Raw genomic sequence first — 42579 nt, 5'->3', positions numbered from 1 at the left:
CGGCGGCCGCGGTCCTCGTGGGGCCGTGGGTCATCGAGCTGCTCTACGGCGACCGGTACACACTGCCGCCCGGCGCGTACGGGGCGATCGTCGTGAGTGCTGGGCTCACCGGCATCCTGTGTGTGACAGGCGCTGCTGTTCTGGCAGCAGGCCGCCACGGACTCTATGTCGGCGGATGGGCCATCGCCTGCGGCGCACTGGTCCTTGCACTGCTGTGGCCCGGTGACATGCTCGGTCGCGTGCTGATCGCGCTGATCGTCGCCCCGGTGCTCGGCGTCGTCACTCACCTATTCGGCGTCAGGGCGTCGCGGTCTCGGAGCTGAGGCCGAGTGCCGCATCGAACGATGCGCACGTCGCGAACGCTGTGCGCTCCCAGGTGAACTCGGCGGCGCGGGCACGGCCCTCCTGCGTCATCTGCTCTCTCAGGGACGAGGATGCGACGACCTCTTGGATCAGTGCGGCCAGCGCGCCGTCATCGTGCGGGTCGAAGTAGCGTGCGGCATCGCCGCCTACGAAGCGGTGCACCCCGATGTCGCTCAACAGCACCGGCAGGCCCGCCCCCATCGCCTCGAGCGTCGGCAGTGAGAAGCCCTCTGCGAAGGACGGAATCGCCAGCGCGGTGGCCGTCGAGTACAGCTCACGGAACTCGTCGTCGTCGATCCAGCCGCGCAGGTCCACGGAGTCCTCGACTCCCGCGGCTGCCACGATGGCCGCCAGCGGATCGGCGCCTCGACCGCCGGTGATGACCAGGCGGGGGCGGTCGCTCGGCGCCATCAGCCCGAGGGCTCGGATCAGCGCTCCCCAGTTCTTGTGCGGGCGACGATTCCCCATTGCGATGACGAGGGGACCAGCCGATCCGGCCCGCGAGCGGTCGACTCCCGACGGTGTGCTGCCGGCGAGTGGGATCACGTCGAGACGAGCGCGGTCCACCCCCAGGTACTTCGCGATCTCGTCGGCGGAATCGGGGCTGATCGTGACAACGCGGGTCGCGTTGCGTGCGGCAACGCGCTCCATCCACTTCACCGGCGTCGTGTACAGCGGTGTCGACATGTACTCCGGATGGCTCCAGTACAGCATGTCGTGCATCGTCACCACGGTGGGCATCGGCGTCTTGCGCGGCCCCAGGGTGGCAGGGGCGTGCACCAGGTCTGCCTCGGCGCGCACCGCCGCCTTCGCCACCTGTGTCAGCTCGCCCCACGCCCACACGAAGCGGTTCTCACCGCTGATGCCCGACTCGATGATGCGGCCGGGAAACCACGACAGGTCGAGCAGCGCGCCCTCCGTGCTGATGTAGCCGACGTACTCATATCGGTCATCGAGCGCGCCGAGTGCACGGTAGAGCTCGCGGGTGTAGGTCTCCATGCCTCCCTTGGTTCCCGTGTAGGAGAGCAGGTCGACGAGAACGCGAGGCATGGTGATCCAGCGTAGTCAGGACTGCCGGATGTCGCCGGGAAGCGTCGCGGGCGGGCGGAGGCGATCGCCCTTCGGACGGGCCCAGAGCATCGCCGGGCGCTCGATGCAGACCCAGCTCAGCCAGGCGAGGAGCAACGTGACGACGACCGTGATGCAGATGTACAGAGGGAGACCGAACGCCGCCCCGCCGAAGAGGACGGTGAGCTGCTGCACGGGCCACGCATAGATGTAGAACCCGTAGCTGACGTCGTTCTGCGCGATCCACCGTGGCTGGGGCAGGATCGAGGACAGCCAGAGCAGTCCGTAGGCGAGCAGCGGTGCGGCGAGCTGGCCGCCCCATCGTGGTATCGCGAAGATGAGCACCGCGCCGACGACCAGCGCGCCGCTCCCGAGCAGCGGGTCCGGCCCGATCCGCTCGATCAGGAAGTAGATCAGCGCGCCACCGAGGAAGAACGGGAGGAGTTTCGCGAACAGGAAGAAGCTGTTGTCGAGCCCGAGTCGCTCAGCAAGCCCAATCCCGATCCACAGGAGCACACTGAGCAGCCACGCGACGCCGGCGAACACCGGGCTGCGGCGGTAGAGCCCGATCCCGCCGAGCACCCAGATGAGTACGTAGCAGAGGAACTCGTAGTACAGAGTCCACAGCGAACCGTTCCACGCGCCCGGGTACGGGGTCGACTGGAGGGTCGTGCCGATCGAGTAGCTGTTGATCTCGAGCGCGAGATTGGTCCAGATGTACTCGAGCGGCGACACCGCGGTCGACAGGAATCCCTGCAGAGTGCCGGTTTCGACCACGGCGGCGATCGGGGCGAAAACGAAAGCCGTCACGATGAGGACCGTGATGAACGCCGGGAAGATCCGGGCCACGCGGTGCAGCAGATACTCACCGGCGGCGGTGCGCAGCCGGCTGCGCGTGATGAGGAAGCCGCTCAGCACGAAGAAGCCGGCGACAGCCCACCCGCCGAGATTCTCGCCATGCAGCATCGGTCCTTCTCCGGCCCCGGCGATATAGAAAGCGTGCGCGAACAGCACCATCGCCGCCAGGATCAGGCGGAACATGTTGAGGCTGTTGCGCCGGTAGGGGTAGGCGGTGCCCTTCAGGGCCGATGCGACCGTCACTTCAGGAGGTTCCGCGAGGACATCTCATGAAGCGACCGCTCGTAGGTGTCACCTTCGACCGGTTCGGTGAGCACCCACTCGGCGAACCGTCGTACCCCGTCGGCGAATGAGACGCTCGGCGTGAAGCCCAGGATGTCACGAAGCCGACTGGTGTCGGCGATGTTGTGACGGATGTCGCCGAGACGGTAGTTTCCCGAGACGTGCGTGGGCACGGAGGTGTCGAACGCCGCGAGCAGCGCCCCGACGACATCGTTCACCGTCGTCGCGACTCCAGAGCCGACGTTGAAGACGCCACCAGCCGCATCGGCGTGAGTGACGGCGAGGAAGGTGGCCTCGACGACGTCGTCGATATAAACGAAGTCGCGGCTTTCGAGGCCGTCTTCGAAGATGTTGATCTCCTTGCCCTGACGGATGAGCGTGGAGAAGATCGAGAGGATGCCGGTGTACGGATTCTTCAGTGACTGGCCTGGTCCGTAGACGTTCTGGTAGCGCAGGGCCACCGGCTCGATTCCGATGGTGGGCGCGACGGTCATGACGAGGGATTCCTGCATCTGCTTCGTGATCCCGTACACGCTGGAGGGGTGTAGCTCGGCCACCTCCGTGGTCGGGACCATCTCGAGCGGTCCTGCGCCCGACATGTGCACGTCGAAGTCGCCCGCGGCCATGTCGGCATCCGCCCGCTGCGGCGGGTAGACGATGCGCCCGTCGGCTGTACGGTAGCTGCCCTCGCCGTAGATGGAGCGGGACGACGCGATCACAACCCGTCGTACGGTGTGCGGCGCGTTGGTGAGAAGATCGAGGAGCTTCGCCGTGCCCCCGACGTTGACCTCGGTGTATCGGTCGATCTCGTACATCGACTGACCGGTGCCGGTCTCAGCCGCCAGGTGCACGACGACCTGGACACCCGCCAGTGCGTTGCGCAGGTCTTCGGTCGAGGTGACCGAGCCGTGGATCAGAGTCGCGACGCCGTCGAGGGATCGCACCAGAGGCGAGGTCGTCTCGGGGTCATCACCGTGGACCTGAGGAATCAGCGCGTCCAGCACGGTGACCTCGTGCCCGGCCTGCGCTAGTCGGCGGGCCAGCCGCGTGCCGATGAATCCCGCGCCACCGGTGATGAGCACGTGGTCCGGCATGATGGTGCCTCCTGGGGTCGGGACCCGCAGGCGGGGTCAGGGTGCGACGATGTGCGCCAACGTCGATTGTATCCCGGTGCCTGTTCCGTGCCGGAGGACGCCTGGCAACTCTGACACGGCGTGGAGACGGGACATGACGCGCAGCCGGGCCGTCCGGGCGGTGCGTCGCCAGCCCTTCTGCAGCGCGATCTCACGTGCCTGCGCATAGTACGTCCGCTCGTCGCGGAATCGACGGCCGTCGAGCAGGGTCTTCTGCGATGCGCTGCCGCCGTGGCGTCGGTACGAGAACGCGAGGGTCGGGTTGTAGGCGAGAGTGCCACCGCTGAACGCGATGTCCATGAGCAGGGCCAGATCCTGGATGATCGGCAGCCCGTCGCGGAAATCGATGCGCTGGAGCGTTGCGGTGCGGAATGTCAGCGATGGCCAGTACAGCCAGTCGCCGCGGATGAGACTGGTAGCCATGGACTCACCGGTCAGGATCGCGATGCCTCCGGAGCCCGCGGGGTCACGGGGAGCGAGCACTCCCTGCTTCACGCGGTCGGCGAGCGGTCGCACGACGGTGCCGTGCTCATCGATGACCTGCACGCCGGGCTGAACAACATCTGCATCGGGGACGACGGCGATCGTGCGGGTAACCATGTCGACGTAGTTGGGGTGCAACAGGTCGTCGCAGCCGAGGATCGTGATGTGTGGCTCGGTTGCCCTCCGAATTGCCTCACGATAGTTCTCTGTGATGCCGAGGTTCGTCTCGTTGCGTGTGTACGTGATCCGGTCATCGTCGAGGCTTGCGAAGTAGTCCGCGACGGAGTCATCCGCATAGCAATCGTCGATGACGATCAGCCGCCAGTCGGGGTTGCTCTGTGCTCGTACCGAGTCAACGGTGTCGTACAGCAGCGCCGGTTCCCCCCAGAAGGGGACGAAGATCTCGAGAGTCATGATCCCTTCAGGCTACGGGAGCTCGCCTGGGTAGACTCGTCGGGGCCTCTGCGCCGCCATTCAACTCTCTGTGTCAGAAAGTGCTTCCGCCATGGATCTTCTCGTCGTCGGCTCCGGCTTCTTCGGACTCACCATCGCCGAACGCGCTGCACAGGCCGGCCGCAAGGTCACGGTCATCGATCGTCGGGCGCATATCGGTGGCAACGCGTACAGCGAGAACGAGCCTGAGACGGGGATCGAGGTGCACCGCTACGGTGCGCACCTGTTCCACACCTCGAACCCGGGCGTGTGGGAGTACGTGAACCGCTTCACGACGTTCACGAACTACCAGCACCGCGTCTACACGAACCACAGGGGCGTCGTGTATCCGCTGCCGATCAATCTCGGCACGATCAACCAGTTCTTCGGTGCCGGGTACTCGCCGGACCAGGCGCGGGCGCTGATCGCCGAGCAGGCAGGCGAGTTCGACGCGAAGAGCGCAGCGAACCTCGAAGAGAAGGGGATCGCGCTGATCGGTCGGCCTCTGTACGAGGCGTTCATCCGCGACTACACGGCCAAGCAGTGGCAGACCGACCCGAAGGAACTGCCCGCCGAGGTCATCAGTCGCCTCCCCGTGCGGTACACCTACGACAACCGGTACTTCAGCGACACGTGGGAAGGCCTTCCCGCCGACGGGTACACGGCGTGGCTCGAACGCATGGCAGATCACCCGAACATCGACGTCAAGCTCGACACCGACTTCTTCGACGCCACGCAGCCGCTGAACAAGGCGTCCACCGTGGGCCAGGTTCCGGTCGTGTACACGGGCCCCGTCGACCGCTACTTCGACTACGCCGAGGGCGCGCTGTCGTGGCGCACGCTCGACTTCGAAGAGGAGGTCGTGCCGGTGGGGGACTACCAGGGCACCTCGGTGATGAACTACGCGGACGCGGACGTGCCATACACGCGCATCCACGAGTTCCGCCACTTCCACCCCGAACGCGAAGACCGGTACCCGAAGGACAAGACCGTCATCATGCGCGAGTTCTCGCGCTTCGCCACCCGCGACGACGAACCGTACTACCCGGTCAACACCCCGGCAGACCGTGCCGGGCTGCTCGCCTACCGGGAGCTCGCCAAGGGCGAGCACGACGTGCTGTTCGGCGGACGCCTGGGCACCTACCAGTACCTCGACATGCACATGGCGATCGGCTCAGCCCTATCGATGTGGAACAACCAGCTCGCCTCGTAGGTGATTCACAGCCGCCGTTGCGATCGGAATCCGCGGCCGGAGTTCGTCTGCCGCTGACGTCACAGGGGCGATCAGCGGGCGGCGGAACTCTCCAGCGGCGGCATCGGCTGCCACGTGGCATCCTTCGCGATCCTGCGCCCGTCGCGCAGACCGCGGAACAGGTTCGAGGTGCCGCGCGCGGTGTGCTCGACGAACACGAGTCGGATGAGCTCCTTCATGAACGTGAGCGCCGTGCCGAGGCCGAACAGCACGGGGTTGTAGACGCCGTGTGTGCGGTAGTACTGCTTGATGATCGCGCGGTTGCGCATGATGTAGTAGCGGTAGGCGTTGCTCGACGCGTTCATATGGCGGATGCCCATGTCCCACTGCTTGATCTCGCGCGTGCGGCGCAGCACGAACTCGTCGACGATCACCGAGGTGGTGCGGCGCGAGGCCAGCCAGCCGTAGGTCTGGTCATCCCAGTAGATGAAGAAGCGCGGGTCGGGAAGGCCGATCTGCGTGACGATGTCACGGTGGATGAACATGCCCTCGAAGCATCCGGAGTTCATCTCCTTGTACCCCGACGCGTCGAAGGTCGACGGTGCGAACGGGATCGGGATGCCCATGCGCTCGGCGATGCGGTACTGCCAGTAGAACTCACTGCCGTCGTAGTCGTAGCGCCGGCCCTGGATGCTCTTGAACCGCGGCGCCCACACGCCCATCTTGGCGAGGCCGTCGGGAATGACCTCGACGTCGTCGTCCATCAGCCAGATCCAGGTAGAGCCCAGCTCGTAGGCGATGCGCATGCCCTCGCTGAATCCGCCGGAGCCGCCCGTGTTCGTGTCGAGTCGCCGGTAGACGAGCTCGGTGCCGACGCGGTCGCGGAACGATTCGACCACCTCGGTCGTGTCGTCGCTCGACGCGTTGTCGACGACGACGACGTGACCGGGCTTCGGATCCATCTTCTCGATGCTCTCGAGCAGTCGTGTGAGCAGCCCGGAGCGGTTGAACGTCACGACCGCGATCGTCGCGGAAGCGGGGTCGAAGTCGGTCACGCATCCACCTCGAAGGTCTTCGCCCACGCGTCGTTCGACACCAGTTCGGGAAGCGCGGCGCGATACTTCGCGGCCAGCTGCGGCCATTCCTTGCGCAGACGGTGGTGCAGCCGCACGGACTCGCGCAGCATTCGACGGAACTGGGCGCGATCGCGGGTGTAGATGTTCTTGCCAGATCCGTCGGCCGCGCTCACGAGAGCGCTGTCGTAGTGCGGCACTCGCCACCACATGGCATCGCTCTTGCTGAACTCGACCTCGGGCTGGGCCACGTTCGCCGGGCGCGGCGTGTGCAGCCAGTGGGAGAAGAGCGTCGACGCGGTGAACCACCGCAGGCGAAGCCCGGTGGGGGAGTCGTGCTCGGGCGTGCCGAGGTTCTTGAACGCCTGACGCCCGCGGCGGGAGCGCAACGGCACCCCTGCCTCCTTATGCACGACAGTCTCGGGGAACGAGGCCGCCAGCGCCCGGGCATCGGGCAGGGCCGTCGCGAGGTTCGCGCGCATGTGCTGCGGGCCCTTCAGCACGTCGCGCAGCGCGCGATGGCGCAGCTCGGTGGCGTAGTACTGCATCATCATCAGCTGCTTGAGGTCCATGCGGCGGCTGTGACGCAGGAGCGTGCCGCCGTCGGGCACATCCGAGTGCAGCAGTGCGGTGACGATGCGGTTTCGCGCGTGGAAGTATGCCTGCCAGTCGATCTGGTCGTCCTTGCCCACCCACGACACGTGCCACAGGGCGACACCGGGAAGCGACACCGTCGAGTAGCCGGCCTCGCGGGCCCGCAGACAGTACTCCGCGTCGTCCCACTTGATGAAGGCCGGCAGCGACAGGCCCACCTCGCGCACGACCTCGACGGGGATGAGGCACATCCACCAGCCGTTGTAGTCGGCGTCCAGCCGCATGTGCAGCAGGGGCGTCTGGCGCAGGTTGGCGCGACTGAAGTCGTGCGGCATCTTCTCTTGGTAGAGCGTGCGCCACATGAACGGCTCTTCGTCGACGACCTCGGCCCACGCATGCAGCTTCGGGCGGTCGAGCAGGTCGAACATATGCGCCCCGACGATCGTCGGCTCGGTGCAATACTGCCCGAACACGATTGATCGACGCAGCGACTCGGGCTCGATGCGCACGTCGTCATCGAGCAGCTGCACGAAGTCGCTCTCGGGGCGTTTGAGGGTCTCGTGCATCGCGCGAGAGAAGCCACCGGAGCCGCCAAGGTTCGACTGCGTGATGATCTGCAGCGTCTCGCCCAGGGATGCGGCTACCTCGGCGAACTCGGGCTGCGCGTCGACGCGGTGGTCGCCCTGGTCGACGACGAAGATGCGGTCGACCAGGTCGAGCACCTCGGGGCTCTCGGCCAGAGACGTCAACGTCGCGACGCAGTAGTCGGGCTTGTTGAAGGTGGTGATCCCGAGCGAAGCCTTCCCTGTGCGCACGGGCTCCTGCGAGGTCGTCCACTCGGCGCCCTCGAACATCGCCGCCTTCTCGTCGGCGACGATGTCAAACCAGATCCAGCCGCCGTCGCTGTACTGGTTCAGGGTGAAATCGAACGAACTCGTCGTCTTGCCCTCGACCTCGCGCGTCTTGAGCCGCTGCTTCACTCCCGTACCGGTGGACCGGTAGACGAGGATCGTCGCGGGGCCCGAGGTGCGCACCGTGAGGGTGATATCGCGCACCGCGGTGGAATGCTGCCAGTACGAGGCCGGGAAGGCGTTGAAGTACGTGCCGAACGATGCCCGGCGCCCTGCGACGATGCGTGCGCTGCGGCGATCGACGATGTTGCCCAGTTGCGCCCGGCTCGACAGCCGCACCGGTTCGCGATCGATGACCGACCACGTCTCGGGGTCGACATACAGGGGCAGCAGATCGGGGTCGCGATCGAGCGGGAAGACGACGTTTTGCAGGACGTGCACCAAGTTGCAGCTCCGGGAAGTGATCGAGACGAAGGCGTGGCGAACCGCGGAGTAGCCTACCCGACCCCGCTCGACGGGCCCTGCATGCTCGGCAAGGCGGGATCGCTGCTGCCGTCGAGCCCGGCGCGCCACCCGCCGGTCAGCGACGACCGCGTCGCACACAGCACCAGCAGGAACCAGCCGAACCCCGACAACACGGTGCTGTCGACGATGGAGCTGGCCAGCAGAGCGATGAGAATCAGCGCCGGCCACGTGTACACCGTCGAGCGGCGCTGCGACGCGGTCAGCCACGCGCGGGCCACGGCCAGCACGCAGAACACGACAAACAGGAACGCGCCCACCCAGCCGGCCTGCAGCAGGATGTCGATGAACGCGTTCAGCGCCGAGGCGTTGTCACGCCTGGTGAGGGTGTCGATGCGCACGAACGGCATGACGCCGTCGGGCCACGTGCCGAACCAGCCCCAGCCGTGCACCGGGCGGCGGTCGACCAGGTCGAGCACCGCGTTCCACAGCTGCGAGCGCCGGTAGAAGTCGGGGGCCGCGTTCAGCCAGTACACGAGCGGTCGGCGGAACACGTACGCGAGCACGGCGCCCGCCGCGAGCACGGCGGCCAGCGCCACCTGCAGCGTGAGCCGGGCGTGCGGCGGGGTGCGCCGCACGATCGCGAGGATCGCGGTGGCAAGACCCGACACGAACGCGAGCAGCAGCACCAGCGGCGACCCCGTGAACACCGCCAGCACTCCGGCGAGTGCCACCGAGTACACGGTCAGCCCCGGCCGCACCGACCGCGTGCGCCACTCGACGAGGAACGTGATGATCGCCAGCATCGCCACCAGGCCCAGGCGCGTGCGGGTGCCGAACAGGCCCTCGATGGGACCGCCGTTGGCCAGGCGCCCCCCGACGGCGAGGAAGGTGATGGGCAGATCGAGCAGGATGCCGCTGAGCACCTCGACGGCCAGCGACCCGGTCAGCAGCACGCGCAGCACGTCGCCGGTGGCCCGCACCGTCTGCAGCGTGTCGCGTGTGTGCGCGACGACGATCGCGAGAAATGCGGTGGCCAGCAGTGCCAGCCACCCGGCCAGCGAGAACCCCGGTTCCTGCGACCACGCGACGGTGATCAGCAGCCACGCGAGCACGACGACGAGCGTGACCGGTGCCAGGCGAACGAACGAGATCTCGCGGCGCCGGGCGATGAGCATCGCCGCGCCGATGACGCACAGCCCCACGATGATCGCCGAGTACCCGGGCTCGCCCATGAGGCTGACCAGCACGTGCGAGCCGAACAGCGCCCCGAGCGTGGCCAGGGCGAACGCCCACGCCAGCACCGAGGAGGTCAGCAGCTCCTCGAGGCGGGCCGGGCGATCCCTGGCGGCGGTCATGCACCCTGCTCGAGGCGCTCGCCGCGTTCGATCGCCAGGGTCTGCTCGGCCGGCCCCACGCCCTCGTGCGGCGACTGCTTGATCTTGAAGGCGAACAGCACGACGAGCAGCCAGCCCCACTCCATGAGCGGCCGCGACTCGGAGATGCCCTGCACGAGCAGCACCGTGACCGTGAGGGTCGGCAGCAGCGTCAGTGCCGAGTAGGGCCGGTCGGCCTTCAGATCCCACCGCGGGCGGTCGACGGCGAAGAACCACGCGCGCCACGTGAACGACAGATACACGAGCACCATGAGGGCCACGCCGATGAACCCGAGCTGGAAGAACATGTCGACCCACACGCTGTGTGCCATGAACACCGTGAGGTCGTGGTCGATGATCCAGCCGGCGAAGTCGGGCTCCCACGGCAGCCACGGGGTCGAGTAGCCCCAGCCGACGACGGGATGCTGCCAGGCCCGTTCGAGCACGGCTGCCCAGATGCCTTCGCGCCCGGTGAGGTCGCCATCGCGCCCCACGAGGCCGAACACCGTCGCGCGTGAGAACCACAGCGCCACCGCACCGCCGATGCCGACGACGGCGTACAGCACATACCAGCGGGTGCGCTGGCCGGGGCGCCTGGCGGTGCGCATGAGCAGGGCGGTGGCGAGCACCAGCATCACGGCGGCACCGCACAGCACCGCCGTCACCGACGCGGCGCGCACGAACAGGTACGCGGCGACCACGACCCACGCGATCAGCCAGCCGCGCTGGGGCACGCTCGCGATGCGGATCGCGAACACGATGATCGCCATGAGCGCGGCCATGCCCAGCAGGTTGGCATTGCCGACGATGCCCTGGATGCGCCCGCCCTCGAACAGCAGCGCGCGCGTCCAGTACAGCTCCTTCGGGAACCCGTCGGGTGCGTCGACGAAGTTCGGCAGCAGCGGGCCCGACACCAGCGCCGCCCACAGCTCGAACAGCACCGACAGCCCCAGCACCCACTTCAGTGCCGAGGCGATGGTGCGCGCGATCTCGCGCCACGTGAGCATGCTCGCCAAGAACAGCCCCTGCAGAGTCGTGCCCGCCAGCACGGCCCACGTCAACAGTGTCGCGTCGAGCCAGTGCGTCCAGATGAGGGATGCCAGCGCCCACCCGGCATACAGCACCACGAACCAGGGCAGACGACGCCATTCGAACAGGCGAGCCGCGGCATCCACTCTGCGCCTTCTGCGTGGGAGCGCCCACACCAGCACGCTCACGACGGCGAGCAGACCCACCAGCGCCGCCAGGCCCAGCGGGCCGAGCAGGTTGTTCCACGCGCTGCCGGCGAAGGCCGTGAACACCACGAAGGTGCCGTACGCGCGCAGCAGCAGGTGGCCGGTCGACTCCCGCACCGGGGCGGTGGGGAGGCGGCTGACGGCGTGTGACGAATGGACGGCCATGGCCCATTCAGGCTACCCGCGCTGCCGCCCGTACGCTGAGTGCATGCTCGTGCGCCTCACCAACACACCCCGCGACTACGCCTGGGGCTCGACGACGCTGCTGGCCGGTCTCGAGGGGCGTGCGCCGACCGGCACGCCCGAGGCCGAGGTGTGGTTCGGCGACCACCCGGGCGCTCCCGCGACGGTGGCCGACGGTACCGGGCTGCCGCTGGATCGGTGGCTTGCCGCCCACAACCGACCCCCGCTGCCCTATCTGCTGAAGCTGCTGGCCGCCGCCCATCCGCTGTCGATCCAGGCGCACCCGTCGAAGGCGCAGGCGCAGGCCGGCTTCGCGCGCGAAGTGGCCGCCGGGGTGCCCCGCGACGCCGCGCACCGCAACTACCGCGACGACAATCACAAGCCCGAGCTGATTGTGGCCGTCAGCGACGCGTTCGGGGCCCTCGCCGGCCTGCGCGAGATCGCGGCGACCCGGCGGCTGTTCGCTCAGCTGCCGAACACCGCGGGTGTGCGAGCCGTGCGCGAGCGGCTGCAGACGATGGATGCCACGCCCGCCGCCGTGCTCGCCCGCCTCGTGCCGTGGCTGCTGTCGCCTGCGGCATCCGACGTGGTCGCCGATGTGCTGAAGGCTGTCGCAGGCACCCGGTTCGGCACCGAGTTCCCCGCCGAGCTGGCGTTCGCCCGCCGGCTGCTCGACGAGGTTCCCGGCGATCCGGGCATCGTCGTGGCGCTGTTCATGAACCTCGTGGTGCTGCGCCGCGGCGAAGGGCTGTTCCTGCCCGCCGGGGTGCTGCATGCGTACTTCGACGGACTCGGTGTGGAGGTGATGGCCGCCAGTGACAACGTGCTGCGCGGCGGATTGACCGAGAAGCATGTGGATGTCGCCGAGCTCGGCGCCGTGCTCGATGCCACCCCCGGCCCGGTCGAGGTGCTGCGCCCCGTGCCGGGCGACGACGGTGTCGCCGGGTACCCTGTGCCGGTGCCCGACTTCGCGCTGCGGTGCGTGCGGGTGAGCGACCGGCCGGTCGCGCTCACCCCGCGGGGAGCGGCGATCGCCCTGGTCACCGCGGGCGAGGTCGAGCTGAGCGACGGGGCAGAGGCCGTGCTGCTGCGGCCCGGTCAGGCGGCGCTCACCGACGCACCGCTGCAGGTCAGGGGCACCGGCGAACTGTTCCTCGCCGAGCCGGGCGGGTGATGCCGTGTCGCGACACGCGGCGCGTCAAGAAGGTTCAATCACACGTTGAGGCTTTAGTATCTGCCGCTTGACCTCAGCGAATGACACGGGTGTAATTATCAGGCAAGGCGTGCAGGGGGCACGTGCCGGAAACGCAAGACCCAGGGGGTGAGGACGGATGACAGGTTACCGCTCTGACGTTCCGGGCGATTGGTTCGTCGATCCAGTACAGCTCGGTGTACCGGGAGTGCGGCATCCCGCGCACTCCGATGATGAAGACGCACTGGGCTGGCAGACCGACGCGCTGTGCGCGCAGACCGATCCAGAGTCGTTCTTCCCCGAGAAGGGCGGCTCCACACGCGACGCCAAGCGCATCTGCGCCACGTGCGAGGTGCGCGCCCAGTGCCTGGAATACGCACTGCAGAACGACGAGCGCTTCGGCATCTGGGGCGGCTTGAGCGAACGCGAACGCCGCCGCCTCAAGCGGCAGGCGAGCTGACCCCGCCGTGCCGCACGGGCACAGCGGCCGAGCGCACAGCAGTCGCGTCCACGCGGTCTTGGTCGTGCGTCCCGACGGGCACACCCAGGCGGCACTGCACGCCGAACGCACCCTCGCGGCGCTGACGGCGAGCACCCGCCCCGTCGACGCCCTGACCATCGTGGTCTGCGGCACAGACCCGGCGGTGGCAGAGCTCACCGCGGCCTCGGGCGCCGAATCGGTCGTGAGCGCACCGGCATCCACCTCGTTCGCGCAGGCCGTACGGCTGGCGACCCTGCGCATCCCCGACGACGCCCATGTGTGGCTGCTCGCCCAGGACACCGCGCCCGAACCCGACGCGCTCGCCCAGCTGGCCGGCACCCTCGAGCTGTCGGCGACCGTGGCCGTCGCCGCGCCGAAACTCGTGCGGTGGCACGACCGCGACCGCATCGTCTCGCTCGGCGTCACGATGACGCGCCTGGGCCGCACCGTCACGCTCGCCGAAGGCGAGTTCGACCAGGGCCAGCACGACGCCGAAGACGACGTGCTCGGCGCCGACGTGCGTGCCCTGCTCGTGCGCGCCGAGGTGTGGCGGCAGCTCGACGGGCTGGACCCCGCCCTCGGCGGCGCCGACGAAGGTCTCGACCTCGGCGTGCTCGCGCGCCTGGCGGGGCGGCGCGTCGTGCTCGTCACCGCCGCACGCGTCGCGACCGCCAGCGACGGGGTCGCGGGTCTTCCCGCTCCGGCCGACGGCCGCAGCATCCGCCGCGCCGGCTTCGCACGCCGCCTCGCCCAGCTGCACCGGCGGCTGGCGTACGCGCATCCGTTCGAACTGTTCTTCGTCTGGATCGCGATCCTGCCACTGGCCGTGTTGCGGACCGCCCTGCACCTCGTGCGCAAAGCCCCCGGTCTCATCGGTCCGGAGTGGGCCGCCTCGGTCATCGCGTTCGTGCGCCTCGACGCGATCGTGCGCGCGCGGCGACGCGCCCGCGCGCACCGAACCGCCTCGTGGACCCATGTCGACGAGCTGCGCATCGACCGATCGGAGCTGCACCGCCGGCTCGACACCGACGACCCCGGCGCGGGCGAGCGTCGCCGCGGCGAACTGCGCTTCTTCTCGGGCGGTGGCGCCTGGGCCGTGCTCGGCGCGCTCGTCGTCTCGATCGCCGCGTTCACCCCGCTGCTGACCTGGACGGTGCTCGGCGGCGGGGGACTGCTGCCGCTGTCTGACTCCGTCGCGTCCCTGTGGCGCAACGCCGGGTGGGGGCTGCGCGCCACCGGCATCGGCGACGTAGGCCCGGCCGATCCGTTCGCCGCCGTACTCGCCGTGCTCGGCAGTCTGTGGCCCGCGCACCCCTCCACGATGCTCGTGCTGCTGTGGGTGCTCGCCCTACCGCTGGCCGTGCTCGGCGGGTGGTTCGCCGCCACCCGGCTCACCGAGCGGGCGCCGCTGCGCATCCTCGCCGGGGTCGTCTGGGCGCTGGCGCCCACGTTCCTCACCGCACTGGTGCAGGGCCGCCCCGACGCCGTCATCGTGCACCTGCTGCTGCCATGGCTCGTCTCGGCCGGCGCGGTGGCGCACCGATCGTGGGTCGCCGCGGCCGCGGCATCCCTGCTCTTCGCCGGCACCGTCGCCGCCGCGCCCTCGCTCGCCCCCGCCCTCGTCGTGCTGTGGGTGCTCGCCATCGTGCTGGCCGCCGTCACCGGCGCCGGCCAGGGCATCGTGCGGCTGATCTGGATCGTCGTGCCCGCCCTCGCGCTGTCGGCCCCGCTCGTCTGGGGGCAGCTGCGCGCCGGCAACACGTTCGGTCTGCTCGCCGATCCGGGACGGCCCTGGACAGGTCCGCAGGCCACCGCCGACATCGCCGGGCGCACCGCGATCGCCGCGGGATTCCCGACGACCGACCTCGCCGGGTGGGGGCAGACCTGGTGGGTGCCGCTGCTGCTCGTGCCGCTTGCGCTGGTCGCCCTGCTCGCCCCGGTCGGGCGGCGCTGGGCCGCCGGCTGGGTGCTCGTCGGCACGGGCGTGCTGGGGCTGGCAACGGCCATGCTCGCCGTGGGCGTCTCGGTCAGTGCGGCACAGTCGCAGGAGGTCGCGCTGTGGCCGGGGGCCGGACTGAGCCTGGCCTGGCTGGGCGCGACCGGTGCGGCGGTCGTCACGCTCTCGGGCCGGCACGGCCTGCTGCGCCTGCGTGTGCGGCCTTGGGTGGTCGCCGTGCTGCTCGTGCTCGCCGCCGTGGTCGCCGCACCGGGCCTTGCAGCGCTGCACGGCGACCGCGCCCTGCTCACCGACGGGCCCCGCACGACTCTGCCCGCCTACGTCGCCGCCGAAGGCCGCAACAACCCCGACGTCGGCACGCTCGTGATCACGCCGCAGAACGGGGGAGGTGTCGCCGCGGCCGTCGTATGGGGGCCGAGCGCCACCCTCGACGGCCAGTCCACGTTCATCGCCACCCGCACCGAGGCGACCCCCGCCGACGCACGCCTGGCCGGTCTCACCGCCGACCTGATCGCCTCCACGGCCCCGGGTGTCATCGACCAGCTCACCGCCGACGGCATCGCCTTCGTGCTTCTGGCGCCTGCGGCCGAACCCGAATCGGAACAGGCCCGTGCGACGCGGCTGCGCGCCGTCACCGCCATAGACCAGCGCGACCAGCTCGATGCCGTGGGCGAGACCCCGCGCGGACTGCTCTGGCGAGCCGTCGACGTGCCCGAGCCTCGGGCGGGGATGGATGCTGCGCAGCACCGCGTCGCGGTCTGGATCACCGGAGTGCAGCTGGCCGTGGTCGCGATCGCCGTGCTGCTCGCGATCCCCACCGCCGCGTCGCGCCGCACCGCGCGCCTGACGCCGCGCACCGTCGGCCGCGCGGGGGAGGAGGAGACATGAGCGGGATCCGCAGCACCGTCAGCGGTGTCGTCGCGGCTGGGGTCGCCGCCGCCGTGGCGGCCTCGGTGTTCCTCGTGCCGTGGCCCGCCGTCACCCACGTGCCCGCGTCGGTGGATGCCGTGCCCACCCCCGCCGACACCGTCGCCGTGTGCGACGGCGGCATCTTCGCCGCCGGTCGCACCGCCGGCGCCGCGGGCACCCTGACGCTCGCGGCCGACCAGCGCCCGATCGTCGCCGCGGACGGCGAGTACGCGCAGAGCCTGCTGCGCTCACCCGCCGTCGAACGCTTCGGCGGGGCGCCGGTCTTCGTCGCGCCCCCGCAGCAGCGTGAGGCCGCGCCGCTGGCGGCCGTGGCATCCGGTCGCGTCCTCGACGCCGACCTCGCCGGCTTCGCCGTCGACGCCTGCCGTACCCCGCTGTTCGAGTCGTGGCTCGTCGGCGGGTCGACCACGATCGGCGCGACCGACCTGGTGGTGCTCGCCAATCCGGGCGATGCCGTCGCCACCGTCGACATCACCGTGTACGGCACCGCCGACCCGTTCTCGCCGCCCGGCGGCACCGGACTGGTCGTGCCCGCGGGCACGCAGCTGGTCGTGCCGCTGTCGGGCATCGCCGGCGGTGAGGCGAGCCCCGTACTGCGCGTCACCGCCGCGGGCGCGCCCGTACGCGCGAGCCTGCAGGCGAGCATCATCCGCACGCTCGAGCCCGGCGGCATCGACCAGCAGAGCGCGGTGCGCGCCTCGGCCGGGCGGGTCGTGATCCCCGGGCTCATCGTGACTCCGGTGCCCGAGTCGCTCACCGACGACACGCCCACCATCCTGCGGCTGCTCGCCCCGGGGGGCGACGGGTCGGCCGTGGTGTCGGTGCGCAGCGCGGCGGGCGATGCCGTGATGGAGTCGACCGTGCCCCTCACCGCGGGCACCCCGGTGGAGTTCGAGCTGCGCGAGCTGCCGGTCGGTACCTACACCGTCGTGGTCGATGCGACGATGCCGATCGTCGGCGCCGTGTGGCAGACCACCGGCTTCGGTGAGGGCGACGACTTCGCGTGGTTCACCGCCGCGCCGGGCCTGTCGGGGTCGACGCTGCTCGCGGTGCCCGAGGGGCCGCAGCCCGTGCTGCACCTGGCCAATCCGGGCGAGGACGACGTGCAGGTCGTGCTGCGTGGCGCGTCGGAGCGGGAGGTGCTCGTGCCCGCCGGAGGGACCGCGGCCGTGTCGCTGCCGCCCGAGACCACGTGGGAGCTCGATCCCGGCGGGGAGGTCCACGCGCAGGTCACGCTCGCCGGCAGCGGCGCCCTCGCGGGGTACGCCGTGTGGCCGTCGGACGCCGCGGCACAGCCCCTCCGCGTGTACCCATAGCCGGCGCCCGTGCCGCGGCCTGTGCCCGAAACATGCGATGTGACCCAGAACATGCTGTTTTCGTGGCATCCATCATGCTCTCGGTCAAGACGCATGTTCTCGGTACGTGCCGCCGCGGGCCGCGGGCGGGCTAGAAGAAGCGGAAGCGCTCGGGGCCGAGGTCCCAAGGGTCGCGGCCGAGGTACTCGGCGGCTGCACGGAAGACGGCGCCCTCGATGACCATGCGCCGGTGGAACTCGTCTTCGCGGTGCAGGTGGCCGAGGCGCTGCAGCGGAAGCCGGTACAGCACGATGCGACCCTCGGCCGGGTGCACGGACCAGCGGGGAATGCCCTGCTCGGGGTCGCTGTCGGGCGGCATGTCGGCGATCTGGAAGCTCACCTCGCGCAGCTCGGGCCAGGTGGAGCGCAGGAACTCCGAGACGTTGCCCACGGCGAAGTCGAAGCGGTCGATGCGCGTGTCGAGCGGCGGCAGCGGGGGACGGATGACGGGGCTTCGCCCCACCCGCCCGTGACGGCCGTGGCGAGGAGCTCGCGCCCGCCGTGGGGCTTCGCGTCGCTTGCGCATGATCTCATCCTACGGACGCCCGGCGAGGCGAGCCGGCGCCGGGCGCGCGGTGCATTAGCGTAAGCGGCGATGCGTGACAGACTCTGCTCCAAGGTGGCCTGCGCCCGTGAGGCCGTGGCCACGCTCACGTTCGACTACGGTGACCAGATGGCGGCCGTCGGACCGCTCGGGGGTCTGGACGACCCGCATGCGCACGACTTGTGCGCCATCCACACCGAGCGGCTCTCGGTGCCCAAGGGCTGGGTCGTGGTGCGGCACGAGACGCTGCGCGCCTAGCCGATCCCGGTCGGGAGTCGCTGACGACCGGGCAGTGCGCCGCCCGGAGCCTCGCCGGCCTCGGGTCTGCCCAGTGCAGACACGCCTGCACTGCGGCCACCTCGACGACGTGGCCGGCGCGGTGCGGTTCCTGTGCGACACCGACGACATCGAGAGACCGGTGAACCTCGCCGCGCCCCATCCCAGCGACGACCGGACGCTCATGCACGAGATCCGTCGCACGGTGCGCGCACCGTTCGGGCTGCCGGACTCAGCCGCTCAGGCGCTCAGGCGCTCGATCCAGGCCTCGATCTCGTCGGCCGTGCGCGGCATCGCCGCCGACAGGTTCTCGACGCCGTCCGCGGTCACCAGCACGTCGTCCTCGATGCGCACGCCGATGCCGCGATACTCCTCGGGGACGGTGAGATCGTCGATCTGGAAGTACAGCCCCGGCTCGATGGTGAACACCATGCCTGGCTCGAGGACGCCGTCGTAGTACATCTCGCGCCGCGCCTGCGCGCAGTCGTGCACGTCGATGCCCAGGTGGTGCGACGTGCCGTGCACCATGTAGCGACGGTGCTGGCCGCCGGCATCGGCATCCAGCGCCTCCTCGGCCGTCACCGGCAGCACGCCCCACTCCGCCGTGCGGCGGGCGATGACATCCATCGCCGCCGCGTGCACCTCGCGGAAGCGGATGCCGGGGCGCGCCACCGCGAATGCGGCATCCGCCGCCTCGCGCACCGTCTCGTACACCCGGCGCTGCACATCGGTGAACCGCCCGTTCACCGGGATCGTGCGGGTGATGTCGGCCGTGTACAGGCTCTCGAGCTCGACGCCGGCATCCACCAGCATGAGATCGCCGGGGACGACCGCGCCGTCGTTGCGCGTCCAGTGCAGGTAGCATGCGTGCGGGCCGGACGCGGCGATCGTGTCGTAGCCCTCCCAGTTGCCGTCGGTGCGCGCACGCCGGTGGAACACCGACTCGACCACGCGCTCGCCGCGCGGGTGGGCGACGATCGCGGGCAGCTCGCGCAGGATGTCGTCGAACCCCCGGGCGGTGACCTCCACCGCGGCGCGCAGTTGGGCGATCTCGTACTCGTCCTTCACAAGACGCAGCTCGGACACGAACCGGGTCAGCTCGTCGTCGACGCCCGCGACGCGGTCGTCGTCGCCGACCGCGAAGTCGTCGATGTGCGCCGTCGCGATGCCCAGATCCGCGGCGACACCCGCGAGCGCGGGGCGTGGGCCGATCCAGAACTCACCGATCGAGGCATCCGAATAGAACTCCGTCGTCGCGCGGTCGGCGCGCTCGCGGAAGTACAGCGTCATGTCGTGCCCGTCCGCGTTCGGCTCGAACACGAGCAGCGAATCCGGCTCGGCGTCGGCGCCCCATCCGGTCAGGTGCGAGAACGCCGAGTGCGCGCGGAACGGGTAGTCGGTGTCGTTGCTGCGCTGCTTGAGCCCACCGGCCGGCACCACGATGCGCTGCCCGGGGAACGCCTGCGAGACGGCATCGCGGCGCCGCGCCGCGAACGGCGCCTGATCTCGCGCGGGCGGCGTCGAGTCAGGCCGGGCCGCCCATCCCTCGGAGATCGTGTCGAGAAACCCCTGCGGGAACGGCTGCCGCCGATTCGTGCTGGTGGACGGCGTGGCCACCGTCGCCTGTTCGGTCTCGCTCATGCATCCAGTCTCGCACGCGCGGGTGTGCGCGGAACCGGATCAGCCGGCCGGCTCGAGTTGCACGACGAGCGGCCGGTGGTCGCTGCCGGTGCGATCCTTCGAGCCCAGCACGAGGCTGCCGGTCGCCTCCCACCCGTGCCCGATCATCACATGATCGATGGGCGCCCCCAAGAGGGCCGGGACGTCGGTGGGCCATGTGCCGACCGCCCCGTTGCCGGTGGCCGACGCCGCATCGCTGCACTGGCCGAGCGTTCCGCCCTCGGTGCCGAGTCCCGCCATGTTGTCGATCGTGGCGTTGAAGTCGCCCGCCATGATCACCTCGTCGGCCGCGCACTGGTCGGCCAGCCACTGCAGGTCTTCGCGCCACCGCTCCATGTACGCGGTCCGGGGGGCCACTGCGTGCACCGCCACGACGGTCGGGCCGTCGCCGTCCACCGGCATGGCGACGGCGCTCGGCACCGTCGAGGTGTTGCTCGAGCCGTCCTTCGACGACCGGATCACCGAGTAGTCGCCCAGCTTGGGCGCGATGAGGATCGTCGTGGAGCGGGCATCCCAGCCGTCGTAGTTCGCGTTGTGCACCCACATCGGCTGGCCGAGCTCGCGCATCGCGACGGCGACGGCGGTGCCGTTCGCCTCGGTCGTCTCGGGCAGCGCCACGATGTCGGCACCCACCGCAACCGCCGTGCGGGCCACCTCGTCGGGCGAGGTCGCCTCACCGGCCGTGTTCCAGGTGAGGACGCGCAGGCTCGACGCGGTGCGCTCGGGCAGCGTCTCGGCACCGGTGCCGCGCGTCATCATGACGGCGACGTTCGCCGCGCCGGCGATCAGTGCGACGAGCGCGATGGATGCCGCGAACCCCCGGATCGCACGGGCCAGCGCCAGCAGCAGCGCGACCACCAGAACCGCGGCGAGCACGACGACGATCACTCCGCGCAGGGTCACCGCCTGGGCCAGCGGCGACGTGCGCTCGAGGCGGAAGAACTGCGGCCAGGTGACGACGGCCGCCGCGATCGCGAACAGCACCGTCGTCAGGATTCCGATGAGCCGCCACACGAGGGCGAGCCTAGATGAGCAGGCTGGCAGATCGCCGGATACGCTCATGATCATGGGCGAGCGCCGGCGGTTCGAAGGTCCCAGCGACCTGCACCTGCACTCGCTGCGCTCGGACGGCACCGAACCCCCCGCGCAGGTGATGACCGCTGCGCACCGGCACGGCATCCGCACCGCCGCGCTCACCGATCACGACACCACCTCGGGGTGGGCCGAGGCGGCGGATGCCGCGGTGTCGCTGGGCATGACATTCGTGCCCGGGATGGAGCTGTCGACGCGGTTCCGGTGGCGCAGCGTGCACCTACTCGCGTACCTGTTCGACCCCGACCATGCGGGCCTGCGCGCCGAGATGGAGCGCATCCGCACCTCGAGGCTCACCCGGGCGCGCACTATGGCCGACCGCATCGGCCACGACTACGACCTCAGCTGGGACGACATCGTCGCGCACACCACCGACGGGGCCACGGTCGGCCGGCCGCACATCGCCGACGCGCTCGTGGCGAAGGGACTGGTCGCCGACCGGACGGAGGCGTTCGCACACATCCTCAGCCCGCAGGGCGACTACTACGTCGCCCTCTACGCGCCCGACCCCGTCACCGCCGTGGACCTCGTCGTGGCCGCCGGCGGCGTGCCGATCATCGCCCACCCTGCGGGTCGGGCCGGGCTACTGCCGCGCGCGCTGATCGACGAGATGCTCGACCACGGGCTGGCCGGATTCGAGCTCGACCACCGGGAGAACCTCGAGGCCGGGCGGCGCACCCTGCGGCGCATCGCGCGGGAGCGCGACCTCATCACCACCGGCTCGAGCGACTACCACGGTCTCGGCAAGCCGAACCTGCCCGGCGAGAACACCACGTACGACGAGATGGTGCAGCGGATCATCTCTGCCGGCACCGGGTCCTCGCCGGTCTACCCCTGACCTCGTCCCGACGTTCGACCGTGCATGGCCTGGTGGAACGCGTCGGCTCCGGCGGCACGGTCGGTCAGGGGTGTCGTGCCGGGAGATCGGAGGCTATAGAGAAGAATGCGATGCCCCGGGGCGCATCGGATGTTCTCGGCACGCCCCACCGGGGTCAGGCGCCCTGGCCGGTGCTGCCGGAGGTGCGGCGCCGGCGCCGGCGTCGGCGCGCCGCGGCGGGCTTGCCGTCGTGGTGCTCCTTGCCCTGCCCGTCGTGCGTGCCTGCGCCGTCGGTGGGAGCAGGCGTGGATGCCTCGCCGCTCGCCGCGCCCGCGGCATCCGTCCCCTCCGCGAAGGTCGCGCCCACCGGCTCGTTCGCCCGGCGCCGGCGGCGCCGGCGGCGCGTGGTTCCCTCGTTCGTGCCCGCGGAGGCCGCGTCGGCGGCGCGCGCCGGACGCGACGTGCGCACCGACTGGGTCTTGGGTGCCGAGACGATGCGGCCCTTGGTGCCCTCGGGGATGTCGAGGTCGGTGTACAGGTGTGGGCTCGACGAATACGTCTCGACCGGCTCGGGCTGACCGAAGTCGAGGGCCCGGTTGATGAGAGCCCACTTGTGCAGGTCGTCCCAGTCGACGAACGTGACCGCGATGCCCGTCTTGCCCGCGCGGCCGGTACGGCCGGCCCGGTGCAGGTAGGTCTTCTCGTCGTCGGGGATCGTGTGGTTGATGACGTGCGTGACGTCGTCGACGTCGATGCCGCGCGCGGCGACGTCGGTGGCGATCAGCACATCCTTCTTGCCGGCCTTGAACGCGGCCATGGAGCGTTCGCGCGCCTCCTGGCTCATGTCACCGTGCACCGCACCCGCGTTGAACCCGCGGTCGTTCAGTTCGTCGACGAGCTTCTGCGCGGCCCGCTTGGTGCGGGTGAACACGACGGTCTTGCCGCGGCCCTCGGCCTGCAGGATGCGGGCGATGACCTCGTCCTTGTCGAGCGCGTGCGCGCGGTAGACGAGGTGGCGGATGTTCGCCTGCGCGAGACCCTCGTCGGGGTCGGTCGCGCGGATGTGGATCGGGTTCGACATGAACCGGCGCGCCAGCGCCACGATCGGGCCGGGCATGGTGGCCGAGAACAGCTGCGTGTGACGCACCACCGGCACCTTCGAGAAGATCCTCTCGATGTCGGCGAGGAACCCGAGGTCGAGCATCTTGTCGGCCTCGTCGAGCACAACCTCGGTCGCGTTCGACAGGTCGAGCAGTCGCTGGTTGTTCAGGTCGATCAGCCGGCCCGGCGTGCCGACGACGATCTGCGCACCCGCCTTGAGCTGGTCGATCTGCCCTTCGTACACCTTGCCGCCGTAGATGGCCACGACACTGGTCGAACGGTTCGAGGTCAGCATGTCCATGTCTTCGTAGACCTGCACGGCCAGCTCGCGCGTGGGCACGACGATGAGCGCTTTCACGCCCGGCTCGGGGTCGAGCCCGAGACGCTGCACGACCGGGATGCCGAAGCCGAACGTCTTGCCGGTGCCGGTCTTGGCCTGACCGATGATGTCTTGCCCGGGAAGGCCCAGGGGAATGGTCTGCTCCTGGATGGGGAACGCGTCGACGATGCCCTTCGCGGCGAGTGCGTCGACGATGTCGGAGTCGACGCCGAGGTCGGCGAACGTGGTCATAGGTGTTTTGCCCGTCTGGCAGTGAGAGCTGCCGGGTCTCGGACGCCCCGGGCGACCCGGAGCGGAGGGTGATCCACGCCCCTCTGCTCATCTCTGCTCATCCACGGGCGCGGGGCCCCGATCCTGCGCCGGGGCATCTTCATCTTACCCGACGCGTCTGTGCCGCCGGTGACCCGCGTAGGCTGGTCGGGTGGTCACGTGGTTCTGGCAGCGGCGCAAGACGCGCACCGCACGCAGCCCCCTGCAGCTGCGCGCGCGCGGCGAGCGGGGCGACGCGACGCGGGTCGACTTCGCCGAGCTCGCCCCCGACGTCGACACCTTTCTCGGTCAGGCCGCGTACCTGCAGCTGAGCTACTTCGAGACCCTGAGCGAGCTGATCGCCTCGCGTCCCGAGCTCGGCGAGAAGGAGGCGCTGTCGCGGGCGGCCGGCGCCGCGCTCACCAAGCACGAGGGCCTGGTCGCGCTCATCCGCGAGCGCGACGGCGACCCGACCGCGCTCATGGAACCGTTCCGCGAAGAGCTCGACGCGTTTCGCGCGGCCACGCACGGCGTGCGCCCCGAGGAGACGATGCTGTCGGTGCACATCACCGCGGGCATGCTCGACGACTTCTACTACGCCCTGGCGACCAGCTACGCCGACACCGGGCGCCGGGTGGCCCGCATCCTGCAGGCCGACGACGACCGGCAGGCGATCGTCGAGCTGCTGCGGGCGGCGGTCACCGCCGACGCCGAATGGCGGGCGCTGCTGGCCCTGTGGGGTCGCAGGCTCGTGGGCGACACGCTGCTGGTGGCGCGGTCGGCGCTGCGCGGCGCCGACGACCTGCCGCTGGACGCCGCCGAGCAGAAGCAGGTCGAGCCGGTGTTCACCGAGCTCATGGGCGCGCACGCACGGCGCATGGACGCGCTGGGGCTGTCGGCGTAGGACGGGATGCCGCGGGCTCAGGCGATCTTGAGCCGCTGCGCTTCGTGCTCGTCGTGGGCCAGGCGCACCCGCGTCGTGACGACGACCGTCGCCCAGGTGACGACGATCGGGGCGGCCAGCGACGCCAGCCAGATCCAGCCGGTGGCCTCCAGGCTCAGCCACGTGAACAGCAGCCACACGGCACCCCCGGCGAACGCGCCGACCATGGGCACGAGCGCCGCACCGCGCAGGGTGCGGTGCGGCAGGGCGAAGTGCGCCCCCAGCCCGATGACGGCGCCGAAGATCAGGGCGAGGACGATCAGCATGTCAAGCGACAAATCCGACGCGGCGCGCCTCTTCGGTGCCGATCTCGATGTACGCGAGCCCGGCGGTCGGCACGATGAACGAGCTGCCGCGGTCATCGACGAAGGTGACGTGGGTCGCGGCCGAGTCCAGTGCCGAGGCGACGGACTTCTTCACCGCTTCTGCGCTCTCGTTGGTCTCGAAGCTCAGTTCGCGGCCGGTGTTGGCGATGCCGATGCGGATCTCCACAGTGTGCCTTTCTCGGGGCGGACGGACAGTTGAAACTCTACGACACCCGCGCGGCACCGGCACTGTCGGCGGTGTCGATTAGGTTGGCTCAGGTCCGGGGAGGAGCACGGTGACGACAGCGCACGAGCACATGGATGCTGCGCAGCACGCGGTGCTGCAGCTCGCCGCCGACGCCTCCGGGGTGGTCGTGGGGCCACCCGGTGCCGGCAAGACGACGGTGCTCGTCGAGCGGGCACGGCAGCTGGTGGCCGGCGGACTCGACCCTGACGCGCTGCTCGTGCTGACCCCGTCGCGGCCGACGGCGACCCAGCTGCGCGACCGGCTGGCGTTCGCGGTGGCCCGGGCGAGCTCCGGGCCGCTCGCGCGCTCGGTGGCCTCGTTCGCCTTTCAGCTCGTGCGTGCCGCCGCCGTGGCCGCGGGCGAGGAGCCCCCGCAGCTGCTCACCGGCGGCGACGAGGACCAGATCATCGGCGACCTGCTCGACGGCGATGCCGAGGATGAACGGCTGAGCGTCGCGGCCGGGCGCTGGCCCGACGCGCTGGGCGCTGACATCCGTTCCACCGCCGGATTCCGCGGAGAGGTGCGGGCGTTCCTGGCCGAGTGCACCACGCTCGGCATCGAACCGGATCGGCTGCGCACACTGGCCGACGCGCACGATGTGCCCGTGTGGCGGGCACTGGCGTCGTTCCAGGCCGAGTACCTGCACGTGCGTGCCGACCTGCGCGGTGCGCACCGCGACGCGGCGGGGCTCGTGCGCGAGGCGCTGGGACTCGTGCGCACGGCTGATGCCGGGCTCGGGCCGTTCGCCGGGCTGCGGGTGCTGCTGGTCGACGACGCGCAGGAGCTGACCCTCGGCGGGGTCGAGCTGCTCGAGGCGTGTGCGGAGCGCGGGGTGGCGGTGCTCGCGTTCGGCGACCCCGACCTCGGGTCGGGTGCCTTCCGCGGCGCGACGCCGGAGAACTTCGCCCGGCTCGTGCGCACCGTCGGGGCGGGCACGGTGCAGGTGCTCGACGGCGCCCACCGCGGCACACCCGCGCACACCGACCTCGTGCGCGACGTCACCCAGCGGATCGGCACCGGCGGTGTGGTGGCCCACCGGCGCCCGCCGACGGGTGCGGAGCCCGGCGGCGCCGTGCGGGCCATGATGCTGCGGTCATCGTCGGAGGAGTATGACGTCATCGCGCGCCTGCTGCGCGAACGCCACGTGCACGACGGCGTGCCATGGGCACAGTGCGCGGTCATCGCGCACGACACACGGCAGGTGACCGCGCTCGAGGCCGAGCTGGCCGCGCGCGAGGTGCCGACGCGCGCGGCGGGCCCCGGGCGTCCGCTGGGCGCGTTCGCGCCGGTGCGCGACCTGCTGCTGCTGATCGAGCTGGCCGCAGCCGACCCGCGGGACTGGACGCCGCAGCAGGCCGCCGACGCGCTGCAGGGCGCTGCGGGCGGTCTCGACCCGATCCGCCTGCGACGTCTGCGCACGGGACTGCGGCACGCGGCGCTGCGGGCGGCGCACGAGACCGGGGGTGAGGCGGGCACGGCACCCGTCGTGCCGTCGGGGCGCGAGCTTCTCGTGTCGGCGCTGGCGCACCCCGCAGAGTTCGCCGCGGTCGACACCGCCGAGGCGCGGCGTGCCGCCCGGGTCGCGCAGACCCTCGTGCGTCTGCGCGACGACCACGGGCGCGGGGCGACGATCCACGAGCTGTTGTGGCTGGTGTGGGAGCGCAGTGGCCTCGAGCGGGCGTGGGGTGAGGCCGCCGCCGGCACGGGTCCGCTCGCCGATCAGGCGAACCGCGACCTCGACGCGGTCGTCGCGCTGTTCCAGTCCGCCCAGCGGTTCGTCGAACGTCGCGGCGAGCAGCTCGACGGACGTGACGCGCTGGTGTTCGTGCGCAGCGTGCTCGACGCCGATGTGGCAGAGGACCGTCTCGGCGCGCCCGAGCACGCCGACGCGGTGCGGGTGCTCACGCCGGCGGCCGCCGTGGGCACCGAGTTCGACACGGTGGTGGTCGCCGGGGTGCAGGACGGGGTCTGGCCCAACACGCGCCTGCGCGGCAGCCTGCTCGACACGTGGCGTCTGGCCGATGCCGCCCTGCGCGCACCGGGAGACGGCGGCACACCCGTGGACCGCCGGCGTGCCGCCCTGCACGACGAGCTGCGGCTGTTCGTGCGCGCCGTCTCGCGGGCCCGTGCGCGGCTCGTGGTGACCGCCGTCGACGACGACGACACCGGGCCCAGCGTGTTGTTCGAGTTCCTGCCCGCCGCCGAGCCGCCCGGGCGCGACAGAGAGCACCCGCTGTCGCTGCGGGGTCTGGTCGCACAGTATCGGCGTGCGCTCACCGACCCCGCCGCGCGCCCGGGCGACCGCGCGCGGGCGCCCGGCCAGCTCGTGCTGCTCGCTGCCGCCGGGGTGCCCGGTGCCGCGCCCGCGCAGTGGTATGGACGGCAACCGCCCACCACCGATGCGCCGCTGCGCGACCTGCGGCGCGAAGACGTGCGCGTCTCGCCCTCGCGGCTGCAGACCCTTGAGGAGTGCGCGCTGAACTGGGTGATCGGCGACCTCGGCGGCGACGCCGGCAGCGCGGTGGCGGGCCTGGGCACCATCATCCATGCCGCACTCGAGCGCAGCGGCGGCCCCGATGGCGTGCCGCTGCGCGAAGACGAGCTGTGGCGGCTGGTCGAGGAGCGGTGGGGCGAGCTCGAGTTCGAATCGGCCTGGCGCGACCGCGCCGAACGCACGCTCGCACGCGACCTCGTGCGGCGGCTGCACGTCTATCTCACTGACTTCGCTCGGGCCGGGGGGCGGCTGGTCGGCGCCGAGCCGCACTTCGAGGTGGACGTCCCGCTCGAGGGCGAGGCGTTCGAGCACGGGGCCGTGCTCAGCGGGTACATCGACCGCGTCGAGGTGACCGCCGACGACACCGTGGTGATCGTCGACCTGAAGACCGGCAAGCGTGAACCGCAGTCCGATGCCGCGGTCGCCGACAACCCGCAGCTGGCGGCCTATCAGCTCGCGTTCTCGTCGGGCGCGGTCGAGGGAACCGAAGGCCTCCGTGCCGGCGGGGCCACGTTGCTCGTGCTGCGGCCCAGCGCGAAGCGCAAGGACTACGCGACGCCGCACCAGGAGCCCTTCGACGACGCCGCACGCGACGCGTTCCTGGCGCGCATCCGCGAGGCCGTCGACGTCATGCGCGGCACCGCGTTCACGGCGCCGTTCGAAGAGCACTGCCGCGACGACCACTCGTACGGGCTGTGCCGCGTGCACACCGTCAAGGCGGTGAGCGCGTCGTGATCACCCGCATCCCCGCTGCGGTCATCGCCGAGGCGCTCGGCCAGTTTCCCCCCACGCCCGAGCAGACCGCGGTGATCGAGGCGCCGCTGACCCCGGCGCTCGTGGTGGCCGGCGCCGGCAGTGGAAAGACCGAGACGATGGCGTCGCGCGTGGTGTGGCTCGTCGCCAACGGCCTCGTGCGCCGCGACGAGGTGCTCGGCCTCACCTTCACCCGCAAGGCCGCCGGTGAGCTGGCCGAGCGCATCCAGAGCCGACTGCAGCGCCTATCGGACATCCAGCGGCAGGGGCTGCTGCCGCTGCCGGCCGCCCCGGAGGGCGAGCCCGAGGCATCCGACATCGATCCGCTGCTGCACGACTCACTGCTGATCAGGCCCACAGTCGCGACCTACAACAGCTTCGCAGATGGGGTCGTGCGCGAGCATGCGGTGCGCATCGGCCGTGATGCCGAGGCGGCCGTGCTGCCGGAGTCGGTGGCGTGGCTGCTCATGCGCCGCGTCGTGCTCGAATCCGACGACCCGCGTCTCGAGGAGCGCCCCGAGGCGCTGCGCACCATCGTCGACGCCGCGCTGCGCATCGCCCGCGACAGCGTCGACAACATCGTCGATCTCGACCGGCTCGAGCAGTTCGCCGCCGACTTCGCCGACGTGCGCGAGCGCCCCTCGACACGCAAGGGCACCACGGTGTATGCCGATGTCGACGACGCCGTGCACAAGGTCGGCGCGCTGGCCCTGCTGGTCGATCTGGCCCGTGCGTACAACGCCGAGAAGCGGCGCCTGGGCGTCATCGACTATGCCGACCAGGTCGCGGGCGCACTGCAGATCGCGCACGGCCACGCGGCGGTGGTCGCGGAGCTGCAGCAGCGCTACCGCGTGGTGCTGCTGGACGAGTACCAGGACACCTCGGTCGTGCAGACCGATCTGCTGGCGGCGCTCTTCGGCAGTACGGGCGAGGCCGGCGGCACCGCGGTCATGGCGGTCGGTGATCCGCACCAGGCGATCTACGGATGGCGCGGGGCGAGCGCCGGCAACCTCGGCGGGTTCCGGGCTGCGTTCGCCGGCGACGGCCCGTGCGGGATGTTCGCGCTGTCGACCAGCTGGCGCAACAGCGGGCGGGTGCTGGATGCCGCCAACGCCGTGCTGGCACCGCTCGCCGCCGACGCGGCTGTGCCCGTGCAGCCGCTGAGGCCGCGGCCCGGGGCGCCCGGGGGAGAGGTGGACATCGTGTTCGAGGCAGACCTCGACGCCGAGGCCGACCGGGTCGCCGCGTGGTTCGCCGGCGTGCGCGAGACGCGCCGCGCCGAGCGGCGGTCGACGACGGGGGCGATCCTGTTCCGCAGCAAGAAGCACATGGTGCGGTTCGGTGAGGCACTCGGGCAGCGCGGCATCCCGCACCGCATCCTGGGCCTGGGCGGACTGCTGTCGACACCCGAGGTGGTCGACGTCGTCGCGGCACTGCGGGTCATCTGCGACCCGACGGCCGGATCGGCGCTCATCCGGCTGCTGTCCGGCCCGCGCTGGGCGATCGGCCTCGCCGACCTGCGGGTGCTCGCTCACCTGGCCCGCCGCATCGCCACGCACGATGCGGCCCTGCAGCCGCTACCCGCCGAGGTGGCCGAGCGTGTGCGTACGTCGGCGGGCGACGAGCAGGGCTCACTCATCGACGCCCTCGACTTTGTGCTGCGCCATCTGCCCGAGCATGGCTGGCTGGCCGGATTCACGCCCGCCGCGCGGTCACGCCTGCGCGAGGCCGCCGCCGTGTTCGACGGCCTGCGGCGGGCATCGTCGCTGCCGATCCCCGAGCTGGTGCGGCTGATCGAGCTCGAGCTGCGCCTCGACATCGAACTGGCCTCTAATGAGACCCGGGGGCCGGCCCGCACCGCATCGGCGCAGCTGCGTGCGTTCGTGGACGAGCTGCACGCGTTCCTCGCGACCGACGAGTCGGGGTCGCTGCCGAGTCTGCTGGCGTGGCTCGACCACGCCGAGCGGCTCGACGAGTTCGCCCCGCGCACCGAACCGCCCGAAGACGACGTCGTGCAACTGCTGACCATCCACGGCGCGAAGGGTCTGGAGTGGGATGCTGTGGCCGTCGTGCGGCTGGTGGCCGACGAGCTACCCACCCGTCCGAAGGACACCAAGGGGTGGCTGTCGATCGGGGTGCTGCCCTATGCCTTTCGCGGCGATGCGGCGTGGCTGCCGCACCTGCCGTGGAGCGCCCGCGACGCGCCCACCCAGCAGGACCTCATGGCCGCCCGCGCGCGCTTCATCGACGCGAACAAGGCCCGTCAGCTCGCCGAGGAGACCCGGCTCGCCTATGTCGCCGTCACCCGGGCACGCGACCACCTGCTGCTGACCGGGTCGAGCTGGTCGGGCACGAAGAAGCCGCGGGCACGGTCACCGTTCCTCGAGGCGGTCGCCGCCGCCATCGGCGTGGAGCTGCCGGGCGACGACCCGGGCGACGACCCGTACACCGGTGCGCGGCGTCTGCTGTCGTGGCCCATCGACCCGCTGGGTGCGCGCGGCGCCGTCGTCGCCCGTGCCGCCGACGCGGTGACCGCCGCCGAGCAGCAGCCCGAGCCCGAACCCGATGTCGCGCTGCTGCTGAGCGAGCGCGACGCCCGGCACGTCGCCACCGCCGCCGTGGCACCGGTGCGCATCCCCGCATCGCGGTACAAGGACTATGTCGCCGACTACGCCGGAACGGCGGCACGCATCGCCCGGCCGATGCCCGAGCGACCCTACGCGCAGACGCGGCTGGGCACCCTCTTCCACGCCTGGGTCGAGGAGCGTTCGGGGCTGAGCGGCCGCGGCGGGTCGATCGACGACGGGCTCTGGGAGAGCGACGATGAGATCGCCACCGAGGCGGCCACGCACGATGCGGCGCGCCTGGCCGAACTGAAGGCGGCGTTCGAGCGCTCGGAGTGGGCGACGCTGCGCCCCATCGCCGTCGAGACCGAGATCGATGTGACCGACACGACGCTCGACGGCACCGATCATGTCATCGTGTGCAAGCTCGACGCGGTGTACCGGCGAGGAGAGCGCATCGAGATCGTGGACTGGAAGACCGGCAGGCCGCCGCGCACCGATGCGGAGAAAGAGGAGCGGATGCTGCAGCTCGAGCTGTATCGCCGCGCGTACAGCGCCAAGCACGGCGTGCCCGCCGACCTCATCGACGTCGCGCTGTTCTACGTGGGCGACGATCTGGTGCTGCGCGGGTGAGTCGCGTCATTCCGACGCGGCCCAGCGGCGCAGTGCCTCACGCGACGCGCGCTCGGTCTCGGCTTCGGCGTCGTGGTCGTCGTCCTCGGCCACCGCCGCGTCTACCCACGAGACGAGGTCGATCGGCGCGGTCGCGGTGTCGTCGAGGGCGGCCGGCTCGGACGAGGTCTCGGGCTCAGATTCGAGCTCTGTCGTCGTGTCGAGGAACGCGGCCAGCTCTGCCGGGTCGTAGGCATCTGTCTGCATCGACGTGTCGATAGTGGCCGGTGTCTGCGGAACGCGATCGAGGGCCGCCATCGCATCGTCGAGCGGTTCGCCCGTCTCGGCGGGCACGAGCTCGTCATCGTGGACGCTGCCCGCGAGCGTGTCGAGCAGCCCGGCGGCGTCGTCCATGATGTCGGTGCGGTGCAGCTCGCTGCCGTGCACCAGCCACTGCGCGAACTCGAGCTCGGCGTACAGCCGTGCGCGCGAGCGCAGATGGGTGTCGGGGGCGCGGTGCGCGCTGTCGTGGTACGCGGTGAACACGTCGTCCGCGGCCTGGGGCGCCGACGCGAGCCAGCGCAGGTCGGTCGCCGGGTCGCCGACGGCCAGCGCGTGCCAGTCGAGCATTCCAGTCACGGCGGGTCCGGCATCCGTGTCCTGGAAGAGGAAGGATGTCGCGCCCGCACCGCCCAGGATCACGGTCGACTCGAAACGCCACAGGTCGTCCTTGGCGGCGGCGCCGCGCCAGCGGTCCAGCAGCGCGCGCGGAACCCGGCCGGTCGCCTCGGCGCGGTCGAGCAGCGTCGTCGTCTCGTGACGCACCTCTTCCGGGGTGCGCACCGGCAGCCCCTCGCTGCGCACGACCGACGCCGGCAGCGCGTGCACGGACGCGAGCGCCTGACCGACCGACACGGCGGCTCCGGGGCCACCAGGCAGGTGTGCGGCCTCGACCTGGTATCCGGGCAGCAGGTCGGTCACGAGCGCACGGCCTTCGCCGAGGGCGACATCCCCGAGCAGTTCGGGCGCGCGCACGCCCAGCAGACCGCGCACGCCCGAGGTGAGCGCGCGCAGCGCGAGGGCCTCGGCTGCCAGGTCGCGCGCCGCCTCGGCATCGACGGGAGCCCGCACCACGACCTCGCGGCGGTCGTCGAGGGTGACGACGGCCGAGTCGAAGCGCCCGGTACCCCCTGCGGTGAGCGGACCGGCCGCGACGACGCCCACCCGAGGCAGAGCGGATGTCACGGCCGCGGCTAGAGTGAGGGGTGAGCGTGCCATGGCCCCAGGGTAGGTGCGGCGCGCGGACGCGACGGGTCGCCACGCCCGCCGAGAGAGGTTTCGATGACGGCACATCCGCCTCCTGCGCAGCCCTGGTCGTGGCCCGAGGCGCTGCCCACACCGCTGTCGCGGCCGCCGGGCGCGCGCGACGCGGCCGGGCGCACCGACGCCGATCTCGCCGCGGGGCGTGCCGACCCGCGCAGCCGTGTGCTGGTGCTGCACGGCGATGCCGCGCCACTGACGTCCGATCGTCTCGCCCTGCACCTGGTGACTCCGACGGAGGTGCCCGACGGTGCGCAGTGGATGGTGCTCGGGCGCCGCGACGGCGTGGCCGTGCTCGGTGCGGCCTTCCCGGCCGACGCCGACGAGCCGGTGCCCGCCGACCGCTGGGCGCGCCTGCGCGAGGTCGGCGGCGAGCTCGACCGCGACAGCGCGGGCCTATTCGTGCAGGCGCTCGCGCTCGGCCAGTGGCTCATCGGCGCGCCGCACTGCGCCGCGTGCGGGACGCGCACGCACGTGGAGAACGGGGGCTGGTCGCGCCGCTGCCCGTGCGGACGCGAGCACTTCCCCCGCACCGACCCGGCCGTCATCGTGGCGGTCGAGAGCGCCGACGGTGAGCGCCTGCTGCTGGGTTCGAACGCAATGTGGGGGCAGGGGCGCTACTCGTGCTTCGCCGGCTTCGTCGAGGCGGGCGAGTCGCTCGAGGCGACGGTCGAACGCGAGATCGCCGAGGAGTGCGGCATCCGCGTCGCGCACGTCGCCTACCGCGGATCGCAGGCATGGCCCTACCCTCGGTCGCTCATGCTGGGATTCCGCGCCCGCGCCGCCCGTGACGACGACGCCCGGGCCGACGGCGACGAGATCGTGCAGGTGCGCTGGTTCACCCGCGATCAGATGCGAGCCGCGCTGGCCGGCGAATCCGACGCCACCATGCCGGGTGCGGCATCCATCGCCCGCTCGCTCATCGTCGACTGGCTCGAGAATCCTGCCGGCACGGGGACTGGCCGGTCGTGACCGGGGACGCCCTCGCCGGCCTCGACCATCACCAACGGGAGGCGGCCGCCATTCTGCGCGGACCCGTATGCGTGCTGGCCGGCGCGGGCACCGGAAAGACCCGCGTCATCACGCACCGCATCGCGCACGGCGTCGACACCGGCGCCTACTCGCCCGCGCGCGTGATGGCGGTCACCTTCACGTCGAAGGCGGCGGGCGAACTGCGCGGCCGACTGCGCGCCCTGGGCGTGGCCGGGGTCGCCGCGCGCACGTTCCACGCCGCCGCACTCGCCCAGCTGAACTACTTCTGGCCCACCCTCGCGGGTGACTCGGCGCCATCGCTCATCGACAACAAGGTGCGGATGCTGGCGCATGCCGCCGACGGAATGCAGCGCGACCTCGACCAGGCGACGCTGCGCGACGTCGCCTCGGCGATCGAGTGGCGCAAGGTCACGATGCGCTCCATCGACGAGTTCGCACGCGCGCGACCCGACGGGATCGGCCGTCTGTCGCTCGAGGCTGTCGTCGAGCTGCAGCAGCGGTACGAGAAGCTCAAGGACACCCGGCGCCAGCTCGACTTCGAAGACGTGCTGCTCGCGTGCGCCGGCATGCTCGAGGCCGAACCGCAGGTGGCCGGGGTCGTGCGCGAGCAGTACCGGCACTTCACCGTCGACGAGTTTCAGGACGTCTCGCCTCTGCAGCACCGCCTGCTCGAGCTGTGGCTCGGCGAGCGCGGCGACCTGTGCGTGGTCGGCGACGCCAGCCAGACGATCTACTCGTTCACCGGGGCCGACTCCCGATTCCTGCTCGAGTTCGCCGACCGGCACCCCGACGCGGCGGTGGTGCGCCTCGAACGCAATTACCGGTCGGATGCGGCGGTGCTGGATGTCGCCAACGCCCTCATGCGCGGGCGCCCCGGCGCGCTGCAGCTCGCGTCGGCGACCGATGACGCACCCGGTGCACGCCCCACCGTCACCGACTACCCGGATGACGCAGCCGAGGCCGCCGGTGTGGCCGCCGCGGTCGCGGCCCAGCTGGCCATGGGAGCCGACGCCCGCGATATCGCCGTGCTATACCGCGTGCACGCGCAGTCCGGACTGCTGCAGCAGGCGCTCGCCGAGCGGGGCGTAGCCACCACGGTGCTGGGCGGTACGCGCTTCTTCGACCTGCCGGAGGTGCGGCAGGCCGTCATGGCGCTGCGCGCCGCCTCGGTCGCACCGCTGGAGACCGGCTTCCTGGCCACCGTGCGCGACGTGCTGCGTTCGCTCGGCCACACCGACGACCCCCCGCCCGCCGGCGGTGCGCTGCGTGACGCGTGGGAATCGCGGGCGGCACTCCTGCGTCTGGCCGAGGCGGCGCCCGAGGGCACGACGCTGCGCGCGTTCACCGACACGCTGATGGCGCGCGCAAAAGACCAGCACGAACCGGAGCTGGCCACCGTCACCCTCGCCACACTGCACGCGGCGAAGGGCCTGGAGTGGCCGCACGTGCACATCGCCGGGCTCAGCGAGGGCCTGCTGCCCATCTCGTACGCCACCGGGTTCGCGCAGATCGACGAGGAGCGCCGACTCGCCTACGTCGGCATCACGCGGGCAGGGCGCACGCTGGCACTGTCGTGGTCGCGGTCGGGCGGGCGGTCGCCACGGAGCCCGTCGCGCTTCCTTGCGGAGATCGGCAGCCGCACGCTGGATGCGGTGCATGGCTCCGCCATACCCGCCGGGCCGAGTGCGCGGTCAGCGTCGCCGACCGGCCGCCCGGGCCGCGCATGAGGTGCACGGCCAGCTGAGCCGCCTCGGCGGCCAGCCGCGCATCGACCGGACGTGCGGGCAGGGCGAGCAGCTGGACGAACAGCAGCGGCCAGGCGTCATCGGCCTCGCAGCGGTGCCCGTGCACACAGGTGAGGCACGCGGTCTCGCCCGCGGTGACGAACGGACCCACCTCGGCGGTGTCGCCGGTGAACACGATCGGAACGTGCGGTGCGTCGTCGCGCAGCGCCGCGCGGCCGCGCTCGGGCGGCAGCGCGTGGTGCGCGACGAGCAGTCGGGGGATGCCGCGTTCGGTGCGCTCGGGCACGCGGTCGCCGCCGTCGACGACGTCGGTCTCGACGCCCGCGGCGGCCAGCGCGGCGCACACCGTGACCGCGGCGGCGTCACCGGCCGCGGCCTCCACGACGACGCGCCGCACCGGTTGCGGTGCCGGGGCCTGCAGCACGGGGCGCAGCTGCTGCACGAAGTGCCGCGCCTGGTGCGCGGTGCCGCCGGCCACCTCGCCGAGCAGCTCGACCGCGCTGTGCGGGATGCCGACCTGGAGGTCGTGCAGCAGACGCAGCTGCCACGGTTCCGGGTCGTCCACGACCGCGCGCGCGGTCGTGCCGAACTGCAGCACGCGGTCGCTGCGCCACAGCGGCGGATGCGTGGGATTCAGGCGAAGGACGTTCATGCCGTGAGTCTGGCCCACCCGCCGCGGCTGCGGTCCGCTGTCCACAGGCGCGGCCCGACGCCGGGGTGTGCGGGCGGGCTGTGGAGGAACAGATCGCTAGACGGGACGCGGATCCTCCGGGCCGTCCCCTTCGACCCCGCCCGACTTCTCGTCGCCTCCCGTGTCGGCCAGCAGCGACTCGAGCGCCTCGTCGAAGGCGTCCCGCGCGGGCTCCTCGCCACGCGCACGGGCCTCCAGCCGAGCCACGAGTGCCGACGGGTCGTCGATGTCGTCCGAGGTCGGCATGAGGTCGGGGTAGTCCCACAGGGCGTCGCGGGCCTCGACGCCGACCGCGTCGGTGACCGCCCGCCACATCGCGGCCGCTTCGCGCAGCCGTCGCGGGCGCAGCTCGAGCCCCACCAGGGAGCCGAGCGCCCGCTCCGCCGGGCCGCCGACCGCGCGCCGGCGGCGGGCCGCCTCGGAGAGGCGATCGACGTAGGGCAGGCGGGCCGTGGCATCCGCCGTCACCACATCCACCCAGCCCTCGATCGTCGCAAGCACGTTCTCGAGCCGTCCGAGCGCCGCCTGGCCCTCCTCCGAGCGCCGCAGCAGCTCACCGCTCATCAGCGCCTGGCGCAGCTCTTCGGGCTCGGACGGGTCGAAGCGCGTGGCGAGCTCTTCCAGGCCCTCGTCGTTCACGAGAGTGCCCCGGGCGATCTCGGACACCTGGGCGATCACGTGCAGGCGCAGCCACTTCGCGTGGCGGAACAGTCGCGCGTGCGCCAGCTCGCGGGCCGCGATGTACAGCGCCGACTGGTCGGGATCGACCTCGAGCCCCGCACCGAAGTCGGCGAAGTTCTGCGGCAGGATCGCCGCGGAACCGGCAGGCATCACCGGGATGCCCACATCGCCGCCGCTGACGACCTCGAGCGACAGCTGCCCGACGACCTGGCCGAGCTGGGCCGCGAACAGCGAGCCGCCGATGCCGCGCATGAGCCGGCCAGCGCCCTGCACCATGCCCTGCAGCTCTTCGGGAGCCTGCTCGCTCAGCGTGCGGGTGAGCGCATCGGCGATGCTCGTCGCGACGGGCTCGGCCAGCTCCTGCCACACCGGCAGGGTCGCCTCGACCCACTGGCCGCGCGTGAACGCACGCGGCGGATCGGCAAGCTCGGCGATCGTCGTGGCCGCCGACACCCACAGCGCCGCGAGCTGGAACGCCTGGTCGAGCTCGGTGCGCTGCCCGTCGGTGACGCTGCGGCCGTCCTGATTGGCGATGTGCAGCGCCTGACGCTTCGCCATGTCCCACGAGATGCCGCCCTCGCCGCCCGCGGCACCGGCGAACGCGCCCTGCAGATGCTGCATGACCGTCGACATCATCGCGGGGTCGATGGGCACGCCAGACAGCCGCGAGAGCTGGTCGGGGTCGAGGTTCGCACCCGATGCGCCGAACAGCTGCTGCATCAGCTCGCGGAACTCCTCCTCGGGGCTGCGGTCGTCATCCGTCACGTCTAGCCGCCTTTCAGCCGGGTGGGTTCTACGCTAGTCGCACGAATCCTCGCTCTCCCCGGCAGCATCCGCTCTCGCTTAAGCCGGTCGCGAACGAATACCGAAAGGCGGACCCGTGGCGCTGTTCGACGAGTCGGTGCAGGTCGTGCCTGCACCTCGCAGACGGATGTCGCGCAGCACCGCCGTCGGGATCTGGGCACTGGTGATCGCCCTGATCGTGCTGCTGGTGATGACCTTCCTGCCGACCTCGTTCGTGATCCAGCGGCCCGGGCCCGTGTACAACACGTTGGGCGCGACCACAGCTGCCGACGGGAGCGAGGTGCCGCTGATCGCGGTCGAGGGCGCGCAGACGTATCCGACCGAGGGGGCGCTCGACCTGCTCACCGTCGAGACGGTCGGCAACCGCCAACGCACCCCGTCGTGGTTCGAGCTGGTCGCCGCCTGGTTCGACCAGACCCGTGCCGTGCTGCCGCTGGATCTCGTCTTCCCCGAAGGGCTCACCACCGACGAGCGAAATGACACCAACGCCGCCCTCATGCTCGACTCGCAGAAGGAGGCGACCGCGGCGGCGCTGCTCGAACTCGGCTACGAGGTGCCGGGCTTCCTGGTGGTCTACGGCGTCATCGACGACGGCGCCTCGGCGGGGATTCTCGAGCCGGGCGACGAGATCGTCGAGGCGGGCGGCCGGCCGATCACCGACATCGCACAGCTGCGCAGCGTCATCCAGCGGCTCGACGGCGAACCCGTTCCACTCACGGTCGAGCGCGACGGCATCGAGCGCGAGGTCGAGATCACCCCGAACGAGGTGGCCGACGCGGACGGCGAGCAGAGCTGGCTGATCGGGGTGACCCTCATCACCGACTATGACTTCCCGATCGACGTGACGATCCAGCTGAACAACGTGGGCGGCTCGAGTGCCGGCATGATGTTCGCGCTCGGGATCATCGACACGCTCACCCCCGGGCAGCTCAACGGCGGCCAGAACGTCGCCGGCACCGGGACGATCACCGCCGACGGCACCGTGGGCCCGATCGGCGGCATCCGCCAGAAGATGTTCGGCGCGCTCGACGCCGGTGCGACCGCCTTCCTCGCACCGCAGAGCAACTGCGACGAGGTCGTCGGGCACGTCCCGGACGGGCTGCGGGTGTTCTCGGTCGGTGAGCTCGACGACGCCCTCGCCGTGCTCGACGCGATCGCGGACGACGGAGCACTCGACGATCTTCCCACGTGCGATTCGAACGCGATCGGGCGCTGACGCTCGGCGCACCCCCAGATTCGGCCCGCCTAGGATGGACGGGTGACCACGACCTCAGCGCCGAATCCGGCCACACCCAGGAAACCCAACCGCGCGATCGGCATCACCGTGGCGGTGCTCGCTGCGCTGGTGATCGGCTTCTTCGTCTTCGCCAACCTGTACACCGATTGGCTCTGGTTCACCCAGCTCGGATTCCAGTCTGTGCTCACGACGCAATGGATCGCCCGCGGCGTCATGTTCGCCATCGGATTCCTCGGCATGGCCGTGCCCGTCTGGGTCGCCATCCAGCTCGCCTACCGACTGCGCCCCGTCTACGCGCGACTCAGCTCGCAGCTGGACCGCTACCAGGAGGTCGTCGAGCCCCTGCGTCGCCTGGCGATGTGGGGCATCCCGGTCTTCTTCGGCTTCTTCGCCGGCTTCGCCGCATCGTCGCAGTGGGAGACCACGTGGCTGTGGTTCAACGGCGTGCAGACCTCGACCACCGATCCCGAGTTCGGCATGGACACCGGGTTCTACCTGTTCGCCATGCCGTTCTACAGCGCCCTGCTCGGCTTCGTGTCGGCGGCGCTGCTGATCTGCCTGCTGATGACCGCGATCATCGCCTACCTGTACGGCTCGGTGCGCATCGGCCAGCGTGAGCTGCGCATCTCCAAGGCCGCCCGCATCCAGCTTGCCGTCATCGCCGGGCTCTACCTGCTCGTGCAGGCCGCCAGCATCTGGCTCGACCGCTACAAGACCATGATCGCCCCCGGCGAGATGATCACCGGCCCCGGCTTCACCGGCGTCAATGCCGTCATCCCCGGGCAGATGATCCTGTCGATCGCCGCTGCGATCGTCGCCCTGCTGTTCTTCATCACCGCGTTCGTCGGTCGCTGGCGCTACCCGCTGATCGGCACGGGGCTGCTGCTCGTCTCGGCCATCGTGCTCGGTGCCGTCTACCCGTGGATCATCACCACCGTCGAGGTGCGCCCGAACCAGCTCGACGTCGAGCGCACCTACTACCAGCGCAACATCGACGCGACCAAGACCGCGTACGGCATCAACGGACTCGAGAAGACCGAGTTCACCGCCGAGACCGACGCCGAAGCCGGTCAGCTGCGGCAGGACGCCGACACGACGGCATCCATTCGCATCATGGACCCGGCCATCATCTCGCCGACCATCAAACAGCTCGAGCAGTACCGCTCGTACTACCAGTTCCAGGACCCGCTCGACGTCGACCGCTACGAGATCGACGGCGAGATGCAGGACACCGTGATCTCGGTGCGCGAGCTGAACCTGCGGGAGCTGGGCACCTCGGCCACGTGGCAGAACACGACCGTCGTCTACACGCACGGGTACGGCGTGGTCGCCGCCAAGGGCAACGCGCGCACCGCCGACGGCGAGCCTGTGTTCATCGAGCGCGGCATCCCGGTCGACGGCGTGCTGACCGAGGGGGGCTTCGAGCCGCGCATCTACTTCGGCGAGAACTCGCCCGAGTACTCCATCGTCGGGGCGCCCGAGGGGACCGAGCCGGTCGAGCTCGACTACCCGCGCGGCACCGACGGGGCGAGTGAGACGAAGTACACCTTCACCGGTGACGGCGGCCCGCACATCGGCACCTTCTTCAACCAGCTGATCTACTCGCTCAAGTTCCAGTCCACCGACATCCTGTTCTCGGACTACGTCAACTCGGAGTCGCAGGTGCTGTACGACCGCGACCCGTTGACCCGTGTGCAGCAGGCGGCCCCGTACCTCGAGCTCGACAGCGACCCGTACCCGAGCGTGGTCGACGGACGCATCGTGTGGATCGTCGACGGGTACACCGTGGCCGCGAGCTACCCGTACTCGACAACAGTGAGCCTCGAGGGCGCGATCACCGACTCGAACAACACGCAGCCGCGCTTCGCGATCGACGACATCAACTACATCCGCAACTCGGTCAAGGCCACCGTCGACGCCTACTCGGGCGAAGTGACGCTCTACGCGTGGGACACCGAGGACCCGGTGCTGCAGACGTGGCAGAACGTCTACCCGAACACGACCAAGCCCATCGCCGAGATGTCGGGCGACTTGATGAGCCATGTGCGCTACCCGACCGACCTGTTCAAGGTGCAGCGGGCCATGCTCGGCAAGTACCACGTCGACGACGCGGCCTCGTTCTACCAAAGCGACAACCGGTGGGCCACGCCCAACGACCCGCAGGACAATGCGCGCTTCCAGCCGCCGTACTACCTGACGATGAAGATGCCAGGGCAGAGCGACCCGACGTTCTCGATGTTCACGACGTTCATCCCGCAGGCCACCGGCGAAGGTGCCCGCAACGTGCTCATGGGCTATCTCGCCGTCGACGCGGACGCCGGTACCGAAGCGGGCGTGAAGAAGGACGACTACGGCAAGCTCCGGATGCTGGTCATCGACGCCGATACGACCGTTCCCGGTCCGGGCCAGGTGCAGAACACGTTCGACGCGAACCCCGAGGTGTCGAGCTTCAGCAACCTGCTGAACCAGAACCAGTCGCGGGTCATCAACGGCAACCTGCTGACCCTGCCCGTCGGCGGGGGCCTGCTGTACGTGCAGCCCGTCTACGTGCAGTCGTCGGGGGAGACCCAGCTGCCGATCCTGCAGAAGATCCTCGTGTCGTTCGGCAACCGGGTCGCGTTCGAAGACACCCTGAACGAGGGGCTCGACACGCTGTTCGGCGGCGACTCGGGTGCCGACAGCGGCGACGCCGAAGTGGATCCGGTGCCCACGCCCACGCCTTCGCCGACGCCGACTCCGGAGCAGCCGGACGAGCCGGACGAGCCGGATCAGCCGAGCACCGGAACGGAGTACGAGCAGGCGCTGCAGGCGGCCCAGCAGGCGATGCTCGACCGCCAGGCGGCGCTCGAGGCAGGAGACTGGGCGGCCTACGGCGAGGCCGACAAGCGCCTCACGGACGCGGTCACGAAGCTGCTCGAGCTCGACGGCGCTCTAGGTTAGCGAGGGACACCGGGCCGGTGTCGGCCCGGTGTCGCCGGCGCGCGTGCGAGACGCGCTCGCGCCCCGCGCATGCGACTCCCTCGCTCACTTGTCACGTTCTGCGGGTGCACCCCGCAGAACGTGACAAGTGAACGCTCTCACGTCTGGTGCCCGCACCTTCATCTGTCACGTTTCGCGGGTGCGGGTCGCAGAACGCGGCAAGCGAGTGAGGGTGCGTGTGGTGCACGCGGGTTCAGCGGTCGCGGGTGGTGGGTGCGGGGCCGAGCGCCGCGTCGACTGCGCCAGCCCCACCCCACCCCATCGGTGCATCGAGGCTCAGGGCTGGGTTCTGCTCTGGCAGGCGATCGCGATCGTCCGATGGACGGCCCTGATGACCGCGATCGCCACCGGCGTCCTCGCGCTCCTGCTCGGCCGACCCGCGCCGGGGGGAACGTGACAGCCCCTGACCGGAGATCTCCGGTCAGGGGCTGTTCGTGGTTGCGGGGGCAGGATGTGAACCTACGACCTCTGGGTTTTCGTCGGATGCTCTGGGAAAATCCAGGTCCGAGCAAGGAAAAGACAGGTCAGAGGGATCTCCTGGGCGCCCTGCGTTGCCCGGTATTGGGGTTGGATTTCACGGCATTTCCAGGAATCGAAGCGTAGTTTTGAGCG

General features: G+C 70.9%; 30 protein-coding genes and 1 pseudogene. 15 read left to right on the top strand and 16 right to left on the bottom strand.

The features are described from left to right. A pseudogene (locus ACK5IN_RS03335) lies at positions 1–323 on the top strand (hypothetical protein); the annotation flags it as partial. Here the strand turns inward: ACK5IN_RS03335 and ACK5IN_RS03330 are convergent. The 4 genes from ACK5IN_RS03330 to ACK5IN_RS03315 are packed head-to-tail and all read right to left on the bottom strand — an operon-like array spanning position 298 to position 4601. After that, on the bottom strand, positions 298–1413 hold the full coding sequence (locus tag ACK5IN_RS03330; protein ID WP_416894799.1) for a glycosyltransferase family 4 protein: 1116 nt from the start codon (positions 1411–1413) through the stop codon (positions 298–300). The pseudogene ACK5IN_RS03335 and the gene ACK5IN_RS03330 sit on opposite strands and share 26 nt — an antisense overlap. Positions 1414–1428: 15 nt before the next feature. Further along, the gene (locus ACK5IN_RS03325) at positions 1429–2532 is read right to left on the bottom strand and encodes an acyltransferase family protein (RefSeq protein ID WP_416894798.1); all 1104 of its coding nucleotides are present in this window, start codon (positions 2530–2532) and stop codon (positions 1429–1431) included. After that, positions 2529–3665, bottom strand: a complete 1137-nt coding sequence (locus ACK5IN_RS03320; RefSeq protein ID WP_416894797.1) for an NAD-dependent epimerase/dehydratase family protein — start codon at positions 3663–3665, stop codon at positions 2529–2531. Before ACK5IN_RS03320 ends, ACK5IN_RS03325 begins: the two co-directional genes overlap by 4 nt. Before the next feature lie 36 nt (positions 3666–3701). Then, positions 3702–4601 carry a glycosyltransferase gene (locus ACK5IN_RS03315; protein ID WP_416894796.1) on the bottom strand — a complete coding sequence of 300 codons (900 nt, stop codon included), beginning with the start codon at positions 4599–4601 and terminating at the stop codon, positions 3702–3704. A 91-nt stretch (positions 4602–4692) separates the two neighbouring features. On the opposite strand from ACK5IN_RS03315, the gene glf reads away from it, so the two are divergent. Next, complete coding sequence (glf, locus tag ACK5IN_RS03310; protein WP_416894795.1) at positions 4693–5832, top strand: UDP-galactopyranose mutase; 1140 nt, start codon at positions 4693–4695, stop codon at positions 5830–5832. A gap of 71 nt (positions 5833–5903) precedes the next feature. Here the strand turns inward: glf and ACK5IN_RS03305 are convergent, their stop codons facing one another. Genes ACK5IN_RS03305 through ACK5IN_RS03290 form a run of 4 tightly spaced genes read right to left on the bottom strand, consistent with a single transcriptional unit; the run spans position 5904 to position 11567 of the window. Then, the gene (locus ACK5IN_RS03305) at positions 5904–6866 is read right to left on the bottom strand and encodes a glycosyltransferase family 2 protein (RefSeq protein WP_416894794.1); all 963 of its coding nucleotides are present in this window, start codon (positions 6864–6866) and stop codon (positions 5904–5906) included. Beyond that, entirely contained in the window at positions 6863–8770 is a 1908-nt protein-coding gene (locus tag ACK5IN_RS03300; protein ID WP_416894793.1) for a glycosyltransferase, read from the bottom strand. Before ACK5IN_RS03300 ends, ACK5IN_RS03305 begins: the two co-directional genes overlap by 4 nt. Positions 8771–8826: 56 nt before the next feature. Further along, on the bottom strand, positions 8827–10149 hold the full coding sequence (locus ACK5IN_RS03295) for an O-antigen ligase family protein (protein WP_416894792.1): 1323 nt from the start codon (positions 10147–10149) through the stop codon (positions 8827–8829). Then, the gene (locus ACK5IN_RS03290) at positions 10146–11567 is read right to left on the bottom strand and encodes an O-antigen ligase family protein (protein ID WP_416894791.1); all 1422 of its coding nucleotides are present in this window, start codon (positions 11565–11567) and stop codon (positions 10146–10148) included. The genes ACK5IN_RS03295 and ACK5IN_RS03290 overlap by 4 nt, the downstream gene beginning before the upstream one ends. 43 nt (positions 11568–11610) lie before the next feature. Here ACK5IN_RS03290 and manA point away from each other — a divergent pair, with 43 nt between their 5' ends. The 4 genes from manA (at position 11611) to ACK5IN_RS03270 (ending at position 17461) form a co-directional block, all read left to right on the top strand. Then, complete coding sequence (gene manA / locus ACK5IN_RS03285) at positions 11611–12759, top strand: mannose-6-phosphate isomerase, class I (protein WP_416894790.1); 1149 nt, start codon at positions 11611–11613, stop codon at positions 12757–12759. A gap of 157 nt (positions 12760–12916) precedes the next feature. Further along, complete coding sequence (locus tag ACK5IN_RS03280; RefSeq protein WP_416894789.1) at positions 12917–13237, top strand: WhiB family transcriptional regulator; 321 nt, start codon at positions 12917–12919, stop codon at positions 13235–13237. 64 nt (positions 13238–13301) lie between these two features. Continuing rightward, positions 13302–16103 carry a glycosyltransferase gene (locus ACK5IN_RS03275; protein ID WP_416894803.1) on the top strand — a complete coding sequence of 934 codons (2802 nt, stop codon included), beginning with the start codon at positions 13302–13304 and terminating at the stop codon, positions 16101–16103. Further along, positions 16100–17461 carry a DUF5719 family protein gene (locus tag ACK5IN_RS03270; RefSeq protein WP_416894788.1) on the top strand — a complete coding sequence of 454 codons (1362 nt, stop codon included), beginning with the start codon at positions 16100–16102 and terminating at the stop codon, positions 17459–17461. Before ACK5IN_RS03275 ends, ACK5IN_RS03270 begins: the two co-directional genes overlap by 4 nt. A gap of 130 nt (positions 17462–17591) precedes the next feature. On the opposite strand, the gene ACK5IN_RS03265 is transcribed toward ACK5IN_RS03270, so the two are convergent. Next, entirely contained in the window at positions 17592–18026 is a 435-nt protein-coding gene (locus ACK5IN_RS03265; RefSeq protein WP_416894787.1) for a metallopeptidase family protein, read from the bottom strand. Between the two features lie 69 nt (positions 18027–18095). On the opposite strand from ACK5IN_RS03265, the gene ACK5IN_RS03260 reads away from it, so the two are divergent. After that, positions 18096–18302, top strand: coding sequence for a DUF3499 family protein (locus ACK5IN_RS03260; RefSeq protein WP_416894786.1), 207 nt, complete (start codon positions 18096–18098; stop codon positions 18300–18302). Between the two features lie 258 nt (positions 18303–18560). Here ACK5IN_RS03260 and ACK5IN_RS03255 read toward each other — a convergent pair whose 3' ends face one another. After that, positions 18561–19961, bottom strand: coding sequence for an aminopeptidase P family protein (locus ACK5IN_RS03255; RefSeq protein ID WP_416894785.1), 1401 nt, complete (start codon positions 19959–19961; stop codon positions 18561–18563). Positions 19962–20000: 39 nt separating this feature from the next. After that, positions 20001–21014 (bottom strand): endonuclease/exonuclease/phosphatase family protein, encoded by a 1014-nt coding sequence (locus tag ACK5IN_RS03250; protein ID WP_416894802.1) that lies wholly within the window; start codon positions 21012–21014, stop codon positions 20001–20003. Between the two features lie 52 nt (positions 21015–21066). Between ACK5IN_RS03250 and ACK5IN_RS03245 the strand changes: the two genes are divergently transcribed. After that, positions 21067–21930 carry a PHP domain-containing protein gene (locus tag ACK5IN_RS03245; RefSeq protein WP_416894784.1) on the top strand — a complete coding sequence of 288 codons (864 nt, stop codon included), beginning with the start codon at positions 21067–21069 and terminating at the stop codon, positions 21928–21930. Positions 21931–22084: 154 nt separating this feature from the next. Here ACK5IN_RS03245 and ACK5IN_RS03240 read toward each other — a convergent pair whose 3' ends face one another. Then, entirely contained in the window at positions 22085–23581 is a 1497-nt protein-coding gene (locus tag ACK5IN_RS03240) for a DEAD/DEAH box helicase (RefSeq protein WP_416894783.1), read from the bottom strand. Between the two features lie 190 nt (positions 23582–23771). On the opposite strand from ACK5IN_RS03240, the gene ACK5IN_RS03235 reads away from it, so the two are divergent. Next, the gene (locus ACK5IN_RS03235; protein WP_416894782.1) at positions 23772–24503 is read left to right on the top strand and encodes a ferritin-like fold-containing protein; all 732 of its coding nucleotides are present in this window, start codon (positions 23772–23774) and stop codon (positions 24501–24503) included. A 17-nt stretch (positions 24504–24520) separates the two neighbouring features. On the opposite strand, the gene ACK5IN_RS03230 is transcribed toward ACK5IN_RS03235, so the two are convergent. Continuing rightward, positions 24521–24808: a hypothetical protein gene (locus tag ACK5IN_RS03230; RefSeq protein ID WP_416894781.1), complete on the bottom strand. Its 288-nt coding sequence runs from the start codon at positions 24806–24808 to the stop codon at positions 24521–24523. Position 24809: 1 nt separating this feature from the next. Beyond that, entirely contained in the window at positions 24810–25034 is a 225-nt protein-coding gene (locus ACK5IN_RS03225; protein ID WP_416894780.1) for a DUF3107 domain-containing protein, read from the bottom strand. A gap of 109 nt (positions 25035–25143) precedes the next feature. Between ACK5IN_RS03225 and ACK5IN_RS03220 the strand changes: the two genes are divergently transcribed. Both ACK5IN_RS03220 and ACK5IN_RS03215 read left to right on the top strand, forming a co-directional pair. After that, on the top strand, positions 25144–28323 hold the full coding sequence (locus ACK5IN_RS03220) for a PD-(D/E)XK nuclease family protein (protein WP_416894779.1): 3180 nt from the start codon (positions 25144–25146) through the stop codon (positions 28321–28323). Next, a complete protein-coding gene (locus tag ACK5IN_RS03215; RefSeq protein WP_416894801.1) occupies positions 28323–31538 on the top strand; it encodes a UvrD-helicase domain-containing protein in 3216 nt (1071 codons plus the stop codon). The genes ACK5IN_RS03220 and ACK5IN_RS03215 overlap by 1 nt, the downstream gene beginning before the upstream one ends. 6 nt (positions 31539–31544) lie before the next feature. On the opposite strand, the gene ACK5IN_RS03210 is transcribed toward ACK5IN_RS03215, so the two are convergent. Beyond that, positions 31545–32795, bottom strand: a complete 1251-nt coding sequence (locus ACK5IN_RS03210) for a phosphotransferase (protein WP_416894778.1) — start codon at positions 32793–32795, stop codon at positions 31545–31547. 63 nt (positions 32796–32858) lie between these two features. On the opposite strand from ACK5IN_RS03210, the gene nudC reads away from it, so the two are divergent. Further along, on the top strand, positions 32859–33809 hold the full coding sequence (gene nudC / locus ACK5IN_RS03205) for an NAD(+) diphosphatase (protein WP_416894777.1): 951 nt from the start codon (positions 32859–32861) through the stop codon (positions 33807–33809). Further along, the gene (locus ACK5IN_RS03200; RefSeq protein ID WP_416894776.1) at positions 33806–35557 is read left to right on the top strand and encodes an ATP-dependent helicase; all 1752 of its coding nucleotides are present in this window, start codon (positions 33806–33808) and stop codon (positions 35555–35557) included. The genes nudC and ACK5IN_RS03200 overlap by 4 nt, the downstream gene beginning before the upstream one ends. Before the next feature lie 766 nt (positions 35558–36323). Here the strand turns inward: ACK5IN_RS03200 and ACK5IN_RS03195 are convergent. Further along, entirely contained in the window at positions 36324–37667 is a 1344-nt protein-coding gene (locus ACK5IN_RS03195) for a zinc-dependent metalloprotease (protein ID WP_416894800.1), read from the bottom strand. A gap of 160 nt (positions 37668–37827) precedes the next feature. Between ACK5IN_RS03195 and ACK5IN_RS03190 the strand changes: the two genes are divergently transcribed. Together ACK5IN_RS03190 and ACK5IN_RS03185 are read left to right on the top strand one after the other, a co-directional pair. Further along, on the top strand, positions 37828–38967 hold the full coding sequence (locus ACK5IN_RS03190) for a PDZ domain-containing protein (protein ID WP_416894775.1): 1140 nt from the start codon (positions 37828–37830) through the stop codon (positions 38965–38967). Positions 38968–39009: 42 nt separating this feature from the next. Beyond that, positions 39010–41928, top strand: a complete 2919-nt coding sequence (locus ACK5IN_RS03185) for a UPF0182 family protein (RefSeq protein ID WP_416894774.1) — start codon at positions 39010–39012, stop codon at positions 41926–41928. Positions 41929–42579: the final 651 nt, after the last annotated feature.

This window comes from Microbacterium sp. (assembly GCF_047971895.1).
Lineage (GTDB): Bacteria > Actinomycetota > Actinomycetes > Actinomycetales > Microbacteriaceae > Microbacterium.
This window is presented reverse-complemented; position numbering and strand designations above follow the sequence as displayed.

Bases quoted from the DNA above. Each gene is read 5' to 3' on its own strand.
- ACK5IN_RS03330 (WP_416894799.1), bottom strand. From the start codon at position 1,413: ATGCCTCGCGTTCTCGTCGACCTGCTCTCCTACACGGGAACCAAGGGA.
- ACK5IN_RS03320 (WP_416894797.1), bottom strand. From the start codon at position 3,665: ATGCCGGACCACGTGCTCATCACCGGTGGCGCGGGATTCATCGGCACG.
- ACK5IN_RS03315 (WP_416894796.1), bottom strand. From the start codon at position 4,601: ATGACTCTCGAGATCTTCGTCCCCTTCTGGGGGGAACCGGCGCTGCTG.
- glf (WP_416894795.1), top strand. From the start codon at position 4,693: ATGGATCTTCTCGTCGTCGGCTCCGGCTTCTTCGGACTCACCATCGCC.
- ACK5IN_RS03295 (WP_416894792.1), bottom strand. From the start codon at position 10,149: ATGACCGCCGCCAGGGATCGCCCGGCCCGCCTCGAGGAGCTGCTGACC.
- ACK5IN_RS03290 (WP_416894791.1), bottom strand. From the start codon at position 11,567: ATGGCCGTCCATTCGTCACACGCCGTCAGCCGCCTCCCCACCGCCCCG.
- manA (WP_416894790.1), top strand. From the start codon at position 11,611: ATGCTCGTGCGCCTCACCAACACACCCCGCGACTACGCCTGGGGCTCG.
- ACK5IN_RS03280 (WP_416894789.1), top strand. From the start codon at position 12,917: ATGACAGGTTACCGCTCTGACGTTCCGGGCGATTGGTTCGTCGATCCA.
- ACK5IN_RS03270 (WP_416894788.1), top strand. From the start codon at position 16,100: ATGAGCGGGATCCGCAGCACCGTCAGCGGTGTCGTCGCGGCTGGGGTC.
- ACK5IN_RS03265 (WP_416894787.1), bottom strand. From the start codon at position 18,026: ATGCGCAAGCGACGCGAAGCCCCACGGCGGGCGCGAGCTCCTCGCCAC.
- ACK5IN_RS03260 (WP_416894786.1), top strand. From the start codon at position 18,096: ATGCGTGACAGACTCTGCTCCAAGGTGGCCTGCGCCCGTGAGGCCGTG.
- ACK5IN_RS03255 (WP_416894785.1), bottom strand. From the start codon at position 19,961: ATGAGCGAGACCGAACAGGCGACGGTGGCCACGCCGTCCACCAGCACG.
- ACK5IN_RS03245 (WP_416894784.1), top strand. From the start codon at position 21,067: ATGGGCGAGCGCCGGCGGTTCGAAGGTCCCAGCGACCTGCACCTGCAC.
- ACK5IN_RS03240 (WP_416894783.1), bottom strand. From the start codon at position 23,581: ATGACCACGTTCGCCGACCTCGGCGTCGACTCCGACATCGTCGACGCA.
- ACK5IN_RS03230 (WP_416894781.1), bottom strand. From the start codon at position 24,808: ATGCTGATCGTCCTCGCCCTGATCTTCGGCGCCGTCATCGGGCTGGGG.
- ACK5IN_RS03210 (WP_416894778.1), bottom strand. From the start codon at position 32,795: ATGGCACGCTCACCCCTCACTCTAGCCGCGGCCGTGACATCCGCTCTG.
- nudC (WP_416894777.1), top strand. From the start codon at position 32,859: ATGACGGCACATCCGCCTCCTGCGCAGCCCTGGTCGTGGCCCGAGGCG.
- ACK5IN_RS03195 (WP_416894800.1), bottom strand. From the start codon at position 37,667: ATGCAGCAGCTGTTCGGCGCATCGGGTGCGAACCTCGACCCCGACCAG.